This is a genomic window from Flavobacterium plantiphilum (assembly GCF_046000495.1).
Taxonomy (GTDB): domain Bacteria; phylum Bacteroidota; class Bacteroidia; order Flavobacteriales; family Flavobacteriaceae; genus Flavobacterium; species Flavobacterium plantiphilum.
Genome location: NZ_JBELQA010000003.1, coordinates 115,344 through 173,014 on the forward strand (window position 1 = coordinate 115,344; position 57,671 = coordinate 173,014).

The window sequence follows — 57,671 nt, forward strand, 5'->3', positions numbered from 1 at the left end:
TTGGTTACAGAGCTATGATTATGTCAGTTCTTGCAATTGCATTTTTATCTACAATTGTTTGGGGTCACCATATGTTTATCTCAGGGATGAATCCATTCTTAGGATCTGTATTTACATTTACTACTTTATTGATTGCAATTCCATCTGCTGTAAAAGCATTTAACTGGATTACAACTTTATGGAAAGGTAACTTACAACTGAATCCTGCGATGTTGTTCTCTATCGGAATGGTTTCTACTTTCATCACAGGAGGTTTAACAGGAATCATTTTAGGAGACAGTACTTTAGATATTAATGTTCACGATACTTACTTTGTAATTGCTCACTTTCACTTAGTAATGGGTATTTCTGCACTTTATGGAATGTTTGCCGGTATCTATCACTGGTTCCCTAAAATGTATGGAAGAATGTTGAATAAAAATTTAGGTTATATTCACTTTTGGGTAACAGCAGTTTGTGCTTATGGAGTATTTTTCCCAATGCACTTTATTGGATTAGCTGGTTTACCAAGACGTTATTATACAAATACAAACTTCCCGTTATTTGATGATTTGCAAAATGTAAACGTATTGATTACTACCTTTGCTTTGGTTGGAGGAGCTTTCCAATTAGTTTTCTTGTATAACTTCTTTGCCAGTATCTTTAACGGAAAAAAAGCAGAACAAAACCCTTGGAGATCTACTACATTAGAATGGACTACACCAGTTGAACATATACATGGTAACTGGCCAGGTGAAATTCCTGAAGTTCACCGTTGGGCTTACGATTACAGTAACCCTGAACATGAAGAGGATTTTGTACCTCAAACGGTTCCAATGAAACCAGGTGAATCAGTTTTACATCACTAAATATATTTAAACCTCTGTTTTACAGAGGTTTTTTTATGTCTGAGTTGTTCATATTTTATTATTATAAATCAACATCGGTTTTTTCTATCTTTGCCAAATGAATGAAAACTTAGACCCAACGACAAAAGGATATAATCCTGAAGAGCTTGATCTTGAAAAACGATTAAGACCGCTTAGCTTTGATGACTTTGCCGGCCAGGATCAGGTATTAGAAAATCTTAAAGTTTTTGTTGCTGCCGCTAATCAACGCAGTGAAGCCTTAGATCATACCTTGTTTCACGGACCTCCGGGACTGGGGAAAACTACATTAGCTAATATATTGGCTAATGAGTTGGAGGTTGGAATTAAAATTACTTCGGGTCCTGTTTTAGATAAACCTGGAGATCTTGCCGGTTTATTAACTAATCTCGAAGAAAGAGATGTTCTGTTTATTGATGAAATACATCGTTTAAGTCCCATCGTAGAAGAATATTTGTATTCAGCTATGGAGGATTTTAAAATCGATATTATGATTGAATCTGGTCCTAATGCTAGAACAGTTCAAATCAATTTGAATCCGTTTACGTTAATTGGTGCCACTACACGTTCCGGATTGTTAACGGCTCCTATGAGAGCGCGTTTTGGAATTTCATCCAGACTGCAATATTATACAGTAGAATTACTAACTACTATTATACAAAGAAGTGCTTTTATTTTAAAAATGCCAATTTCTATGGAAGCGGCAATAGAAATCGCCGGAAGAAGCCGGGGTACGCCCAGAATTGCAAATGCTTTGTTGCGAAGAGTTCGTGATTTTGCTCAAATAAAAGGAAATGGAACTATTGATATTGAAATTTCTAAATACGCTTTAAAAGCATTGAATGTTGATGCACATGGACTGGACGAAATGGATAATAAAATTTTAAATACCATTATTGATAAATTCAAAGGCGGTCCCGTAGGTTTAAGCACTCTTGCAACTGCTGTCTCTGAAAGTAGTGAAACTATTGAGGAGGTTTATGAACCTTTTCTTATTCAGGAAGGATTTATTATGAGAACTCCGCGAGGAAGGGAAGTTACTGAGAAGGCCTACAATCATTTAGGAAAAACAAGAACAAATATTCAGGGAGGACTTTTTTAAAGGGAACAGGAAACAGGATATTTAAAATGGAGTTTTCTAATTTTGTTTTACTCATTTAAAATAATAAGCCATCATCAATTCACGACAAAAATATTCACAATTCATTAAATCCGAAGCTAAACGTCTCGGATTTTTGTCTTGTGGTATCTCTAAAGCAGGTTTTTTAGAAGAAGAAGCGCCCCGACTGGAAAATTGGCTGAACAAAAACCTGAATGGCAGGATGAGTTACATGGAAAATCATTTTGATAAACGATTAGATCCTACTTTACTCGTTGATGATGCTAAAAGTGTCGTTTCACTTTTATTAAATTATTATCCCCAACAGGAACAAATTCAGGATTCTTATAAGATTTCCAAATATGCTTACGGACAGGATTATCATTTTGTAATTAAAGAAAAATTAAAAGAACTGCTTTTTTCTGTTCAGGAAAATATCGGTGAAGTTTCAGGGCGCGTGTTTGTAGATTCTGCTCCTGTTTTAGATAAAGCCTGGGCGGCAAAAAGTGGTTTAGGGTGGATTGGAAAAAACAGTAATTTATTAACTCAGAAAACAGGTTCGTTTTATTTTATAGCCGAATTAATTATTGATTTGGAATTAGAGTATGACTATGCCGTGACCGATCATTGTGGGAATTGCACAGCCTGTATCGATGCATGTCCTACACAGGCGATTATTGCTCCCTACATTGTTGACGGGAGTAAATGTATTTCTTATTTTACTATAGAGTTAAAAGAAAATATACCTGCCGAAATGAAAGGGCAATTTGATGATTGGGTTTTTGGTTGCGATACCTGTCAGGATGTTTGCCCCTGGAACAGATTTTCTAAGAGCCATAACGAACCTTTGTTTAATCCTAATCCGGATTTACTGTCTATGACCAAAAAAGATTGGGAAGAAATGACCGAAGAAACTTTTAAAATTGTTTTTAAAGATTCTCCCGTTAAAAGAACAAAATTCCAGGGACTGAAAAGAAATATTGATTTTTTGAAGTAATTAGAATCGAAAAAAAATAAACACCTGAAGATGCATATTAACGATTTTTTTGTATATTTATACATATTAAAAATTTCGTAATATGACTGTAAATCAAATATTAAGCACGAAAGGAAACGATGTTTATTCCATTGTTTCAACCATTAGCGTTTATGATGCTATAAAGGTAATGGGAGAGAAAAATGTTGGCGCAATATTGATTATTGAAGAAGGCCGGCTAAAGGGAATTTTATCTGAAAGAGATTATGCTAGGAAAATTGTTCTTAATAATAAATCATCAAAGAACACCTTAGTTCAGGATATTATGGTTTCGAAGGTAATAACGGTAAGTCCGAACGATGATTTAGATGCTTGTATGGAACTGATGATTTCAAGAAGAATCAGGCATTTACCTGTTGTGGAAGAAGAAAAAGTGATTGGACTTATTTCTATAGGTGACGTGGTTAAGTCTATAATAGAAAAACAAAAAGAAACAATTCAATTATTAGATTCTTATATCAATAGTACCCAATTATAATTTTTTATTCAATTTATTTATCACATAATTTGTTTAAGTCGCAACTATTTTGCGGCTTTTTTTGTGGAGATAATTGTGTTTTTTTTAAAAGAATTATGAAAATGTTAACTTTTTAAGTTAAGACTTCTATCTTTGTGTATAAGATAAAACTGCCATTATGAATAAAGATAGCAAAAGAAGAGAAGCTTTACTGTACCATGCCAAACCCACGCCAGGTAAAATTCAGGTTGTTCCAACAAAAAAGTATGCTACTCAGAGAGATTTATCCTTAGCATATTCGCCAGGTGTCGCAGAACCTTGTTTAGAAATAGAGAAGGATATTAATAATGTTTATAAATATACCGCTAAAGGAAATCTGGTTGCTGTAATTAGTAATGGTACAGCAGTTTTGGGACTTGGAGACATTGGTCCGGAAGCTTCTAAACCGGTAATGGAAGGAAAAGGGCTGTTGTTTAAAATTTTTGCTGATATTGATGTTTTTGATATTGAAATTAATACTAAAAACGTAGAAGAATTTATTCAGACGGTCAAAAATATAGCTCCTACTTTTGGGGGGATAAATTTAGAAGATATCAAAGCTCCGGAATCTTTTGAAATTGAAAGACGTTTAGTAGAAGAATTGAACATTCCTGTAATGCATGATGATCAGCACGGAACGGCAATTATTTCCGCAGCGGCTTTGATAAATGCGCTGGAATTAGCTAAGAAAAAAGCATCTGATATAAAAATGGTCATTTCCGGAGCAGGTTCAGCAGCTTTGGCTTGTGCCGATTTGTATGTTTTATTAGGAGTTAAACAAGAAAATATTTTAATGTTTAACAGTAAAGGAGTTTTGACTAAAAACAATACTTCTCTTTCAGCTTTGCAACAAAAATATGCTCAGGACATTGAGCCTGTTACACTTGCTGAAGCGATTAATAATGCTGATGTTTTTATAGGATTGTCTTCAGGGAATATTATGAGTCCGGATATGCTTTTAAGCATGGCTAAAAATCCAATCGTTTTTGCGATGGCAAATCCTAACCCGGAGATTGATTATAATCTGGCTATCGAAACCCGTAAAGATGTTATTATGGCTACAGGAAGATCTGATCATCCTAATCAGGTTAATAATGTTTTAGGTTTTCCATATATTTTCAGGGGAGCATTAGATGTTCGTGCTGCTAAAATTAATGAAGAAATGAAAATGGCTGCTGTAAAAGCGCTGGCTTCATTAGCAAAAGAATCGGTTCCGGAACAGGTAAATGTGGCTTATGGGGCTACAAAATTAGTCTTTGGAAAAGAGTATATTATTCCTAAACCTTTTGATCCAAGATTAATTAGTGTTGTTTCTCCTGCTGTTGCAAAAGCGGCAATGGAATCAGGAGTGGCTTTGAATCCAATTACAGATTGGAATAAATATGAAGAAGAGCTCATAGAACGATTAGGGAATGACAATAAAATGGTTCGATTAATTAGCAATCGCGCTAAAATGAATCCTAAAAGAATTGTTTTTGCGGAAGCAGATCATTTAAATGTTTTAAAAGCAGCTCAGATTGTTCATGAAGAAGGAATAGGATTCCCTGTTTTATTAGGTGATAAAACCATTATTCAGGAATTAAAGGAGGAATTAGGTTTTGATGCTGATGTTGAAATTATTGATCCCAAGGAAATTAAAGAAAATTCCAGAAGGGGCAGATATGCAACAGCGTACTGGGAATCCAGAAAAAGGAGAGGAATCACCTTATTAGATGCGCAAAAATTAATGCGGGAAAGAAATTATTTCGCTGCAATGATGGTCAATACCGCTGAAGCAGACGGATTAGTAACAGGATATACCAGAAGTTATGCAACTGTGGTAAAACCTATGTTACAGTTGATTGATAAAGAATCCGATGTTTCTGTAATTGCAACAACAAACATGATGATGACTTCGCGTGGTCCTATGTTTCTGTCAGATACTGCAATTAATATTGATCCATCGGCAGAGGAATTAGCTAAAATTGCATTAATGACAGCAAAAACTGCTCAGATTTTTGGAGTTGAACCTGTTATTGCAATGGTTTCTTATTCTAATTTCGGTTCTTCTACCAATCAAAAAGCCTCTAAAGTCAGAGATGCGGTCGCTTATTTGCATAAAAATCATCCCGAATTAATTATCGATGGCGAGATTCAGGCTGATTTTGCACTGAATCCTGAAATGTTAACAGAAAAATTTCCTTTTTCAAAATTAGCCGGAAAAAAAGTCAATACTTTAATTTTTCCAAATTTGGATTCGGCTAATATTACTTATAAATTGATGAAGGAATTGTATCAGACAGGTTCTATAGGTCCTATAATGATGGGGATGAGACAACCGGTTCATATTTTTCAGTTAGGAGCAAGTGTAGAAGAAATGGTAAATATGGCAGCTATTACTGTAATTCATGCTCAGGAAAAAGAAAACAGACATAAATAAAATATATTTTTGTAAAAAATACTAAATGATTGCACATTTACAGGGAAAGCTAGTTGAAAAATCACCCACACAGCTTATTATTGATTGCGGAGGAGTGGGATATGAGGTTCATATTTCATTACATACTTATTCTTTACTTCCTCAAACTGATTTTGTTAAGGTGTTTACTTATCTTCAGATTAAAGAAGATGCCCATACAATATTTGGTTTTTTCGAAAAATCAGAGAGAGAGATTTTTAAATTATTAATTTCTGTTTCCGGTATTGGAGCAGGAATTGCAAGAGCCATGTTGTCTTCTTTAGATCCAAAACAGATTACTAATGCCATCGCATCCGGTGATGTGGGAACAATACAGTCAATTAAAGGGATAGGCAGTAAAACCGCTCAGAGAGTAATTTTAGACCTGAAAGATAAAATTTTGAAGTTGTATGATTTAGATGAAGTTTCTATGTCACTAAGCAATACAAACAGAGATGAAGCGTTATCTGCATTAGAAGTTTTAGGATTTGTCAGGAAAGCTTCTGAAAAGGTAATTGAGAGAATTGTAAAAGAAGATCCGGAAGCATCTGTTGAATCTATAATTAAACAAGCATTAAAAAGCTTATAAAATACAGCAAATAAACCATTGTATGCATAAAATTTGTATTGTTTTGGCAGTTTTATTATGCAGTTTTGTATCATTGGCTCAAGTAAATGAATCAGCTCAGGATACCACAAAAACTGGATATTCCCTTGGAAAAGTTCAAATAAAAAATCCTAAAACTGTTCAGGAGGCGTATACTTATGACCCAAAAACGGACCGATATATTTACACGAGTTCAGTGGATGGGTTCTCCATTAAGTATCCTATTATTTTAACACCTGAAGAATATGAAAATCTGGTTTTGAAAGAGTCTATGAAAGAATATTTCAAGAAAAAATCAGATGCAATAGATGGAAAGAAATCCGGAAGTGAAGCCGATAAAAAAGATTTATTACCGCGCTATTATGTAAATTCAGGCTTGTTTGAATCTATTTTTGGAAGCAATACTATTGATGTAAAACCTACAGGTTCTGTTGAAATGGACATGGGGGTACGTTTTACAAAACAGGATAATCCGTCCTTTTCTCCAAGAAACCGCTCTAATTTAGCTTTTGATTTTGACCAGAGAATCAGTATGAGTTTAATGGGAAAGGTGGGGACCAGACTCAATGTCAACGCTAATTATGATACGCAGTCTACTTTTGCTTTTCAGAATTTATTAAAATTAGAATACACACCAACCGAAGATGATATTATTCAGAAAATAGAAGTTGGAAATGTAAGTATGCCTTTAAATAGCTCTTTAATTAGGGGAGCGCAAAGTTTATTTGGTGTAAAAGCCCAGTTGCAATTTGGTAAAACTACAGTTACAGGTGTTTATTCGGAACAAAAATCACAAACTAAATCAGTTGTATCACAAGGAGGCGGGACTATACAGGATTTTGATGTTTTTGCATTAGATTATGATAATGACCGACACTTTTTCTTATCACAGTATTTTAGAGACCGATATGATATTGCTTTAAAAAATTATCCTTTTATTGATAGCAGGGTACAAATAACCCGTATTGAAGTTTGGGTAACTAACAAGCAAACCCGTTTAAATACAACTTCTAATAATCTGAGAAATGTAATAGCGTTGCAGGATTTAGGAGAATCACAACTTACAGGTTTAGCAGATAGTGAAGTGGTAGTTTTAGCCTCTCCGGCGGGAATGTTTAATAAACCAGCAGATTCTCCCTCGGATAATTCCAATAATAAATATGATCCGGCACAAATTCAGTCTGGTAGCGGATTGTTAAATAATAATATCCGTGAAATGGCAACGGCAGGTTCCGGTTTTAATGCTACGGTAAGTGAAGGCCAGGATTACTCTAAATTAGAAAATGCCCGAAAATTAACAACAAATGAATATACCTATCATCCGCAATTGGGATATATTTCGTTACAGCAAAGACTAAGTAATGATGAAATTTTAGCTGTTGCTTATGAGTATACCATAGGAGATCAGGTTTATCAGGTTGGTGAATTTGGGAATGACGGTGTCGATGCCACATTAGTTACAGGAACGCCGCAGTCTACTCAGGCAGTGATTACGCAAAGCCTAATTCTGAAAATGCTAAAAAGCAATTTGACGAATGTCAAAAATCCGGTATGGAATTTAATGATGAAAAATATTTATCAAATTCCGGGAGCTTACCAAATCAAACAGGAAGATTTTAGATTTAATATTCTTTATACAGATCCTTCTCCATTAAACTATATTACTCCGGTTACAGGAACTCCATTTCCGGAAAATCCTTCTCCTGATAACAGAGTGCAGGAAACACCGTTATTGAATGTTTTTAATTTAGATAAATTAAATTACAATAATGACCGCCAGGTAGGGGGAGATGGTTTTTTTGACTTTGTTCCTAACTTAACAGTAGATACTCAAAACGGAAGAATTATTTTCACGACCAAAGAACCTTTTGGAGAATTGTTATTTAATAAATTGAATGATCCAAATTCATCTGCGGATGATGATTATAATAATCCGGCAAATTATAATCCAAATCAAAGAAAATACGTTTTTGCAAGTATGTATCGTTTAACTCAGGCAAAAGCATTAGAGGATAGTGATAAAAATAAGTTTTTATTAAGAGGAAAATACAAATCATCCGCCGGTGACGGAATTCCTATAGGTGCTTTCAATGTACCACAAGGGTCGGTAGTAGTTACTGCGGGTGGAAGAGTTTTAGTGGAAGGTGTAGATTATAGCGTGAATTATCAATTGGGAAGAGTTCAGATTCTGGATCCTTCGCTTCAGGCTTCTAATACGCCAATTAATGTTTCCCTGGAAAACAACACTATTTTTGGACAACAAACCCGAAGATTTATGGGAGTGAATGTGGAGCATAAATTTTCGGATAATTTTACTTTAGGAGGAACTTTTCTTAAAATGACCGAAAAGCCATTTACACAAAAATCAAGTTATGGTCAGGAATCTGTAAATAATACTATTTTTGGATTCAATACTAATTTTTCTACAGAAGTACCTTTCTTTACCAGATTAGTGAATATGCTTCCCAATATAGATACTGATGTCCCTTCCAATTTATCAGTGCGTGGTGAAATTGCATTTTTAAAACCTGATACTCCTAAGGCAGATCAGTTTAATGGTGAGTCTACATTGTATGTGGATGATTTTGAAGGTTCACAGTCTACTATTGATATGCGTTCAGCTTATGCCTGGAGTCTCGCATCAACACCAGAAGAAAACACCTATAGTACCTATAATTTTAATGCAAAGGCTAATGATTTGACATATGGCTATAAAAGAGCAAAATTAGCATGGTATACTATTGATCCTGTTTTTTATGTTCAAAAACCTTCAGGGATATCCAATGATGATATTTCATTAAACGCTACCAGACGAATTTACAGTGAAGAACTTTATCCTTTAACTGATATTGCGCAAGGGCAAACACAGGTGATTAGTACGCTGGACTTAACATATTTTCCTTCCGAAAGAGGTCCGTATAATAATAATTCTAATTTTAATCTGAATCCAAAAGAAAATTTTGGAGGGATTATGCGTTCCTTAACATCTACTAATTTTGAACAGGGTAACGTAGAGTATATTCAGTTTTGGGTTCTGGATCCCTATGTGGGAAATGGAAAATCCGAACCAACCAATACGGGTAAAATTTATTTTAACTTAGGAGAAATATCAGAAGATATTCTTAAAGACGGAAGAAAACAGTATGAAAATGGTCTGGGGCCGGATCAGGTGTTAGTAAATCCCCGCCCAGTTTGGGGAGAGGTACCTGCCTCACAATCCTTAATTTATGCTTTTGACACCGATCCCAATAATAGAAAAAACCAGGATGTTGGATTGGATGGTTTGTCTAATAATGCAGAGGCGGCAGTTTATGATAATTTTGCCTCTGAGCCTGATCCGGCTGCGGATGATTATACTTTTTATCTTAACACTTCGGGTAGTGTAAAAGAACGCTATAAAAATTACAATGGAGTTGAAGGAAATTCGGCTGTAGATATCAATGATCCTAACCAAGGAGCAACCACATTGCCTGATGTTGAAGATATCAACAGAGACAATACAATGAATACTATTAATGCTTATTATGAATACAGCATTGATATGAAACCTGATATGAGTGTAGGTCAGAATTATGTAACAGACGTCAGAGAGACTCAGGCTACTCTGCCTAACGGACAAGTCACAACTGCAAGATGGATTCAGTTTAAAATTCCGGTTTCTCAACCGCAGAATACTATTGGAAATATTACTGATTTCAGATCAATCCGTTTCATGAGAATGTTTATGACCGGATTTGAAGAAGAAGTTACGGTACGTTTTGGAGCTTTAGATTTAGTACGTGGTGATTGGAGAAGATATACAAATTCTCTGGATTTTAATGACACTAATATTGATGATGATGATACAGAACTCGACGTTATTGCCGTTAATATTCAGGAAAATAATGAACGCTGTCCCGTAAACTATGTAACACCACCAGATGTACAAAGAGAGCAGCTGTACAATAATAATACTTTAATTAATCAAAACGAACAATCATTATCATTACGGGTTTCCGGCAGTGGTTTAGAACCGGAAGATTCAAGAGCTGTTTTTAAAAATGTAAGCGTAGACATGCGTCAGTTTAAGAAATTAAAAATGTTTTTACATGCGGAATCTTTAAAAGGAGAAATTGAACTGCAAGACGATCAGATGGTAGGTTTTATTCGATTTGGAAATGATTTTACTCAGAATTTTTATCAGATAGAAATACCATTAAAGGTTACCAAAACCACTGATGGAAATTGTGTCTATACACCAGAGCAAGTTTGGCCGGAAGCGAATGAAATAGATTTATCATTAGACTTGCTGACAAAATTAAAAATTGAGGCCATGGGAGTAGATTTAAGTACACTGCCACTTGACGGGATTTATTATAAAAATGAAGACGAGCTCGACGGAAGTTTAAGTAATAAGGTTAATAAGCTTCGTCTGGGAATAAAAGGAAATCCTAATTTTGGACTGGTGCGTACTTTGATGGTAGGAATTAAAAATAACGAATTGCATCAGGATATTAAAGGAGAAGTATGGTTTAATGAACTTCGCTTAGCTGATATGGATAACCATGGAGGTATGGCGGCTGTGTTAAATGTAGATACTAATCTTGCCGATTTTGCAACAGTCTCTGCAACAGGTCGAATGAGTACTGTAGGTTTTGGTACTATTGAACAGGGACCCAATGAGAGAAGCAGAGAAGATATTCAGCAATATAATATTGTGACTAATTTGAATTTAGGGAAATTACTACCCAATAAATGGGGTATTAACCTGCCATTTAATTATAGTGTTGGGGAAGAAACGATTAAGCCCGAGTACGATCCCTTCAATCAGGATATTAAATTAAAACAGCTTTTAAGAGAAACAGATGATGCCAGTGACAGAGCTAATTTAAGAAACAGAGCCATAGATTATACTAAGAGAACCAGTATCAATTTTATAGGTGTGAGAAAGCAAAGAGGAGCGGAACAAAAACCACATGTTTATGATCCTGAAAATTTTACTTTCTCTCAGTCTTTCAATAAGGTAGAGCGTCATGATTATGAAATTGAAGATTATCTGGATCAACAGGCCAGTACTTCAGTAGATTATGCTTATAGTTTTGAAAACAAACCGGTCGAGCCTTTCAAGAAAACAAAATTCATGAAGAAAAGCACCTATTGGAAGCTGTTAAGTGATTTTAATTTTAACTATCTGCCTTCTAATATTACTTTTAATACTAATATTAACAGGCAGTACAACCGTCAGCAGTTTAGACAAGTTGATAATGTTCCCGGACTTGAATTAGACCCATTGTACAGAAGGAATTTTGGATTTAATTACAATTACGGTTTTAATTATAATCTAACTAAATCATTAAAATTCAGTTATGCTGCTTCAACTAATAATTTGGTCAAAAATTATTTAGATCAGGATGATCAGCCTATTGAAGATTTCTCTATTTGGGATAATTATTGGGATATTGGAGATCCTAATCATCATACACAACAAGTAGTATTAAATTATGATATTCCAATTAACAAGATTCCGTTATTTAGTTTTGTAAAAGCCAATTATTCTTATACAGGAGATTATAGCTGGCAGAAATCAGCGAACGCTTTATCTGAAATAGTGGTTGACGGTGTAGGTTATAATTTAGGAAATACGGTCCAGAATGCCCGTACTAATAACCTGAATGCAAGTTTTAATATGGATATGCTGTATAAATATTTAGGATTATCCAAAAAACCTGCGGTTAGAAAAGCACCGGCTGTAGCACCTAAACCAGGACAGAAAATAACGAGTGCCCCAGTTAAATCACAAGCACAAGGAAATGTGTTTACAGACGGATTAATTGGAGTTTTGACCAGCGTTAAGAATATCCAGATTAATTATACAGAGAACAGTGGAACTTTCTTACCGGGCTATACACCCAGTATTGGTTTCCTGGGGTCTTCAAGACCTTCGTTAGGATTTATCTTTGGAAGTCAGGATGATGTACGTTATGAAGCTGCTAAAAACGGCTGGCTGACAAACTATCAGGAGTTCAATCAAAATTATACTCAGGTGACTAATAAGGTATTTAAAGCTACTGCCAATGTAGATTTGTTTCCGGACTTAAAAATTGACCTGACGATGGACAGGTCATTTTCTGAAAATTTTTCAGAGCAATATGATGTCTCTTCTGAAGGAGCTTATAATTCCCGTTCTCCATACAATTACGGAATGTTTTCTATTTCTACACTTTTAATCAAAACAGCTTTCTCTCAAAGTGATGAGAATACATCGGCTGCTTTTGATGATTTTAGAATGAACAGACTTTTGGTTGCAAATCGATTAGCTACAGAAAGAGGAATTGATATCTTTAATCCCGCTAATTTGGATGACGAAGGATTCCCAAAAGGATATGGTAAAAATAATCAGGCAGTGTTATTGCCGGCTTTTATAGCAGCTTATACAGGAACTGATGTAGATAAGGTTTCTACAGGTATTTTTAGAAGTTTTCCTATACCTAACTGGACAGTAAAATATAATGGACTGATGCGTTATGGTATGTTTAAGAAGAATTTTAAACGCTTTTCTTTACAACACGCCTACAGAGCATCTTATACAGTTAATCAGTACCGGTCTAATTTTGATTTTGATAATAACCCTTCAGGAACTGATGACAGTGGGAATTTTTATAACAAAATAATTATGTCTAATATCAACTTAGTGGAGCAATTCAGTCCGCTGGTTCGTATGGATTTTGAGTTGAAAAATTCCTTAAAAGTTTTAACTGAAATCAAAAAAGACCGTGCTTTATCGATGAGTTTTGACAATAATTTATTGACTGAAGTAAAAGGAGTTGAATATATTGTAGGATTAGGATATCGTTTTAAAAATGTTATTTTCTCTTCGAGACTGGCTGATAATCCTACCGGAGTGATCAAAGGAGATATTAATCTGAAAGCTGATTTGTCATACAGAAATAATCAAACTATTGTACGTTATCTGGATTATGATAACAATCAATTAGCCGGAGGGCAAAACCTATGGTCTGTGAAAGTAACTGCTGATTATTCATTCAGTAAAAATCTAACAGCAATTTTTTATTATGATCATTCCTTTTCTAAAGCAGTAGTATCTACTTCTTTTCCTATAACAAATATTCGTTCAGGAATTACGCTCCGATATAATTTTGGGAATTAATTTAGATAATCTAAACAGGATTTAATTTGAAGATTATTACATTTGCAAAAAAAATAATTATCATACATCAATTATTATTACTATGAGTATACCAGCAGGTTTAAAGTACACTAAAGACCACGAATGGGTGAGTTTAGAAGGAGATATTGCAACAGTAGGAATCACGCATTTTGCTCAAAAAGAGTTAGGTGATATTGTTTATGTTGAAGTAGAAACTTTAGACCAAACCTTAGCAAAAGATGAAGTTTTTGGTACTGTTGAAGCAGTAAAAACAGTTTCTGATTTGTTTTTACCTCTATCGGGTGAAATTATAGAATTCAATACCGGACTAGAAGATGATCCTGAACTGGTAAACACTGATCCTTACGGAGCAGGATGGATGATAAAAATAAAAGTTTCAGATTTAGCTGAATTTGATACCTTATTGACAGCTGAAGGATATAAAGAACTGATTGGTGCTTAAGAAAATTTGTTTAGGAATTGCTCTCTTATGGACAGGAATTATTCTGTACATGTGTTTGGTGCGAATGAGTGAGCTTCCTGCAATAACAATTCCTTATGTCGATAAATTCGTTCATGCTTTTTTTTATTTTGTATTTAGTGCTTTGTGGTTTTATGCACTCCGTTTTTATTTTAAAAAACAAAGCCGAGATAAGCTTTTGAAAATAGTTTTATTGATGGCATTCCTTTTTGGTATCGCAATAGAACTGTTTCAAAATTATTTTACAACATACAGAAGCGGAGACCCTTTGGATGTTTTAGCAAATACAAGCGGTTCATTAGTGGCTGTTGTGACTATTGCTTTTTTAGATAAAAATAAAAACTCTGAATAAACATAAAATCCTGCTTCGGCGGGATTTTTTTTTAAGATTAATTTTCTTTTACTGTTTGTTCCATACTGCAGTATTTAAATATGGAGATTCTGCCAATAGCTGAAGTCTGTTTTATTTTCGGATAATTCAATAAAAAATGTCTTAAAAAGAATTTTAAATAGTATTAAATGTATTTTTGTGGACAGAGCAGTTTATTAAATGGACAGTAAATGGATATTCGGTTATTTTTAGATTCAACTTATTTAAAAACTGCTTTTCAGGCTGGACTTGATGAAAGTCAAAACCAGGCTGTAGTAAAGCAGTATATTAGTGAAGCTATTCAGGAAGGTTTTAAACTAATTATGATTCGTCCGGAAATGGTTGCTTTATCTCATAGTATGATTTCTGAAGCAGGTTCACTTCTTCAAACAGGAACCGTGATTGATTTTCCGCTGGGAAAATCGGCTGTTGAAGATAAATTAGCACAAGCGAATCAGGCCATTGCTGATGGTGCTGACGAATTGGATTTTGTGTGCAATTATGAGGCTTTTAAGAAAGGAGAGACTGATCTGGTTAAGGAAGAAATTTTAAGAGGAACGCAATTGGCTTTAGCCAATAATAAAATAATAAAATGGATTATCGAAGTTGCTGCTTTGAGCGATAAACAGATTATTCAGTTGTCAGCTTTGATTAAAAATATTGTGATTGCCAATTTTAAGGAAACTGATTATGCCAGAGTTTTTGTTAAATCTTCAACAGGATTTTATAAAACAAAAAATGATGAACCTAATGGTGCTACTATTGCTTCATTAATTATGATGTTAGAAAATGCATCTCCACTTTCAGTAAAAGCTGCGGGCGGAGTACGTAATTATCAGGATGCTGTAGACATGATAAAATTAGGAGTAAAACGCATTGGTACATCGGCAGCAAAAGCTATTGTAAATGGAGAAAACAACCAAAATAAGTATTAAGTTTATAATGGAAACAGGTATGAGAAAAAGCCTCTTGGTTTTATTTTTATGTTTTATTACGGGGTTGGGTCATGCCCAAAATCAGGATTCAAATTCAGAATCAGTTTTAAGTGCACGACGATTTCCTGTTTTTCCTGACTGTGAAAATCTGGAAAATCAAAATTTAGAAAATTGTTTTTATTCAGAAGTCCAGGATTTTATATTTCAAAATTTTGTTGTTCCGGAAAATTTAATGCAGCACAATTTTAAAGGAAATGTAAAAGTACTTTTTGAAGTGGATGTGAATGGCGTTTTTAAAGTAATTTATGTAAATGCTGTGGATGAACAATTAATTGATGAAGTAAAGCGTGTTTTTGCAAAATTTCCTAAAATTAATCCCGGAACATATAATGGAAGACCCGAATATTCTAAATACAATATTACCATTGCAATTCCTTTAAAAAGTACCGAAACTATTGCAAATGAAAATCTGGCTAAGGCTGATTTTCTTAGAAACACTACTAAGCAGCTTACAGAATTAGATAGTATTGTTTATAAAAAATACAACAATCCCGAGTTTGAAAGTCATTTAAATATTCCTTTTTCGCATAGTTATTATGCGCAATTTGACGCCGCTATCAATAAGGTGGGCAGTAATAATCATACAGCTTCGAAGCCTTTTTCATATGCTGAAGTTTCCAAATACTATAATTTTAAAAAAGAGAATGAAAAACTGAAAAAAAAGGCTGCAGGCTGGTGGACCCGAAAATTGTGGAATGAAAATACAGTAGAAATACGTGGCGAAGATTATTGGTTCTCTCTAAATCCGGTATTGGATTTACAATTGGGTAGAGCTTCAGGGAACACTTCAGTCAATACTTTTGTGAATACAAGAGCTATTAATTTTAGAGGTGGGTTAGGAGAAAAACTTAATTTTTCGACTACTATTTTTGAAAGTCAGGGACGTTTTGCCGATTATTATAACCGTTATGCGGGATTGATAAAACCTTCTGGAGGAAATCCGGCTATTATTCCGGGAATGGGAATTGCAAAAGGTTTTAAGGCTGATGCGTATGATTTTCCTTTGGCGGAAGCCAATTTAACTTTTTCGCCAGGCAAATTTTTTGATTTACAATTGGGATATGGCAGGAATTTTATTGGTGACGGTTACCGCTCTCTGTTAGAAAGTGACGGCGCCAGTCCGTATCCGTATTTTAAATTAAATACAACATTTTGGAAACTAAAATATACTAATACCTTTATGTGGCTCAAAGATGTCCGGCCTGAGGTAACGGAAGACAGAACGTATGCTACTAAATTTATGGCTAATCATTATCTGAGCTGGAATGTTTCCAATAAATTGAATTTAGGATTTTTTGAGTCAGTAGTCTGGGCTAATACGAACGACAGAGGTTTTGATGCTAATTTTATCAATCCGATTATTTTTTACCGTTCGGTGGAGTTTGGTTCTTCTTCAAGATCCGGAAATGCGGTTCTGGGGCTGACATTTAAGTATAAATGGGATAACCAAATTAACTTTTACGGCCAATTTATTTTAGATGAATTCTCTTTAGGAGATATTAAAGAACGTGATAATAGCTGGAAAAATAAATACGGTTATCAGTTAGGTGCTAAGTATTACAATGCTTTTAATGTAGCTAATTTGTTATTCCAGATTGAATATAACAGAATTCGTCCTTATGTGTATTCCCATTCTGATCCTATTACAAATTACGGGCATAACAATCAAAGTTTAGGACATCAATGGGGCGGAAATTTCAGCGAGTTTTTAACTATTGCGCGTTATCATAAAGGAAGGCTTTTTGCAGATGCTAAATTTACGATTGGCGTAAGAGGATTTGATTTTGCTGATTCCGGCGCAAATTCTAATTATGGAGTAAATATCTACCGCGATTATGATGAAGAGCGTTTTGCTGATTCAGGTGTAAAAGTAGGGCAAGGTAATAAAACTGATTTTTTTATGGCTGATATTCAGGGCGGTTATCTGATTAATCCGTCAACCAATCTGAAACTATTTGCGAGTTATATTTACAGAGATTTTAAGCCGGTGCAAAATACCGCTACGACTATTAAGGAAAGTACTAATTGGTTTTCTGTCGGTTTGCGTTCGGATATTTTTAACTGGTATTTTGATTATTGATATGATATTGCGGTCTCGATAGGGTAGGTACTCTCCAGAGATTCGCGAACTCAGCAGAAGTATCTGAAGAATAGTGGTGTTCATCAAAAATTTAATTTATAAAAGAAAATGTTGTGTATTTTTAAAAAACAGAAAAATACTGCAAAATATTAGAATGAATATTAATGAGTAAAATGTTTTGGTTTTTACTTGAGTTTAAAAAATGACTTAAATTTTTCCTAAACAATATTTTATGATTAGTTTTTTGTCAAATCCCTTTCGATACGTTACTTTTGCAGCAGTTTTATAAAAACGTAATGAAAACGGCATTGAGCACAACTACAAATACACTTTCTCTTAAAGCGATTTTTACCGATTTTAAAGAAATCACTAAAGCTGGATTGGCTATTAGCGTGTTGTTTTCTTCTATAGCCGGATATTTACTGGGTTTCAATACTGCACAGCCTTTTCAGTGGTCTGTTTTACTGATGTTGTGTGTAGGTGGTTACTGTATGGTAGGCGCTTCTAATGCTTTTAATCAGGTTATTGAAAAAGATATTGATGCTTTGATGGACCGTACTAAAAACCGTCCTGTTCCATCGGGAAGAATGTCTGCGAATGTTGCTTTATTTGTAGCAAGTTTGCTTACTGTAATAGGGCTTACCTTATTGTATTTGATTAATCCCAAAACTGCTATGTTTGGGGCAATTTCGATATTTTTATATACCAGTGTTTATACTCCGTTAAAAACAGTGACTTCCTTGTCTGTTTTTGTGGGAGCATTTCCTGGTGCTATTCCGTTTATGCTGGGCTGGGTTGCGGCAACAGGGAATTTTGGTATTGAAGCAGGAACTTTATTTTTAATTCAGTTTTTCTGGCAGTTTCCTCATTTTTGGGCAATCGGATGGTTTTTATACGAAGACTATGAAAAAGCAGGAATTTTTATGCTGCCTACCGGGAAGAAAGATAATGGAACGGCTTTGCAGGTTATTTTGTATACTGTTTGGCTGATAATTGCTTCTTTATTACCTTGTGTAGGTTATACAGGAAAGCTGTTTATCTCGTCTTATGCGGCAGTTATTGTTTTCTTATTGGGTGTTTGGATGCTGTATTATGCAGTGAGGCTTTATAAAATTAAAACTGCAAAAGCAGCGCGAACATTAATGCTGGTAAGTGTTTCTTATATTTCGTTGTTGCAATTGGTTTATATAATTGATAAATTTTTAAGATAGTTATGGAAGTTTCAATAACGGCTCAAGAGCAAAAAGAGAGAACGGCAAGATCTTATAAGCTGATTTTGTTGTTTGCTATGATTAGTATGACTATGATGTTTGCAGGGCTTACCAGTGCTTTTGTGGTAAGTAAATCCAGAGTAGACTGGTTAAAAGATTTCGAATTGCCAACAGCTTTTCATTTTAGTACAATAATAATTATTGTGTGTAGTGTAACTTTTTACATGGCAAAAAAAGCAATCGAAAAAGATAATCGTAATAAAACTACTATGATGCTTCTGGCGACTTTAGTTTTAGGAGTTTTGTTTGTGGTATCACAATTTGCAGGTTTTGGTCAGATTATAGAAAGAGGATATTACATGACAGGTCAGGGAAGCTCGATAACAGTGACTTTCTTGTATATTATTGCCTTTATGCACCTGTTGCACCTGGCGGGAGGATTAATTTCACTTTTAATTATAATTTATAATCATTTTAAACAAAAATACAATTCGACTCAAACTCTTGGTATAGAACTAGGTGCAATGTATTGGCACTTTCTAGACTTGTTGTGGGTTTTATTATTTTTATTTTTATATTTCTTTAAATAAGAAAAAAACGTAAATTTGGGAACTTTTTAACGAATAACTTTTATGGAAGCGACAGTTACTACTGCAAATAGTGAAAAAACTTGGGGAGGCGGCAATGAGCCTATGAACGCAAGTTATGGTAAAATGATGATGTGGTTTTTTATCGTATCAGATGCCTTAACGTTCTCTGGATTTCTAGCGGCTTATGGGTTTTCTAGATTTAAATTTATTGAAACTTGGCCATTGGCCGATGAAGTGTTTACTCACTTTCCATTTATGCATGGAGTTTCTGCTCCAATGTATTATGTGGCATTAATGACTTTTATTTTGATTTTCTCATCTGTAACAATGGTGTTAGCTGTTGATGCAGGTCACCAAATGAAGAAAAATAAAGTAATTGTATATATGTTTTTAACCATTATTGGTGGTTTAATTTTCGTTGGTTCACAAGCCTGGGAATGGAAAAATTTCATTAAAGGGGAGTACGGAGCTATCGAAACAAAAGGAGGAAGTATTCTTCAGTTTGTTAAAGACGGCAAGCAAATTGCTTTAGCTGATTTTGCTGTTAAGTTACCTAAAGAAAGAGAGCAGTTGACCAGAAGCCATGGTACATGGTTTATGGAAGAAGCTGATATGGCTTCTTACACTGTAGCTGAGGTTCAGGCAGGTTTTAAAGCAAATCCGGATGTGTTGATTAGAACGGAGCTTATAAAAGACAAACAAAAAACAATTCTTACCAGAGCCGAGTCTGAAGAAAGATTAGCTGATGCAGCTGTAGTGGTTGAAGGAGCAAATCTAATCAGAAATGAATATGGAAGTAAGTTATTTGCTGATTTCTTTTTCTTTATAACCGGTTTCCACGGTTTCCACGTTTTCTCAGGAGTTATTATCAATATTATTATTTTCTTTAATGTATTGCTTGGAACTTATGAGAAGAGAAAAAGCTATGAAATGGTAGAGAAAGTTGGATTATACTGGCACTTTGTTGACTTAGTATGGGTATTTGTATTCACCGTTTTCTATCTGGTTTAATTTTTAAAGTTTATTTATTATGTCACACGAGCATGTATCAAATATAGGTAGAATCTGGAAAGTATTTGGGATTTTATCAGTAGTTACAATTATAGAAGTTGTTTTAGGTATTTATAAGCCGGACGCTTTGCACCACGGTTATTTTCTTGGTTTAAGTTTGTTAAACTGGATATTTTATGCCCTTACAATATTTAAGGCATACTACATCGTTTGGGCTTTTATGCACCTTGAGGGGGAAACTGCAAGTCTGAGATGGTCTATCGTTTCAACGGTTATTTTTCTTGTCGTATACTTACTTTTCATTCTGTTGACTGAAGGGCATTATATTTATGGGGTTTTTAAAGATTCGACCATTAAATGGAATTTTTAACACTATATTAATTCAAAAAAAGGGCACGCATTTGCGTGCCTTTTTTTATTTTTGCATTTAAATTATTTCAAGTCTGATGAAAAAAAATATTGTTCTTTTTGTATTATTCGTTTTGCCAATTGTAGCTTATCTTTTTTTTGCTTCAGGCGTCAACAGTTTTACAAAACTTCCTGTTATTACTCCCACAGTTGCTGATTTAGGCAACTGGAAATCTTTAAATGGAGAAAAGGTTACTTTAGACAATAAAATTACTATTCTTGGTTTTTCGGGGACACAAATTTTAAAAAACAGAGGCAATCTCTTTAATCTGAATGAAAAGATTTATCAGCGGTATCATAGTTTTCAGGATTTGCAGTTCGTTATGGTATGTCCTTTAGGAACAGAAAAAGATGTAAAAAGCATTATGGATGCTTTTGATGATTTTACCGATGTCTCCCAATGGCATTTTGTGTTTACTACTCCTGATGAAATTCAGACTTTTTATAATCAGTTACAATTAGTGGGTAAATTAGATGCTGACTTTGGTACGTCAAATGTGTTTATTATTGATAAAAACAGAAATTTAAGAGGTCGGAAAGAGGAAAAAGAATATAAAGAAGGTTACAATACTTTTCATCCCTCTGAGCTGAGTAACGATATGTTAGATGATTTTAAAATTATCCTTTATGAATACCGTGCCGCTCTTAAGAAAAATCATAACGCTAGCAAACAATTGTAAATCTACTTTTTATGTTCAAAAATAAATCATATATCGGAATTTCGTTTATCATTTTAATTTTTGGAATTTATGCAGTTCCCAAAATTATTTCGCGTATTCAAAATGGAGCTGTCGTAAAAGCAGACCGTTTGGATAAAGTATCTTCCGAATCCAATGCTGAAGGTGGTTTGGTAAAAATAGGTCCGGCACCAAAATTTGAATTGGTTAATCAGGATAATCAAACCATAAGTAATGCAAGTTATAAAGGTAAGGTATATGTGCTGGAATTCTTTTTTACAACTTGCCCCTCTATCTGTCCTAAAATGAATCAGAATATGTTGATTCTGGAAAAGAAATTCTTTGGGAATCCTAATTTCGGAATTGTTTCTATTACTATAGATCCTAAACATGATACCCCTGAAGTTTTAAAATCGCATGCAGAATTGTTAGGGGTTAAATCCTCCAACTGGCATTTTTTAACGGGAGACAGACAGGAAATTTTTGATTTGGCTAATAAAGGATTTAATCTTTATGCAGGAGAGAACAACAAAGTAAACGGTGGGTTTGAACATTCAGGAATGTTTGCTTTGATTGATAAAAATGGAAATATCCGTTGTCGAAAAGACGATTTTGGCAATCCAATTTTATATTATGACGGATTAGAAAAATCAGGTGTGAGAGATATTCAACAGGATATTAGTATTTTATTAGCAGAATAAATCATGGAAAATCAAAATTTAGAAAAAAAATATAATAAGTGGATTGTAACTTTATCGATTGTAATTCCACTAGTGGTTGCGCTGCTTTTTGGTGTTAATTTAAGAAAATTAGGATTTGACGTACAGCCGCTTTCTTTTTTACCCCCAATTTATGCTACAGTAAACGGGATTACTGCTATTCTGTTAATTCTGGCTGTAAGAGCTATAAAAAGCGGAAAGGTAAGTTTGCATGAAAATTTAATGAAAACCGCTATAGCTTGTTCTGTTGCTTTCTTAGTGATGTATGTAGCCTATCACATGACCTCTGATTCTACTAAATTTGGAGGTGAAGGAGTTATTAAATATGTATATTATTTTATATTAGTCACCCATATTATTTTATCTATAGCTATTATCCCACTTGTATTGATTACGTATGTTAGGGCATTGGCACAAGTGTTTGATAAACATAGAAAAATTGCCAGAATTACTTTTCCTATCTGGTTGTACGTTGCAGTTACCGGTGTAGTAGTTTATTTAATGATCTCTCCATATTATGTTTACTAAAATCAGAAGTCAGAAGTCAGAAGTTGCAAGTCATAATGGAAAAATGAAGATTCTGTTTTCTATTTTCTATATTCTATTCTCTGTTACTACAAATGCCCAATGTGCCATGTGTAGAGCTGCTTTAGGAGGAGATGCTAATAATGCTCAGGCGGAGGCTGTCAATGACGGAATTGTTTATTTGATGGTTATTCCTTATTTGCTGGTAGCGATTATTGGATATATGATTTATCGAATGAAGAAAAATAAATCAAAATAATTATTTTAAGCCATCAACACTTATGTTGATTTCGCCGTTTACTTTTACAAAAGCAATAATGGCATTCTGGCTGAGTTCTATTTTTTGAAATTGTATATCTTCCATTTTTCCATTTACAAAAACACCCGGCATAGGAGAATAGTTGTTCAAATAATTGAGCATTGTCTTTTTTCCTTCTTCAAGATTAGGCTGAATGGAATAACGGCAGCTTTCCTGAATTTTTCTTAATATAATTCCCTGCGCCAGCCAGTTTGCGGTACGCATCAGTTTGTTTTTGGTATCCAGCACATAATCTAATCCATCAAAATAAATTTCTTTTTTATTGGAATTGTATTTAGGAAATCCAGCCAAGTATACCGTTCCGTTTATGGAACCGCTTAGATCTAATGCAATGACCATCTTACCGCTTTTGTGCCAGATGTTAACGTCCTGTACTTTGATTTTTTTGCTTCCGGAACTAAATTCCTGACCGCTAAAGTTTTTCTTCATTATTCTGGAAGCATCCTGATAACTGGAAACAGCTACAATATTTGCTGTAATCTGATTTGGAATTCTGGTTACAGCTTTTAAAGTGATTTTATCAGCATCAAATTTAGATTCGGGAATTTGCCCTATTATAGTTTCCATATTGCATTTCATTCCCATTTGCAATACAAACGAATCGTTTTTTAGATGTGCTGCTGTCGAATAGATTTCAGCGGGAACTATCCTCAGCCAGCTTTCGTAGGCTTCATTCATTTGAAAAGGAGTACAGATTTTCTCTAAAGCTGCCAGAACATTTGGTTTAAAATCCATAGATTTCGCAATAGTCTCATCAATCTTTTTTTCAATTTTGGATTTAAATAATTTAATCGACGGATTTATTAAGTAGGTAACAGGCATGTTTTTACCAAAAACGGTGATTGTCGGGCTTTCATTCCACTCTAAAGAGCCTAACTCAGTTTGAGTTTTGAGTTTCCAGTTGTTTAAGTTTACCGAGCTGTTCAGGGTTATTACACCGTTTAAATTAAATTCCTTAGTGTTATATAGGTTAACACCCATTGTTTTGGTGCCAATACGGTATTTTACTGTCGCTTTTAGCGGAAGTATAGTGGTTATTTTTTGGTTATTAGTTTGATTATTTTTTATAGAAATAGGAGCAAGTTTCCAGATTTTCATCTCAATGTCATCATCTTCGATATCTTTATCTTCATAGATTAAGCCGTTCAGAATAGTGTTAGTCTGATTTTCGATGTCTTTCAGTTTTATAGTAATAGGTAAATTAATAAAAGAAGGAACATTATTGTACACTATCGGACTGGCATCATCCGGTTCTGGTTTTAATGTAGCAATTTTTTGAGTCGAAGCACAATTAGTTAAAAGAAATAAAACGGAACAGACGGAAAATAGAGAGAGAAATCTCATTGTAAGAATAGTTTTAGTAGTGGCAAAATTACAAAAAGAAATGAATCATTATTTATAACAAATGAAATTTGATATATTTGATACTCAGAATTAAAAAGTTAAAATAATTATTAACGTTTTATTATCAAAAAAAAGGTAATAAAATTCATATTATTGCTTTAAAATTTGACCGCACCATGATTGAAATCAAAGATTTACATAAGTCCTATAAAATGGGAAGTTCTGAACTTCATGTGTTAAAAGGAATTAATTTTAATATCAAAGAAGGGGAGTTGGTTGCTATCATGGGATCATCAGGATCCGGAAAATCTACACTTCTCAATATTCTGGGAATTCTTGATGAAGCTGATTCCGGCAGTTACATTCTGGATAAAACTCCCATAAAAAAACTAAATGAAACTGTTGCTTCCAGATATAGAAATAAATTTTTAGGATTTGTATTTCAGTCTTTCAATTTAATCAATTATAAGACAGCACTTGATAATGTTGCAATGCCTTTATATTATCAGGGTATAAAAAGAAAAGAACGTTATGAGATTGCAATGAAATATCTGGAGAAAGTAGGTTTAGGAACGCATTATCATCATTTGCCCAATGAACTTTCGGGGGGGCAAAAACAGCGGGTTGCCATAGCCCGGGCACTGGCATCGAACCCTAAAGTATTGCTTGCTGATGAACCTACCGGAGCTTTAGATACAAAAACTTCGTATGAAGTTATGGAGCTGATTCAGGGGATTAATGATGAAGGGAAAACGATTTTGATTGTCACTCATGAACCGGATATTGCAGCCATGTGTAAAAGAAATGTGGTTCTGAAAGACGGATTAATCATTGATGATAAAATGGTAGAACAGGTTAGAGCTTCGTCTTATGTTTAATATTGAACGCTGGCAGGAAATATTTGATGCTATTTCTAAAAACCGCTTAAGAACTTTTCTTACCGGAGTTTCTGTGGCTTCAGGGATTTTTATTCTGGTGATTTTATTAGGAGCCGGCAAGGGACTTCAGAACGGAATTGAAAAACAGTTTGAAAATGATGCTGAAGGAATTATTGAAGTCTGGTCGAATGTTACTACCAAACAATATAAAGGACTTAATCCGGGCAGACAGATCCAGTTGCGTAACAGCGATTATGATCTTCCGGTAAAAAAATATGATTCGGAAATTAATAAAAAATCAAAATCCAGAATAACCTGGGGTGGTGCAGTTACATTTGGAAAGGAATCAGGTAATTATCAGCTCAGAGGTGTCAATCCTGATTATTTGTCACTTGAAAATGCTACAATCATCCAGGGGCGATTTATAAATGATAATGATTTAAAAAATCATGAAAAAGTTGCGGTAATAGGACTGAAGATTAAACAGGATTTGTTTAAGGATGCTGATCCTCTTGGCAAAATAATACTGGCTAATGGAATCAATTTTAAAATAGTAGGCGTTTTTACGGATCCTGCAGGAGAAAGAGAAGAATCCAGAGTATATATGCCGGTAACTACCAGCCAACGCGCTTTTGGTGCTGGTGATAAAATAAGCGGAATGATGTTCGTGTTGAATAAAAAAGCCAATTATGACGAAGCATTAGCCCAATCAAAAAAATTCACCGAGGGAGTGAAAGAATTATTAAAAAGTAAAAATATCATTGCGCCGGATGATGACAGTGCTATCGGAATTTATAATTCGGTAGAAAATGCCAAACAATTTTACGACTTAAATCTCTATATCCGATTGTTTTTCTGGTGGGTAGGTATTTGTACTATTATTGCGGGTGTGGTAGGGGTAAGTAACATCATGTTGATTATCGTAAAAGAAAGAACAAAAGAAATTGGTATCAGAAAAGCACTTGGTGCTTCGCCGTTTTCTATCATTTCCATGATTCTTCATGAATCTGTCTTTATTACCACTATTGCCGGTTTTTCAGGTTTATTAGCCAGTTTGCTTTTGCTGGAAATAGCGGGGCCAATGGTACAAAGCGAATATTTCAGAAATCCGGAAGTAGATTTTGGTGTAGCATTAACAACGCTTGTTTTACTTGTGTTTGCCGGAGCAGTAGCCGGTTTTTTTCCTGCCTACAGAGCTGCTAAAATAAAACCGATTGTAGCACTCAGAGATGAATAATTATGTTTAGAAAAGATAATTGGGAAGAGATTTTACAGGCCTTAACGGCTAATGTTTTTAGAACGATTCTAACAGCATTTGGTGTTTTCTGGGGTGTTTTTATATTGGTAATCCTGCTTGCCGCAGGAAATGGTTTAGAAAATGGTGTAAAAAAAGGTTTTGACGGAATAGCTACTAATACCATGTTTATGTGGAGTCAGACTACCTCAAAAGCATATAAAGGACTTCCTAAAGTACGTCGTTATGATTTTAGAAATAGTGATGTTCAGTCTTTGAAACAGGCTCTGCCTGATTTGTTATATGTTTCGCCTCGCAATCAATTGGGTAATTTTAATGGTACAAATAACGTGGTCAGAGGGACAAAAACGGCTGCGTTTACAATTTATGGGGATTATCCGGAACTCATTAAGCAGCAACCTATGGATATTGTTCAGGGACGTTTTATAAACCAGCAGGATATCAATGAAAAAAGAAAAACAGCAGTTATAGGGAAAGGCGTTATCGCTGCACTTTATGCAAAAGAAGAAGAAGTCATTGGGACATACATAAAGATTAACGGAATTAATTTTATGGTAACCGGAGTGTATAAATCGAAACAGCAGGGAGGAAATGCAGAAGAGGAACAGAAAAATATTTTTATTCCGTTTACCACATTTCAGCAAGCCTTTAATTACGGGGATAAAGTAGGATGGATGGCACTTACCGCTAAAGACGAAGTATCTATTACTAAATTAAAACCAAGAATTTTAGAGTTAATTAAAAATTTACATTCTATCAATCCAAAAGATGACAGAGCAGTGGGGAATTTTGACTTATATGAAGAATTCAATAAAGTCCAGAGTCTGTTTACTATTCTAAAAATCATCGCTTATTTTGTTGGGACTCTGGTATTGTTGTCAGGGGTTATAGGAATTTCAAATATCATGCTTATAGTGGTTAAAGAACGTACTAAAGAAATAGGAATCAGAAGAGCTTTAGGAGCCACTCCGGGAGCAATCCGCAGTCAGATTTTAACTGAATCCATCTTTCTGACTATTATATCGGGTATGTTAGGAATAGCTGTCGCAACAGGAGTTATTATGCTTTTAAATGTATTTTTAGATTCGATGCCACCAGAAAGCAATATGATGTTTGCTAATCCCAGTGTTGATTTACGGGTTGTATTTATAGCACTGTTAATATTGGTAGGTTCCGGTCTGCTGGCAGGTTTAATACCTGCTCAAACAGCAATTAACGTAAAACCTGTAGATGCTTTAAGAACAGAATAAATAATCAGTCAGAATAATCGATTAAACCATAAACAAAAATGAAAAAAGGAATAACGATAGCCATTTTAGTTATCATTGTAATAGTTTTTTTTGGGGCGCTTTACTATTTGTATGCAAAAAATCAGGCACCCTCAATAGTTTTTAAAACTGAAAAGCCTACCATTAAAACTATTGTGAAAAATACTATTGCAACAGGTAATATTCAGCCTAATGAAGAGGTCTTAATTAAGCCTAATATTTCAGGAATTATTGAAACAATATTTATTAAAGCCGGTGAAAAAATTAAAGCTGGCGATAAAATTGCTAAAATTAAGGTTGTAGCCAATGTTTCTAATGTGAGTAGTACCCAAAATCAGGTGCAGACAGCCAAAATTGCATTAGATAATCAGGAGAAAATTTTTCAAAGACAAAAAACATTATTTGAAAAAGACGTTATTTCGGCCAATGATTTTGATGGCGCACAATTAGCTTACAATCAGGCAAAACAAAATTATCTGGCCGCTAAGCAAAGTCTGGATATTGTAAAAACAGGAACAACATCTTCGTTAGGAAACTATGCCAATACACTGATTCGTTCTACAGTAAACGGAATGATTCTGGATGTTCCTGTAAAAGTAGGAAATCAGGTTATCGAAAGTAATAATTTTAATGAAGGAACTACCATTGCCAGTGTTGCTGATGTGGGAAGAATGATTTTTGTTGGAAAAATTGATGAATCAGAAGTAGGGAAAATCAAAGAAAATATGCCTATTGAAATTACAGTTGGTGCTATTGAAAATAAAAAATTTGATGCGGTTTTAACTTATATCGCTCCTAAAGGTGTTGCAGAAAATGGAGCTATCCAGTTTGAAATTAAAGCTTCTCTGGAGAATAAAGATGCCACTTTTATCCGGGCTGGTTTAAGTGCAAATGCTTCGATTATTTTAGAAAAAGTGAATAAAGCAGTGGCAATTAAGGAATCCTTAGTGCAATTCGATAAAAAAACTCAAAAGCCATATGTGGAAATCGAAATAGCTCCTCAAAAATTTCAAAGAAGAGAGGTGGTTTTAGGAGTGAGTGACGGCATTTATGTTCAGGTTAAAAGCGGTATCAAAAAATCAGATAAAATTAAAATCTGGAACCAGGGTTTGATTGCCGAAGGAGATAAAAAATAAATTGAAGCCTGAAAAATGCCTTTTGGTTTAAAAAATGTTAAATTTGCGTAGTGTCTTACTATGCTTTCATTCGAAAAATATGAAAATAAATAAATACAATCATTTTGTTTTTGCAGTATTATTGGGGTTTAGCTTATCAGGCCAGGCACAATCAAAACAATGGACACTGGAAGAATGTGTGCAATATGCTCTGGAGCATAATATCTCTATCAGACAATCAGAACTAGACACACAATCCGCAGCTATTGATAAAAAAGATGCTTTTGGCAGCTTTTTACCTTCTGTTTCCGCTTCGGCTTCTCATTCCTGGAATATTGGTTTAAATCAGGATATTACTACAGGGATTTTGCAAAATCAGACTACGCAGTTTACTTCTGCCGGAGCCAGTGTAGGAATTGATATTTACAGAGGTCTGCAAAATTTAAATACCTTAAGAAGAACAAATCTTTCTATTGTTGCAGCAAAATATCAATTGCAAAAAATGAAAGATGATATTGCATTAAATGTTGCCAATGCTTATTTGCAGGTACTTTTTAACAAAGAAAATTTAAAAGTACAAAATGAACAACTGGCTATTGATAATAAACAATTAAACAGAACTCAGGAACTGGTAAATGCCGGAAATTTGCCTAAAGGTGATTTATTAGATGTTAAGGCGACTATTGCTGCTGACAATCAAAAAATAATCAACGCAGAAAATGCTTTACTAATCTCTAAATTGAGTTTAGCACAACTTTTACAATTGGAGAGTTTTGATAATTTTGATATTGCTGATACAAATGAATTTCAAATGGAGCAAGATATACTTTCTGAAACTCCTACAGCCATTTATGATAAGGCCAGAGAAGAGCGAATGGAATTAAAAATAGCTCAGACTAATTTAGAAATAGCCCAAAAAAATGTAATGATTGCTAAAGGAGCTTATCAGCCAACTTTGAGAGGTTTTTACAATTTTAATAGTCGTGTTTCTTATGCGGATGTTGCTTTAAGAGACAATACAGGTGCTGTTATAGGGACACAATCACCCCCTAAATTTATAGATCAGTTTAATGATAATAAAGGACAGTCTTTTGGATTTCAGTTAAACGTTCCGGTTTTTAATGGTTTTTCTGTTAGAAATAATGTAGAACGTTCTAAAGTAAATTATGAAAAATCAAAAATAGCTTTAGAGCAACAGGAATTAGATTTAGAGCGTAATGTATATACAGCCTTTACAGATGTTAAAGGCGCTTTGAAAGCTTATGAAGCAGCAATCGAAGCATTGGATTCCAGGGAGCAATCGTATAATTATTCCAAAGAAAAATTTGAAGTAGGACTGATGAATTCATTTGATTTAAGCCAGTCACAAACCTTGCTTTCAAATGCGCAGTCGGAAGTTTTAAGAACCAAATACGATTATATTTTTAAAACAAAAATATTAGAATTCTACTTTGGAATTCCAATTATAAAAAATTAATAAAGTTATGTCAAAGAAAAATATTTATATCCTTCTGGCTGTTTTTATAGTCGTAATCGGAGTATTACTTGTTTTAGGTAAAAAAGGAATTTTAGGAAATAAAGAAGACTTTAAAGAAATAGAAATTGCCAAAGTAGTTCCTATGACTATTGTTGAGACAGTATCAGCAACCGGTAAAATTCAGCCGGAAATAGAAGTAAAAATTGCTCCTGAAGTTTCCGGAGAAATTATTCTGTTAAATGTAAAAGAAGGTCAGGTGGTTAAAAAAGGAGATTTATTAGTGAAAATAAATCCTGATTTATATACTTCAAGCTATAATCGTTCTTTATCCAATTTATCAGGTAGTAAAGCCGGATTGACTCAAAGTGAAGCCTCTTTTAAAGAAGCTAAATCCAGTTATGAACGTAATAAAACCTTATATGAAAAAGGAATCATTTCAAAATCCGACTGGGACAAGGCAATCGCATCATATGAAGTTGCTAAAGCCACTAAGCAAAATGCCTTTTATACGGTTCAGAGTGCTTCGGCTTCAGTAAATGAAGCAAAAGATAATTTAGGGCGTACTACAATTTATTCTCCTGCCGACGGGACTATTTCGGTATTGAATGTTGAATTAGGTGAACGTGTTTTAGGAACGCAACAAATGGCAGGAACGGAACTTCTAAGAGTTGCCAACTTAAATAATATGGAAGTAGAAGTAGATGTGAATGAAAATGATATTGTAAAAATTAAAGAAGGCGATGAGGCTAATGTGGAAGTAGATGCTTATCTGAAAAAGAAGTTTAAAGGGGTGGTTACAAGTATTTCTAATTCGGCAAGTTCTGATTTAACAGCAGATCAGGTAACTAATTTTAAAGTTAAAGTTCGGATTTTAAAAGAATCCTATGAAGATTTGTTACAAGGTAAACCTGAAACCTATTCCCCATTTAGACCAGGAATGACAGCTACAGTAGATATTATTACCAAAACCAGAAAAAATGTTCTGGCAGTGCCAATTAGCGCAGTGGTTGTAAAATCCGATACAACAGCCGTTTCTGTATTGGATAAAAAAATGCCTGAAGAGAAAGAAGAAAATAAAAATGCAGCTCCAAAAAGCGATAAAAAATTCGAGTGTGTTTTCCTGAAAGTAGGAGATAAAGCTAAAATCACGATTGTTAAAACCGGAATTCAGGATGATACTAATATTGAAATCTTAAGCGGAGTTAAAAAAGGAGATAATGTCATTACAGGACCTTATACAATAGTGAGTAAGGAATTAAATTCGGGAGATAAAGTAATGGTGAAATCTCAAAATAATAAGAAATAGATTTTACTTTTTTATTCTTTTTTTAAATTTTAAGACTTTTGTAAAATAAAAGAAAATACATTGAACAATTATATACTTAATATAGAAACGGCAACAAAAAACTGTTCTGTTTCCATCGCTAAAAACGGTAAAACTATTATTTGTAATCAAATTGCCGAAGAAGGATATTCTCATGCTGAACGTTTGCATGTATTTATAGAAGAGAGTATCGCTGCCGCCGGAATTAATTTTAAAGATTTAGTTGCTGTTGCAGTAAGTCAGGGACCGGGTTCTTACACAGGATTGCGGATAGGTGTTTCGGCTGCAAAAGGATTGTGTTATGCATTAGGAATTCCGTTAATTGCAGTAGATACTTTGCAGGCATTAGCAGCTCAGGCTAAAGTTGATGGTGGATTAATTATTCCGATGCTTGATGCTAGAAGAATGGAAGTGTATAGTGCTGTTTTTTCTGCCAATTTAGAGCAAAAAAGAAGCATTCTTGCAGAAGTTATAACAGAAGAATCTTTTCAGGAATTGGAGGAGAAATTGTATTTTGTGGGTGATTGTGCCGATAAGTGTAAAGAAGTATTAACTAAATTTAATTTTGTTTTTTTAGAAGATATAAAATATCCGTCCGCTAACGAAATGAGCGCTTTGAGTTATGAAAAATTCTTAAAAGAAGATTTTGTAGATGTAGCTTATTTCGAGCCATATTATCTGAAAGATTTTATGATAACTACTTCTAAAAAATAGTAATAAAAGAGTAATACAATAAAAAAAGCGTTTCTACCGAAACGCTTTTTCTGTTTTATAGTGATTTTGTTTTAAGCGTTAATCGCTTCAACCTGAATTCTATCATCGTTAAGCATGCTTTTTAACATGTTTTCGATTCCTGATTTTAAAGTAAAAGTTGATGATGGACAACCACTGCAGGCACCCTGAAGAATTACTTTTACAGTTTTACTTTCTTCATCATACGATTCAAAAGCAATATTTCCGCCGTCGGCAGCTACAGCCGGTTTTACATATTCCTCTAAAATATTAATGATTTGTTGAGAAGTAACATCCAGTTTATCAAACTCTTCCGTTTTTATTTGTTCTTGTTTTTCGGCATTGATAGTTACACTTTCGTCAAGAACTACACCACCATTTTCAATATATTGTTTGATGAAAGTTCGTAGTTCTAATGTGATTTCGTCCCAGCTGTTCAAATCGTATTTGGTTACCGAAATATAGTTTTCGTCAATAAAAATTTCTTTTACATAAGGGAATTTGAATAATTCTTTTGCAAGAGGAGAAGCTGCAGTCTGATCAATATTTTTAAATTCAACAGCGTTTTTTGTCAGCATTCGGCTTACCACAAATTTCAAAGCTGACGGATTAGGAGTTGTTTCTCCGTAAACGGTAACAGGTTGTTTTTTAGGTTTATTTTCATCCAGTGTAATGATAGTTCCTCCTTTGTTTACAAATTCCTGAATTTGTTCAGCAACTGCTTCTTTAACATCATCCCATTCTACTATACTGAATCTTTCTACTGCTATGAAATTACCTGAAATGTAAACAGTTTTTACAAACGGTAAATAAAATAATTGTTGCGCCAGAGGAGAAGATTTAGCCTCGTCTATATTTTTAAACTCAAAACTTTCATTCTTGGTGATAAAATCCTCAAACTCAAACTTTAATATTGTTGGATTTTGTGTTTCTTTGATAGTTATTTTTGTCATGATTTTTGTAAATTTTTACAAATTTAGTAAAGTTATTTTCTATGAATAACTATATTTGAATTATTAATGAATAAATTAACTTAACTTTTGTTTTTGGACAGAGTTTCTTTCAATTTTTCAATTCACTTTGATTAATATTTTTTAAATGTATACTAAAATTAGATACTTTGTCATCTGTTTTTTTATTGGTCTGTGTGCCTATTCCCAAGAAGGAATTCCGGTATATTCTGATTATCTTTCGGATAATTATTACTTACTTCATCCTTCGATGGCAGGAGCATCTAATTGTACTAAACTCAGACTCACTGCCCGGAAACAATGGTTTGATCAGGAAGATGCACCGGCGCTTCAGACTTTAAGTATTAATGGAAGAATAGGAGAAAAAGCAGGAGGCGGAATTATTCTTTTTAACGATAAAAATGGTTATCATTCTCAAAAAGGTATAAAACTTACGTATGCATATCATTTAATGTTTTCCAGAGATGAAATCGATTTGAACCAGTTGTCTTTTGGGATAAGCGGAGGTTTAATTCAGAGTAATCTGGATGAAACTTCTTTTTTACAATCAGGAGATTTTGATCCAACGGTTAATGGAACAATTGTTCAGAAAGATTCCTATTTTAATGTTGATTTTGGGATGTCCTATAATTATCTGGATTTTTATGTTCACGGTACCGTTAAAAATGCAATTGAAACCCGACGAGAAATTTATAGTGGTGTAGAAAGTGATAATTTAAGAAAGTATATTCTGAGTACAGGATATATTTTTGGTGACAAATCCAGAATTTTATGGGAACCTTCAGTGCTGTTTCAATACACCGAAACAACGACAGAAAAGGCAATAGATCTGAATTTGAAAGTTTATAAAAATTTGGATTTTGGAACTTTGTGGGGAGGTTTGTCTTATAGAAGCAGTTTTGACGGAGCAGAGTTTAATACAGGAAACGGTACTTCTAAACAAAGATATCAATCTGTAACACCCATTGTTGGTGTTAATTTTGGCAATGCAATGTTTGCTTATACCTATTCCCATTTAGGAGGGGATGTAAAGTTTGGTACCGGTGGATTTCATCAGATTACCTTAGGACTTAATTTATTCTGTAAGCGGGAGAAATACGAATGTAACTGTCCGGCAATTAATTAATTTTATTCAAAATGATAATCAAAACCATCAAAGGCAAATCACCTGCTATTCCTGAGGATTGTTACATTGCTGAAAACGCTACGATTGTAGGTGATGTAAGTTTTGGGAAATCTTGCAGTGTTTGGTTTAATGCAGTATTAAGAGGTGATGTTAATTATATCAAAATAGGCAACAAGGTTAATATTCAGGATGGCGCTGTGGTTCATTGTACGTATCAAAAACATCCCACAATAATTGGGAATAATGTTTCAATTGGACATAATGCTATTGTTCACGGTTGTGTGATTCAGGATAATGTTCTGATAGGAATGGGAGCAATTGTAATGGATAATTGTACTGTAGAAAGTAATTCGATTATTGCGGCAGGTGCTGTAGTTACTCAAAATACCGTAGTCAGTTCAGGTTCAATCTGGGCTGGGGTTCCGGCTAAAAAAGTGAAGGACCTTAATCAATCCGATTTTGCAGGTGAAATTGAACGCATTGCAGACAATTATCTATTATATTCCAGCTGGTTTAAAGAGCAAGAATAAAAAAAATGCAGGTCTTCGACAAGCTCAGACAGACATTTTTTAATGACTTCTTATAAATTGATTCTTTCAAAGAAGGAGTTTTTGTAGCTTTCGCTGATAGGAATGCATTTATCAGTCAATACTATTTTCTTTTTCTGAATATTATAATTTAAAATAATTTTTCCTCCACAAGATATTTGTTACCCAAAATGTTTTCTAACACTTTTGGATTGGTATTGGTGTAAAAAATGGGTGTGTTATTGTTATCTGTATTAAAACCGATTGTGTGTAATACGTTCTGCGTTTGTCTGGCCACTGCTAAACCGGAATCAATTATATGAATGTGATTGGGGATAATTTTCCTTATTTGAGGGATAAGATAGGGGTAATGACTGCAGCCCAGTACAAGAAAATCAATATTCGCTTCAATCATTGGTTCTAAATAAGAATGAAGTAACTGATTCATTTCTGGTGATTCTATTTGTCCGTTTTCAATCAGTTCCACTAGTCCATAGCCTATCTGCTCAATGATTTTGGTGTGATGGTAGATTTCGGTGGTTTTATGGAAAAGCTCACTGTTTAAAGTTCCCTTAGTAGCCAGGATACCTATGATTTGTGTTTTTGAGTTAGTTGCAGCGGGTTTGATGGCTGGCTCAATTCCTATAAACGGAATGTCATAATGTGCTCTTAATTCTTTTATGGCATTAGTAGTAGCAGTATTGCAGGCAACTACAATTAATTTGCAATTCATGTTAAGCAAAAAATCGACGTTTTTCATGCTTAAACGGATAATTTCCTCTTTGGATTTCTCTCCGTAAGGAGCATTTTTACTGTCGGCTAAATAGATGGTTTTTTCGTTAGGTAAAAGATTGTGAATCTCTTTCCAGATCGAAGTTCCTCCTATACCAGAGTCAAAAACACCTATGGGCTTATTGTTATCCATTAAAACAAATTTAATAGCTGGCGATTAATTTTCCTAAGAATTAGTTATAAAAAAACCGCTCGATTCTGTGTAGAAAAAAGAGCGGTTTAATTTTTTTGCTTTGAATACTAGAATCCTAAGTCTTTTTTAACGTCAGCTGTAATGTTTGGTCCATCAGCTAATAAAAGACTAGCACCGTCTAAAACGTATTGATATCCTTTAGCTTTCCCCACTTTTTGGATAGAAGCTCTTACTTTTTCCATTAATGGTTTAACGATATCAGATTCTTTTTGTTGCAATTCTTTTTGAGCATTGTCTCTAAAGTCAGTGATTCTTTTTTGCATATCCTGTACTTCTTTAGCGCGTTCAGTGTTTACAGCATCAGTTACTGTTGTAGTTTCAGCTTCGTATTTTTTCAATTTTGCCTGATATTCTTCAATCATTTTTTTATAGTCTGCATCATATGTAGTGCTTAATTTTTCTAATTGATTTTGAGCATCTAGCATAGCTGGCATTTTTGTCATTATCTCACTTACATCTACATGAGCTGTCTTTGCTTGAGCGCTGATAGTCTGATTTGCTCCAAAAGCGAATAGAGCGGCAATTAATAAAGTTTTAATTTGTTTCATTGGTTTTAAAATATTAAGTAATTAATTTATTGTTTTAATTTTTCTTCTCTGGCAGCTTTTATAGAGTCTCGCTGGCGAATAATTTGTAATCTTCTTTCTTCTAATGCTTTTTTACGGTCTTCAATTAATTTTTTTCTGTCTTCAGCAGCTTTTTCTTTAGCTTTTATAGCTTTTTGTTTGGCTATTTCGGCTTCCGTAAGAGCGTCTTCTTGTACAGTTTTTGGTTCATTTGTTATAGCGGGATTAGCGCTGTTTGTTTTAGTTGTTTCAGAAACCGTGCCATTTTTTTTGGCAGCCCTGTCATCCAGAATTTTTTGTCTGCGTTCTTCGTATTCTTTTTTCTTTTGTTCCTGAGCTAATTTTCTATCAGCTAATATTTTCTCTCTGGCTGCTTTTCTTTCATCAAGGATCTTTTGTCTTTCGGCAAGATTTGGATTATCGGCTATTGCATCTTCTTTCTCTTCTTTTTCCTGTTCTGCAGCTAATTCTTTTTTACTGAGCTGTTCTCTTTTTTCTGTACGATTGATTATCCTTAATACCTGATCGCTGATGTCAAATCGTTTATCGGCAAACAGTAAGGTTAAATCAGAAGATTTATCAAAGATAAAATCATATTTTTTTGCTTCGGCAATGTCCTGAACTGCTGTGAATACCTGATCTTGAATTGGTTTAACTAATAATGATTTCTGGCTCATTAATAAACCATTAGGACCAAATCTTTTTTGCTGCAAATCTAATAATTCATTTTCAAGGAATGTAATTTCTGTCTCCCGTTCTTCAATTAGTGATTTGGTTAAAAGAGGTTTTTCTGCTGTAAGTGCTTCTTTAACTTTATTAATTTCTAATTTTTTACTTTCTATTTCCTGTTTCCATTTTTCTGCTTTTTCCTCTAGTAATGCATTTGTTTCTGTGTAACTGTTTACATTTTGTAAAATGTATTCCATGTCAATAAAACCCACTCTGTTTCCACGGGTTTGCGAATGCACACTGCTGATAGCGATCGAGGCTAAAAATAGAAATAAAAAATGTTTTCTCATAACTTAAAGTATTAGAAAATCAGAACTCAATTTTTTTAAAATTGTTGTCCAATAATGAAATGAGTTTCCCATCCGTTTGGAGTATTCGATCCTGGCAGGGCATCAAATCCATGTCCGAAATCAATTCCTAATAACCCAAATGCCGGCATAAATACTCTTAAACCAACTCCGGCTGAACGTTTAATGTCAAATGGATTATAGCTTTTAAAATTTTCAAAAGAGTTACCCGCTTCTAAAAAGGCCAATGCATAAATGGATGCTGCCGCTTTTAATGTTATAGGATAACGTAATTCCATTGAGAATTTATTGTATACCGTAGCTCCAATTTGTTGTCCGTTTCTAGGATCAGTTGCATCGTCAATGATTGGTGTCAAAGAGTTGTTTGGATACCCTCTCAACTGTACTGTTTCTCTTCCGTCCATAGAATAATTAGCCATACCGTCTCCACCTACGTAAAAACGTTCGAAAGGAACCAGTCCTCTGTCCTGATTATAGGCACCCAGAAATCCAAATTCAGTTAATGTTCTTAAAACAAATTTACCATAAACTTTGGTATACCAGTCAGCTTTAAATTTAATTTTATAGTATTCAAGCCAATTAAATTTCTTCTGGTCTAATTTTCCCTGGTCAACTCTTGCTTCCTGAAAAGTAGCCACTACATTTCCATTTGAATCTATATAATTCCCGTCACTATTTTTTGCTTTGTAAGCTTCTTCTTGCTCTAAAGCTTTGTAATCCATTTTGTTAAATAATGAATAAGGTGGCGTTATCTTAGCTGAAAGACTAAATTCAGATCCATAAGTAGGGAATATAGGATTTACCCCTTTATTGCTTCTGGAAAGTCCTACTGTATAAGCAAGGTTTCTTGAAGCTCCGTCTCCAAAGGTAAATAACCCAGTGTTATAATTATTTAAATCGTAATGCTGATAACTGATAGACTGTGATAGTACAAAAAAGTCATCCGGTACAGTTAATCTTTTTGCAAGACCTACAGATACGGTAAATATGTTAAAACTTTGGGATTTATCTACCTTGAAAGTAGTAAAATTGTTTGCAAATTGTTTACTGTATGAAATAGAGGTGCTAAATTGTACCGGTTTTTTTTGTCCAAACCATGGCTCAGAGAAAGAAACACTGTACGTCTGGAAATAAGTACTTCCTTGTAAGCGCAAAGATACTTTTTGACCATCTCCCATAGGAAGCGGTTTGTAGGCAGCTTTGTTCATGATATTTCTTGCTGAGAAATTGTTGAACGAAAGTCCCAGTGTTCCGATAAAGCCACCTCCACCGTAACCACCCTGTAATTCTATCTGGCTGGAGCCTTTTTCTACAAGATTGTATTCAATATCTACGGTTCCTGCAGCACCATCAACATTTTTAAATTTAGGATCAATAGATTCCGGATCAAAATAACCCAATTGACCAATTTCCCGAACCGTTCTTACCAGCTCTTCTTTACTATATTTTTCTCCCGGTTTTGTTCTTAATTCCCGGTAGATTACGCGGTCATTTGTTTTGTCGTTTCCTACTACTGTGATGTGGTTGAAATAAGCCAAAGGTCCTTCGGTTACTCTGATCTCAAAGTCAATAGTGTCATTAGCTGTTTTTACCTCCACAGCATTGATGTTTGAAAACAAATAACCGTTATTCTGATATAAATTGGTAATGTCTTCACCGTCAGGTTTTGTTTTGTCCGCAATTCGTTTTTCCAGTAAAACTCCGTTATAGGTTTCCCCTTTTTTTATACCTAAGATTCTGTTTAAAAACTGATCTGAATATACGGAATTTCCTAAAAACTTGATATCGCCAAAATAATATTTATTTCCTTCTTCAATATTTATTTTAATATCTAAAGTATTCTTTTTTTGATTATATGCTACTGAATCTGAGACAATACGTGCATCTCGATATCCTTTTTCTTTGTAGTTTTCAATTATTTTTTCTAAATCCTCTTTGTATTTTTCTTTGATAAATTTAGAGGCTTTTAATAATCGGATAGGATTTTTTTGTTTCGTGTTTTTCATCGCTTTACGCAAACTTTTATCTGATAGTTTGGTATTGCCTTCAAAATCGATATTACTGATTTTTATTTTGTCGCCTTTGTCTACACTCACCACCATGTTTACCTGATTGATGGTAGCGGTATCTTTTACAACATTAATGTTGACTTTGGTTTTAAAATAACCGTCTTTTTTATATTTATTTTCAATGTAATTTTTAGTTGTAGTAATTAAGTTTTCATTTACTACTTTACCTTTTGTCAGGCTATTGTCTTTGATGAGTCCTTCAACTTTACCTTTTTTAACACCTGTAAATTTAACATCATTCAGTTTTGGTAATTCTACGATGTCTAAATCCAGATAAATGCTGTCATTATCTATATGGTTGACGTAAAAAGCAATTTCGTCGAAAAGGCCCAGTTTTCCAAGTTTTTTGATGGCAGAACTGATTTGTTCTCCCGGTACAGTAATTTCCTGACCTTTTTGCAATCCGGCAAACGTCACTACAGTCTGATCGTTAAAACTAATTTTATTAGTCAGTTCAACTTTAGCTAATATATATTTTTTACCTTGGTCGAATGGTACTCTGTCTTGTGCCTTAATTTGTGAAAAACTTCCCAACAATGCAAGGGAAAGTAATGCTTTTATACTTTTATTCAACACTAAAAAATTATTTAATTTGTTCACTTGTTTTTCCAAATCTACGTTCTCTTTTTTGATAACTACTAAGCGCCTCATAAAGGTGCTCTTCTCTGAAATCAGGCCACATAACCTCAGAAAAAAATAATTCAGCATAAGCAATTTGCCATAGTAAGAAATTGCTTATCCTGTGTTCTCCGCTTGTCCTGATTAATAAATCGACATCAGGCAAATTTTGCGTGTAAAGATGCTCATTTATAATTGAATCGTCAATAGAGTCGATTGAAATTATATTATTTTTAACTTTATCAGAAATTCTCTTTACAGCGTTTACAATTTCCTCTCTCGACCCATAACTGAGGGCTAATGTAAGCGTCATTCGGGAGTTATTCTTCGTTTTTTCTATTACTTCCAAAAGCTCTTTCTGAGCTGATTTTGGCATCATGTCTAAGTTCCCGATTGCGTTGAGTTTGATACCATTTTCCTGAAAAGTAATAAATTCTTTTTGCAAAGAATTTATCAGTATCTTCATGAGTGTCTTTACTTCTAGTTTTGGCCGGTTCCAGTTTTCAGTAGAAAAGGCATATAAAGTAAGGTTTTTTATCCCTAATTTAATGCAGCTTTCTATAGTAACCCGTACTGATTTAGTTCCGTTTTCATGGCCTATTGTTCTTAATAAACCCTGTTTTTTAGCCCAGCGGCCATTTCCGTCCATAATGATGGCCAGGTGCTGAGGTAAATTGCTTTTATCTATAGTATCTAGTACACTCATTTCTTATTCTGCACAATAGCATGGTTTTTCGCCAAAGGTATACGTTAATGTTATACCTGAAAAAACATACCAGTCGTTATTGTTTAAATTTCCAAATCTCAGGTCGCTAAAACTTTCTTCCTTAGGATTACTTCCGTCCAGATTGTCTGTAAAAGTATAGCGGGCTCCAATTTCAGCTGCAAGTATCAGTCTTCTCGAAATATTTGATTTTATTCCCAGAATCATCGGAATTGCAATGGAGTTTCTTCCTTTGTTTTTCTTCGTTTCACCAGCTTCAATATATAAATCATCGTATCTTAAAATATTTATTCCGGAAGTCACATACGGTGTGATTTTCTGGTCTAAAGTATGAAGATTAAAATCAAAAAAGTTGAATTCAAGGGCTAAAGATAGTTCTTTTATGCTATTTTCAAAATGATAAGCTCTCAGACTTCTGCCAGGCTCTTCTGAATCAAGGTCGTCAGCAGTAATTGCAGATTGAGAATATGAAATTCTCCACGAGTGTCTTGGACTTCTGTTCCATTTGTACAAAATACCAAAAGCAGGCTCATTAGGAGCGATATAGGTGGTCTTACCCACATCCCCAATAAAATTGCTGCCTCCCAGAAAAACACCTATTTCGTGTATTTGTCCCTGTAATGTCCCGCACAAAAATAAACCGGCTGCTATACTTAAAATTTTTTTCATTTTCATAGAAAATTGCTTGCAAATATAATAATTATCAATACGAATCAATGCTGATTAAAATAAATGTACCTTTTTTTGAAAAAATAATAATTTACCTTAATCAGAATTCGTTTTTGTTAAACTAAAACGGGAAAATTGACGTGTATTGTATAAAATGAAGATTTTAAAAAATTAATTTCTTTTATCTTCTCCCCAAAGCAATTTTGTTCTTAATGTTTTTAAGAAAGTTTCATTAGGTATTTCAACCATATTTATTTGAAAAGGAGTCTTTTTAATAGTTAATACGGATTCATTTCTAACCGAAGTAATTCTTGAGTCTAATGAAACCAGATAATTTTCTTCTCTCCCGGAAACTTTTAACATGATTTCTGTTGCATCAGGAATTACAAGGGGTCTTGCATTGAGATTATGTGGGGCGATAGGGGTGATGACCAGACTTTGTACATCCGGAGTAAGAATGGGACCGCCACAGCTTAAAGAATATCCTGTTGAACCGGTAGGCGTTGAAATAATTAAACCATCTGCCCAGTATGAGTTTAAAATTTCTCCATTAAGATAAGTATCAATAGTAATCATCGATGTAGTGTCTTTCCGGCTTACAGAAACTTCATTCATGGCAAAATTAATGTCATTTAAAGCTTCATTTTCAGGAAAAGAGGTTAGACTCAGCAGAGTTCTTTTGGAAAGAGTATATCTTTTTTCGATTACAATTTGTAAAAATTCATCAATGTTTTCTTTTTGAACGGTGGCCAGAAATCCCAGCCTCCCCGCATTAATCCCTAAAATAGGAATGCCGGAATCTCTCACTAAGGTGGCTGCTCTTAATATAGTTCCGTCTCCGCCAATGCTTAAAAGCATGTCAAAACTGCTGTCTAATTCGTTATGGGAAGAAAATGTTTTGTATTCTTTTTCAATAATCTTTTTTTCCTGAATTAATGCTAAAAAATTTGACTCTATAACGATTTCAATATTGTTTCTGTTAAAAAAAACAAAGATGTCTTTAATGATAGGTTCTGTGCTATTTTGATAATATTGACCGTAAATGGCTATCTTCATTGGGGTTACATGTTAAGGTATTTGTCTAAATAGTCTGAACGTTCTTTTAAATTAGTGATATAAGAGTCTTCGTGATGTTCTGAAATTATTTCATAATTATACCTTCTGAAAGTCTGGATAATTTCATTAATAGCTCCCGAACTTATTTTTATAGTTACTTCAACGCTGTTAATGTCAGATTCTGAAATAAACAAACCTAAAAGTTTACCATTATTGCTTTCAACAATCTGAGTGATTTGACTCATTGAATAATCCAAAACTCCTTTCCTGATTTTCACAATACGTCCTTGTTCTTTTAAAAACGGAGTCTGGTTAAAAAAGCTCATAATATCCTCAAGCTCATAATATCCTGCATAAATATTGTTTTCGTCTAAAACAGGAATCAAGTTAGAATGATGTTTGGCGAAAACTTCCAGCACTTCCAGCCAGATAGCATTTGTTCTTGTGAAAAATGGTTCCAGACTGTATTTATAATCAGCTATTGTTTTTTGTTCTTCAAAAGTTTCAATGTCTTCAGCCGAAACACTACCTATATATACGCCGTCTTCTAAAACAGGGAAATGAGAGAAATTGAAATCTCCTAAAAAATCCCTTACAACAGCAATAGATTCCTGACTGTCAATGGCTTTAAAATCGGTCGTTATGTAGTTTGTAATATCCATTTTATCTGAGTACTCAATTTTTATGCAAAATAATCAAAAAAAGGCAAAAACGCCTAGCTTTTACTTTGTATTTTTGTAACCAGGTTATAGTTTTTCGTAATTAAAAAACGTTTTTAATGACAAAGTTAAGTGTAAATATCAATAAAATAGCTACTTTACGTAATGCCCGTGGGGGAAATGTTCCCGATTTATTAAAAGTAGCCACTGATATTCAAAAATTTGGTGGACAGGGAATCACCATCCATCCACGTCCGGATGAACGTCACATTCGCTATCAGGATGCGCGCGATTTAAAATCAATTGTTTATACAGAATATAATATTGAAGGTAATCCGCAACATAATTTCGTAGATTTAGTTTTAGAGTGTAAGCCGGATCAGGTAACTCTGGTTCCTGATGCTATAGGTGCTATTACATCTTCAGCAGGATGGGATACCATTAAAAATCAGGCGTATTTAACAGAAATGATACAGGAATTTCAGCGCAACGGAATCAGAACTTCCATTTTTGTGGATCCTGAATTAGAAATGATTGAAGGTGCTAAAAAAACCGGAACGGACAGAATTGAATTGTATACCGAAGCTTTTGCACATCAATACAGTTTAGGAAACGAGAAAGGAATTGATCCATATGTAAAATCGGCTGTTTTAGCCAATGAATTGGGTTTAGGAATCAATGCAGGACATGATTTAAGTTTGGATAATATTCAGTTTTTTAAACAAAATATCCCCGGATTATTAGAGGTTTCTATTGGTCACGCTTTAATTGCTGAGGCTTTGTATCTTGGTTTAGAAAACGTGGTTAATATGTATTTACGAAAATTAAAATAATAGTTTGATTTAGATTGAAAAGTGTTGATTTTGTTTTGAAATCATTTCTGCAATCTAAAAATCTGCAATCTAAAATATAGAATCAAATGCTTTATTCAAAAATAGAAGGAGAAGGAAAAGCTTTTTTAATTATTCATGGATTTCTGGGAATGTCAGACAACTGGAAAACTTTAGGAGGACAATTTGCTGACAAAGGTTTTCAGGTTCATATGCTCGATATGCGTAATCACGGGCGTAGCGTGCAATCAGAAGATTTTAGTTATGAATTAATGGTTCAGGATATTCTGGAATACTGTCAGGAGCATGCTTTACAATCTGTTAATTTATTGGGGCATTCGATGGGAGGAAAAGCGGCAATGCTTTTTGCTTCAAGATATCCTGAATTGGTCGATAAATTAATCGTAGCTGATATTGGACCAAAATATTATGCGCCACATCATCAGACTATTTTAGCGGGACTGAATGCCGTAGATTTTTCGGTAAAACCAAGCCGTGCAGATGTGGAAGCAATCTTAAGTCAGTATATAACTGATTTTGGAACCAGGCAGTTTTTATTGAAAAACCTATATTGGCAGGAGCCGGGACAGTTAGCTTTCCGGTTTAATTTATCGGTGTTTAATAAGAAAATTGAAGAAATCGGAGTGGCATTGCCCTCTGAATTAATTTTTGAAAAACCAACTCTTTTTATACGTGGAGGTAGTTCTAATTATATCTTAGATTCCGATATTGAAAATATTGCCGAGCATTTCCCGTTAATGAAACTGGAAACAATTCCAAATGCCGGACATTGGCTTCATGCTGAAAATCCAGCGTTATTTTTTCAAATGGTCATTTCGTTTTTGAAATAAAAAACATTTTTTTAATTTATTATCGAAAGCAGCAATTATGTATTTGCTGCTTTTTTTAAATATGTTTTGATAAATGTACAAGAAACACTTATGTTTGTTCTGTTTTGACAAATAACTTTTTAACCAATTATACCAAAATAATGTACATATTTATTCGCTTTATAGAAAAAGTTCTAAATAAAAAAGCAATTGTTCTCATTTTTTTGACGCTTGTTTTTTCAGCCTGCAGTTCTGAGAAAAATAAAAACAGCCATCAAAAAATGGATGCGTATTTAATGACTTATTTTAAAGATGATACCCACGGATTGTATTTTGCCCTGAGTGATGACGGCTATACATTTACGGATGTTAATAGCGGGAAACCTGTTGTTGCCGGAGATACTATTGCAGAGCAAAAAGGAATTCGCGATCCTTATATCATGCGTGGCAACGATGGTTATTTTTACATTGCGATGACCGATTTACATATTTACGGCAAACAAAAAGGCTATCGTGACACCGAATGGGAACGTCCCGGAGATAAATACGATTGGGGAAATAATCGGGATTTGGTTTTGATGAAATCCAAAGATTTGATTCACTGGTCGCATTCTGTTTTAGATATTAACAAAGCTTATCCCGAATGGAATGTGGGTTGCGTGTGGGCACCTGAACTGATTTATGATGAAGCTAAAGACAGAATCATGATTTATTTTACCATGCGAAAGGGAAAAGGAAAGACCAAATTGTATTATGCTTATATGAATAAGGATTTTACAGCTCTTGAAACTACTCCGGAAATTCTTTTTGATTATCCGGATGAAACCAAACAAATTTTAGATGCTGATATTACAAAATTACCTGATGGAAGATTTTGCATGATGTATGTGGCGCAGGAAAGTCCCGGAGGGATTAAAATGGCCTTTTCGGATAAAATAAATACGGCTTATGTGTACCAGCCGGAACAAATTGATTTTGAAAAAAAATCATGTGAAGCGCCTAATGTTTTTAAGCGTATTGGTGAGAATAAATGGGTGTTGATGTATGATGTTTTTAGTGTAAATCCACACAATTTTGGATTTGCTGAAACTACCGATTTTAAAACCTTTACTAATTTGGGACATTTTGATCAGGGAGTGATGAAACGCACTAATTTTTCAGTTCAAAAGCATGGTTCGGTAATTCATCTGACCAGAAAAGAAGCGGAACTTTTAGCTAAGCATTGGAAATAATTTTTTTGAATAAAACAACTGGCAGAATTGCAAAATAAAACACGAATGTTTGTCCTTGTGATTTTATTATTTAAAAATAATTGTACTTTTATAAAAGTTTAAAAAATAGGCAGAAATGAAATTAATTATAAAAGTTCTTACTACTTCAGTTTTAGTATTATTGATTTCTCATTTTATGAGTGGGGTTCATGTAGCGAGTTTTACAACTGCACTTTTTGTTGCTGTAGTCTTGGGTTTACTCAATCTTTTTATTAAACCGGTTTTGGTGTTGTTTACTTTACCTATAACCATTTTCACGCTGGGATTATTTCTGTTGGTGATTAATGGTCTGATAATTATTTTATGTGACAACATTGTAGGCGGATTTGATGTTGATAACTTCTTTACAGCATTATTATTCAGCATTATTTTATCGGTTTCACAGTCACTTGTGAGTCTTTTGTTAGGAGATAAATAGTCAATTGATTTATAAAAAAATCATAAAACACAGTGTTTTTACTTTTGCCGAAGCAAAAATGTTTAATTTTGTGCTTTGTAAGATTCGAAAATGAATAAAATCCACTTCATATTCATTGTATTGCTGGGCTTCTTCCTGATGCCCGGATCAACCTATGCATGTGGTACCGATTCAGGCAATCATTCCTGTAAGATGGAAATGACTTCTAAAACAAAAATGAAAGATTGCTGTAGTAAAAAAACACAGTCTAAAGAATCAAAAGACAAAGGCTGTTCCGGTAAATGTGGACAGTTCATGTGTAATGTATCTTCAGTAAATATTGCAATTGCTTCCTCAATTCAATATGAAATTCTAAATATGAATTTCAATTTTTCAGAAAAAAAACAAAACTTTTCTCAGGCTATATCTGTTCCTTTGGACGGATATGCCACACTTTGGCTTATTCCTAAAATAGGCTAATTTTCTTTGCTGATAGCCATTGGTCTGTCTGTTTCAAAGCAAATTCTTATAAATTCATTTATACTATCAGGGCAATTAAAAAAGGCAATAGTTTATTGAGACTATTTGTTATGAATTAGCCTGTTCACAAAAAAACATTCAATCATGAAATCATTAAAAAAAATAATGACAGCAACATTCGTATTGCTGTCAATGCTAAGCATTAATGCACAAATTAAAAATAAAAAAACAGCCAACGTAAAAATAGCAGGCAATTGCGAAATGTGTAAAAAGACTATTGAAACTGCCGGAAATATTAAGAAAACTGCGATGGTAAACTGGAATGTAGATTCAAAAATAGCACAAATAACTTATGATTCCTCAAAGACAAATCCGGAAGAAATTTTAAAACGGATTGCTGATGCCGGTTATGAAAATGAAGAATTTGCTGCTAATGATAAGCAGTACAATCAACTTCACAGCTGTTGTCAATATGATAGAAATACAATTAAAAAAGAGGCTAAAAAATAGCTAAATAGATCATTTCACTACAGTCTTAAGAGAATTAGACTTAAGACGGTAGTGAACTCATAAACTTCAAAAAAATAAAAAGATGAAAACAGATATAATTATAAAAAGATTCATTGTTCTGATGCTGCTCATAGGCATGACAAGTTCGTATGCACAAATTTCAAAAGCCGAAATTACGGCGACAGGTTTGACCTGTTCCATGTGTTCTAACGCCATCAACAAACAATTGAAAGCAATGCCTGAAGTAGAAAAAGTAATGATCGATCTGAACAGCAATACATTTGTGGTAAATTTTAAAAAGAACAGTTTAATAACTCCGCAGGATTTAAAACATAATATTGAAAAAACAGGTTTTTTTGTTGGTTCTATGATTTTGACTATGAATGCCGAGAATGTAAAACCCAAAGACAACAGCAGTTTTAAAAACGAAACAGGGACTTATGTTTTTGTAAACCCTGTTACGAAACCGGAAGGTGACAAATTAAGGTTAAAAATATTAAACAGCGGTTTTGTTACAAAAAAAGAGTATAAAAAAACGGCAAAAATGCTCTTAAAATACAGTGTTTCAGGAAAAGAGGAAGGGATTTATTATGTAAAAACAATTTAAATGAAATATTTTGCAATCATAATAAGTTTTTTATCTCTTCAAACTAACGCACAGGAGTTGTTTGTCATGACTGAGCCAGCCAGTAATATGCCTACGGCTTCAATAGGAGTGAGAGACATGAGTCTTTTTGCATTCAAAAAAACAGAGGGGTACAATTATCATAACATGCCCGAATTAATGTGGGGCGTCAACAAAGACTGGATGATTCATGCTTCGGCATTTTTAAGTGACAGAGGAGGGGATTTAAAATTAGAAGGAGGTAGTTTATATGCTAAATACCGTTTTTTCTCAGTTGACGACTTGCATAGTCATTTTCGACTGGCGGCTTACGGAAGACTAAGTACCAGTAATGCGCAGATTCATCAGGAGGATATTGAAACTATGGGGATGAATTCAGGATATGAAATTGGAACTGTGGCAACGCAACTAATTAATAAAACTGCTTTGAGTGCAAGTATTAGTTATGAAAGAGCGCTGAATAATCAGAATAATATTTTTCCTGAGGACTTCAGTAACAGTGCAATGAATTATACTTTTTCGGTCGGGCAATTGATGTATCCTAAAAAATATACTAATTTTAAGCAAACAAACATTAATGCAATGCTGGAATTTTTAGGTCAGCGACTGAATCAAAATGGGAAATCTTATTTAGATGTTGTACCTTCGGTTCAGTTTATTATCAACAGTCAGGCGCGAATAGATCTGGCTTACAGGCGTCAGGTGTATTCGGATATGCAACGCATAAGCGCTAATAGTATTTTACTCAAATTAGAGTATACTTTTTTTAATGTAACCAATTAGTTTAACGATTTTAAAATTTGAAAAATGAAAAAAATATTACTGAGTTCTGTTTTATTAGCAGTGCTTGTTCTGGGGTGTAATCAAAAAAATAAAGAGGAAAAAACTACCGAAGGACAAGTAATTGTAAAAACCGAAGAGAAATACAGCTGTCCAATGCACCCTGAAGAAATTGGGAAAAAAGGCGATACTTGTAAAGAATGCGGAATGGATTTAGAACCGGTAAAACAGGCTGAAGCAGGTGATACTAAAGTTGAAATAACAGAAGTTAGTGATGCGGTTAAAGCGTCCGTTTCAACAGATGCAATTATTGATGCATATTTAAAAATTAAAAATGCTCTGGCAAATGATGATGGAAAAGAAGCTACAAAAGCAGCCCATGATTTTGCCCAAGCAGTTTCAGCGACTAAAACCGATAAGATTACGAAAGAATTATTGACTAAATATTTGAATATTACTGATGAGGCAAAAGCGCAAGCAGAATTAATTGTTTCAAATGATGGAAAAATTGCGCAGCAAAGAATGTATTTTGCTGTTTTAAGCAAAGATATTACTAATCTGATTGCTACTTTTGGAACCAATAAAAAATTGTTTCAGGATTATTGCCCAATGTATAATGAAGGAAAAAGTGGTTATTGGATAAGCGAACTGAAAGAAATCAGAAATCCGTATTATGGTTCTGAAATGCTAAGCTGTGGCGGAATGATTAAAGAAATTCAATAATCATTTTTTGATTTATTATCCACAAAATTAATTTCATTAAAATCCTGGCTTCATCTTGAGTTAGGATTTTTTTGTTAAGTTCAAAAAAATAATTTCCAAAATGAAAGTTTACATTAAAAATATGGTTTGTAACCGCTGCGAAATGGCAGTGAGAACAGTTTTTGAGAAAATGGAAATCCCGATACTTTCGATGCAGTTGGGAGAGGTTGAGATTTCGAAAGAACTGAATGAAACACAAAAATACTTATTGTCTGAAGACCTCAAAGACTTAGGTTTTGAATTATTGGATGACAAAATAAGCAAAACCATTGAAAGAATAAAAAATCTGATTGTAACCTTAGTTCATTATCAGAATGAGAAACTCAAAGTAAACTTGTCCGGTTACATTGTCGATGATTTAAAACAGGATTATAGTGCGTTGAGCAATTTGTTTTCTGAAACCGAAGGAATTACAATCGAGCATTATTTTATTGCTCAAAAAATAGAAAAAGTAAAAGAATTATTGATTTATAACGAACTTAGTTTGAGCCAAATTGCTTTTCAGTTGAATTATAGTAGTGTGGCGCATTTGAGCAATCAGTTTAAAAAGACTACTGGAATAACGCCGACACAATTCAAACAGCTAAAAGACAAAAAAAGAAGGCAGATAGACGAATTATAAATCATACAAATCGTTTCCATAATTATGTAATAGTGTGCGTGTTTTTAATTTCGAAATTTGAACTAATATTAATTATCATTTGAATTCATTAATTTCAGGTATCGTGGTCCTTAGCTTCCGCAGTCGAGCGTCAAATGTTTGAAGAATGCGTAAAAAGAAAAGCTGTTTGAGCGTAGCGAGTTCTTTTCTTTTAGCATTCGAAAACTAATTTGACCGATGAGAAAGCGTAAGACTTGATTTTTTTGTTTCTTTTTTGATCAAGCAAAAAAGAAAATAATTAAATCTGATTCCTTTTTATGAAATGTTATTAGTAATAAAATTGATTCTGTTTTATAAAAAAAAGGAAATTTTATTTAAATGGTATAAAAATCGAAGAAATGAAATATACCTACACCATTAACGGAATGCATTGTAATTCTTGCCGGACAAAAGTTGAAAATGCACTCAACAGTATCGAAGGAGCAGAAGCGGAAGTCACTTTAGATCCGCCAAAAGCCGAGATTTCGATGCAAGAACCCATCCAGATTTCTCAGTTTCAGGAAGTGATTGCTCAGGCAGGAAATTATACTATAAAAGTTTTTAATCCTAATGATTTAAAATTAAAAGTAACTGAAACAGTTGCTCCGGCTCCGCCACCAAATGCAGTGGGTAAATACTATTGTCCTATGTTTTGCGAAGGAGACAAAGTCTATGACGAACCCGGAAATTGTCCTGTTTGTGGGATGGATTTAGTAACCGTGGAAGCATCTGAAGAGGAAGAAAATAAAAGCTATACTGATTTAGAGCATAAAATGAAAATTGCATTGCTGTTTACTATTCCTGTTTTCATTATTGCTATGTCAGATATGATTCCTAATAATCCCTTAATGATAATTACGGATATGAAAACCTGGAACTGGATTCAATTTGGGTTGTCACTACCAGTAGTTTTTTATGCGGCATGGATGTTTTTTAAACGTGCCTGGAAATCAGTAGTTACCTGGAATCTCAATATGTTTACGCTTATCGGAATCGGTTCGGGAATGGCTTTTTTATTTAGTATTTTCGGATTACTCTTTCCGGAAATTTTTCCGGCTGAATTTAAAACCGATGGTGGAAGTGTGCATCTTTATTTTGAAGCAACAACTGTTATTTTAAGCTTAGTTTTATTAGGACAGCTATTAGAAGCCAAAGCGCATAATAAAACCAGCGGTGCTCTGAAAGAACTGATGAAGTTAGCGCCTGTTGAAGCAGTTTTGGTACTGGATGGAAAAGATAAAGTGATTTCGATACACGATATCAAAAAAGGGGATTTATTACGTGTAAAACCGGGAGATAAAATTCCCGTGGATGGAAAAATAGTTGAAGGAGAAAGTACTATTGATGAGTCAATGATTTCGGGAGAACCCATTCCGGTAGATAAAAAAGCAGACGATGCGGTAGTGGCAGGAACCATTAACGGCAATCAGTCTTTTATAATGGTGGCAGAAAAAGTTGGTTCGGAAACCCTGCTTTCGCAAATTATACAAATGGTGAATGATGCCAGTCGATCCCGTGCACCAATTCAAAAATTAGCGGATAAAATTGCAAAATATTTTGTGCCCGCAGTAGTCGCTGTTTCGGTGATTACATTTCTCGTCTGGGCAAAATTCGGTCCTGAAGAAAATGCTTTGATGTATGGTTTTATTAATGCTGTTGCAGTTTTAATTATAGCCTGTCCCTGTGCTTTAGGCTTAGCCACACCCATGTCAGTAATGGTGGGAGTGGGTAAAGGCGCCCAATCAGGAATATTGATAAAAAATGCTGAAGCTTTAGAAAAAATGGATAAGGTAAACGTACTCGTTACTGATAAAACAGGAACAATTACAGAAGGAAAACCTTCTGTAGAAAAACTGTATGCGATTCATAACAACGAAGATGAGTTGTTACAAATAATTGCTTCTTTAAATCAATATAGCGAACATCCTTTGGCGCAGGCCGTAGTCCATTTTGCGGAAGTGAAAAACATAAAATTATCAGAAACTAAACAATTTGAATCCGTAACAGGAAAAGGGGTAGTGGGAATGGTTTCTAATAAAAAAGTGGCTTTAGGAAATAAAAAATTAATGGATGAACTGAAAGTTTCGGTTGAGGAATCATTAGAAAAACAAGCTACAGCTGAGCAAAAGCTTGGAAAAACAGTTTCTTATATTTCAATCGATGAAACTGCTGCAGGATTTGTAACCATCACTGATGCTATAAAAAAGAATAGTGTTAAGGCCATAAAAACACTAATAAATCAGGGGGTTGAAGTGATTATGCTTACCGGAGACAACAAAAACACCGCTAAGGCTGTAGCTGATCAGTTGCATCTGAGTTCGTTTGTGGCAGATTGTTTGCCGCAGGATAAACTCAAAGTGATTCAGAAATGGCAGTCCGAAGGCAAGATTGTGGCTATGGCCGGAGACGGAATTAATGATGCTCCGGCATTAGCGCAAGCAGATATTGGGATTGCAATGGGAACCGGAACCGATGTAGCGATTGAAAGTGCAAAAATTACGCTGGTAAAAGGCGATTTACAAGGAATTGTAAAAGCCAAACAATTGAGCCATGCGGTGATGAAAAACATTCATCAGAATTTATTCTTCGCTTTTTTTTATAACATACTGGGAATTCCTGTTGCTGCGGGTATTTTATATCCATTTTTCGGAATTTTGCTTTCACCAATGATTGCTGCCTTGGCAATGAGTTTTAGTTCGGTTTCGGTAATTGCGAATGCGTTGCGATTGCGTAATTTAAAATTATAGAAATCATGAATAAGATATTATACCTGTTTTGTTTTTTTGTGATGGGTCAGTTTGTAAATGCTCAGGAAAAAAAAGTAGCTCAAGATTACTATTATACTTGTGTAATGCATCCTGAAATTCATGAATCAAAATCTGGAGATTGTTCGAAATGTGGCATGGAATTGGTAAAAGTGAAAATTAAGAAGTCTAAAAAAGAAGCAGTTAAAAAGGAGATCCCAGTAAAGTCAATTCCTAAAAATCCTGTAAAGATTAAAAAAGAAATTGAGGTATCTAAGAGTGAACCAACAAAACCCGCTGATTTGCCAAAAGAAAGCACCGTTGTAGAAAAGAAAGTTTTACCAAAAACTATTTCTAAAAAGGTACGTTATGATTTGTTTGTTCGTGACACAATGGTAACTTTTGCTGGAAAATCTAAACATGCCATTGCTGTAAACGGTCAAATTCCAATGCCAACATTAACTTTTACCGAAGGAGATACAGCTGAAATTTATGTGCATAACAAATTAAAAACAGGAACTTCTTTGCATTGGCATGGATTGTTTTTGCCTAATAAAGAGGATGGTGTTCCTTATTTGACTCAGATGCCTATTGAACCCGGAACAACACATAAATATACTTTTCCAATAATTCAAAATGGGACACATTGGTATCATAGTCATTCTGGAATGCAGGAACAAATAGGAATGTATGGTGCATTGATTTTGAAGAAAAAACCAGAAGATGAAACTTTTAGAAAGGGTATTGATGATATTCCACAAGTTCCCATTATTTTGAGTGAATGGACTAATTACAAGCCTGATAATGTTCATAGGATGCTGCACAATGCTACCGATTGGTTTGCCATTAAAAAAGGAACGACTCAAAGTTATACTGAAGCAATAAAAGAAGGGCATTTTAAAACCAAATTAACCAACGAATGGAAACGGATGCTGGCTATGGATGTGAGTGATGTATATTATGATAAATTCTTAATCAACGGGCAGAATGAAAGCCAATTGTCTCAATTTAAAGCAGGCGACAAAGTGCGTTTGCGAATTTCTAATGCCGGAGCATCGTCTTATTTTTGGTTGACCTATGCTGGTGGAAAAATGACTGTAGTGGCTAATGACGGAAACGATATAGAACCCGTTGAGGTAAATCGGTTGATTATTGGGGTTTCTGAAACCTATGATGTAATTGTAACTATTCCGGAGAAAAATACTTCCTATGCTTTTTTAGCCACCCCGGAAGACAGAACACAATCGACTTCTGTTTACATTGGAGAAGGTGTTAAGAAAGCCGCACATCCTTTGCCTAAATTAAAATATTTTGAAGGCATGAAAATGATGAACGAGATGATGAATATAGATGGAACCATGAATGATATGGGTATGAAAATGAGTCTGCAAAAAATGGATATGAATTCCGTAATGTACCCCGAATCCTCCCCCAACCCCTCCAAAGGAGGGGAGGAAATGAGTGAAAATAAAATGGATCATTCCGCTCACGCAATGGATTCTAAAAAATCAGATATTGTTACTTTGAATTATTCGATGTTGAAATCGACTGTAAAAACTACACTTCCTGAGGATGCTCCTGTTCATGAATTACGTTTTGAATTGACTGGAAACATGAATCGGTATGTGTGGAGTATGGACAATAAAGTACTTTCAGAAACAGATAAAATTTTGATTAAAAAAGGAGAAAATGTTAGGATTACTTTGTACAACAATTCGATGATGCGTCACCCAATGCACTTGCACGGACATGATTTTAGAGTACTGAATGGTCAGGGGGATTATGCGCCTTTAAAAAACGTTTTGGATATTATGCCTATGGAGACCGATACAATAGAATTTGCCGCCAATACAGATGGAGACTGGTTTTTTCATTGTCATATTTTGTACCACATGATGGCAGGTATGAATCGGGTTTTTAGCTATGAAAACTCAGCAGTAAATCCTCTTTTGCCTAATAAAGAAGCGGCTTATAAGAAATTACAAGCCGAAAGTAATAGCTTGCATTTTATGGCAGAAAATGATTTTGCTACCAATGGGAATGATGGTCAGTTGATGTTTCAAAATGCAAGATGGAGTTTTGGTACCGAATGGCGATTAGGATATAAAGACCATCATGGTTACGAATCTGAAACTCATATTGGAAGGTATATCGGGAGAAATCAATGGTTGATGCCTTTTATTGGTTTTGATGCCCGTTATCGAAAATTAGAACATGGAGAAGTGGAGCAGAATTTATTTGGACAAAAAAGTACTAAGGATAAACGACTTCAGTTTAGTTTAGGAGTCAATTATACCTTACCACTTTTAGTAGTTGCACAAGCAGAAGTCTATCATGACGGAAATGTACGTTTGCAATTAATGCGGGAAGATATTCCTGTTTCAAAACGTTTGCGAATGACTTTTATGGTAAATACTGATAAAGAATATATGGCAGGATTTAAATATATTGTGGGTAAAAATATGGGAATTACAACACATTATGATAGTGATATGGGGATAGGTTTTGGATTGAATTTTAATTATTAATAGTCTTTGTTTGTAATTCGTATTTTTGATAAAAAATAATTATAATGCTGCAACTTTCAGAAATCTGGATTTATCCTGTAAAATCATTAGGCGGAATAGCCTTAAAAGAGTCAAAGGTGATGCCTCGAGGTTTAGAACACGACCGTAGATGGATGCTTGTGGATGAACATGGTGTTTTTATTACCCAAAGGGAATATCCTGAACTGGCTTTATTTCAGCCTGAAATTAACAATGGTTTTTTAAAAATTAGCTATAAAGGCAGACAGTCTGAAGTATTGCGTATTAGCCTGAATGAGAGCGCGGTAAAATCGGAAAATAAAGTTTGCGTTATGGTCTGGGAAGATGAGGTACACGCTAATGAGGTAAGTGCTGAAGCCAACAATTGGTTTACAGACCGATTGGGCTTTAAGGTTCGATTAGTTTATATGCCTGATGAAAGTCAGCGGAAAGTAGATCCCAATTATGCTGTTTCGCAAAGTGATATTACGTCTTTTTCAGATGGATTTCCGTATTTAATTATTGGTCAGTCTTCCTTAGATGATTTGAATTCACGTTTAGAAACGGCTCTTTCTGTAAAACGATTCCGACCTAATTTTGTTTTCACCGGTGGCGAGCCTTATGAAGAAGAAAGCTGGAAGGGATTTACTATTGGGAATTTAGATTTTTTTGGTGTTAAACCTTCCGGAAGGTGCGTTATCGTTACTGTAAATCCTGAATCAGGTGCTGTTGACGGTAAAGAGCCTTTGCGTACTTTGTCAAAATATAAGACAGTAAATAAAAAAGTAATTTTTGGTCAAAATGTAATCGCATTACAGCAAGGGAGTTTGAAAGTGGGTGATGAAATTGCTGTTTTGAAAAAGAGGTCAAATTGAACACTGTTGTCAGCTGAATGTGGATTTAAATAGGGTTTAACAAAATAGTTGTGAATCAATTTTTTCATGCTCGAAATATATTTTAAAAGTAGTTCCAATATTTACTTCGCTTTCGACTTCAATTTTACCATTCATAGATTCAATTTGGTTTTTGGTAATAAACAGACCAATACCTCTGGAGTCTTCATGTTGATGAAAAGTTTTGTACATACCAAAAAGTTTGTGTCCGTGTTTGTTTAAATCTATTCCTAAACCATTGTCAATGAATTTCAGAATGACATGTTTTGCGGTTTCTTCGGTTTGGATTTTTACAAAACTATCTCTTTCTTTTGAACTGTATTTAATAGCATTAGTCATAAAATTCATGATAATACTGTCCAGATAAGCCGGAATTACTTTGATAGTGGTTTCTTTTTTAACTTCATTAATAATCCGTATGTTTTGTTTTTTTGCTACAGACATCAGACTGCTTGTGTTTTTGTCAATAAATGGTTTTAAGAAAACGCTTTCCAGTTTTTCTTTTGCCGAGAGGTTAATCTGAACCACTTCAGTAAGGTGCTTGATGGTTTCGGATAAATTAATGGATGATTTTTTTAAATAATCAAAATAATCTGTCTGGCTAAAGTCCGGAAATTCAGATTCGATTAATTCCATTAAAGAGCTGATGCCGCCAGAATGGGAACGCAAATTGTGTGAAACGATATAAGCAAAGTTTTTTAATCGCTCATTTTGAGATTCAGCAATTTCAAGTAATGATAATATTTCGCGTTCTACTTGTTTCATTTGGGTAATGTCTGTAGCTATTCCCAGAAAACCGCTAATATTTTTCTTTTGCTTAATTGCGGTTACTGAAAGTAAAACAGGAAATGTACTGCCGTCTTTTCTTTTGTAAGTCCACTCTTTGGTTTCTGCTTTACCTTTTTTTGCA

At 34.1% G+C, this 57,671-nt stretch carries 52 protein-coding genes (2 of these 52 cut by a window edge); 41 read left to right on the forward strand and 11 right to left on the reverse strand.

The window, feature by feature from the left end:
* The 19 genes from ABS764_RS05905 to ABS764_RS05995 all read left to right on the forward strand — a co-directional run.
* Positions 1-848 carry the end of a cytochrome c oxidase subunit I gene (locus ABS764_RS05905; RefSeq protein ID WP_408080875.1) on the forward strand. The gene continues 949 nt to the left of window position 1, outside the view, so only the last 848 of its 1,797 coding nucleotides appear in the window; its start codon lies off the left edge, out of view; it ends in the stop codon at positions 846-848.
* A gap of 97 nt (positions 849-945) precedes the next feature.
* Entirely contained in the window at positions 946-1,968 is a 1,023-nt protein-coding gene (gene ruvB, locus ABS764_RS05910; RefSeq protein WP_408080876.1) for a Holliday junction branch migration DNA helicase RuvB, read from the forward strand.
* 70 nt (positions 1,969-2,038) lie between these two features.
* Entirely contained in the window at positions 2,039-2,962 is a 924-nt protein-coding gene (gene queG / locus ABS764_RS05915; RefSeq protein WP_408081188.1) for a tRNA epoxyqueuosine(34) reductase QueG, read from the forward strand.
* A gap of 82 nt (positions 2,963-3,044) precedes the next feature.
* Positions 3,045-3,479 carry a CBS domain-containing protein gene (locus ABS764_RS05920; RefSeq protein ID WP_408080877.1) on the forward strand — a complete coding sequence of 145 codons (435 nt, stop codon included), beginning with the start codon at positions 3,045-3,047 and terminating at the stop codon, positions 3,477-3,479.
* 157 nt (positions 3,480-3,636) lie between these two features.
* Complete coding sequence (locus ABS764_RS05925; RefSeq protein ID WP_408080878.1) at positions 3,637-5,916, forward strand: NADP-dependent malic enzyme; 2,280 nt, start codon at positions 3,637-3,639, stop codon at positions 5,914-5,916.
* 25 nt (positions 5,917-5,941) lie between these two features.
* Entirely contained in the window at positions 5,942-6,523 is a 582-nt protein-coding gene (gene ruvA / locus ABS764_RS05930; RefSeq protein WP_408080879.1) for a Holliday junction branch migration protein RuvA, read from the forward strand.
* Positions 6,524-6,545: 22 nt separating this feature from the next.
* Positions 6,546-13,688: a T9SS outer membrane translocon Sov/SprA gene (gene sov, locus ABS764_RS05935; RefSeq protein WP_408080880.1), complete on the forward strand. Its 7,143-nt coding sequence runs from the start codon at positions 6,546-6,548 to the stop codon at positions 13,686-13,688.
* Between the two features lie 82 nt (positions 13,689-13,770).
* Positions 13,771-14,151 (forward strand): glycine cleavage system protein GcvH, encoded by a 381-nt coding sequence (gcvH, locus tag ABS764_RS05940; protein WP_408080881.1) that lies wholly within the window; start codon positions 13,771-13,773, stop codon positions 14,149-14,151.
* Positions 14,144-14,521 carry a VanZ family protein gene (locus ABS764_RS05945; RefSeq protein ID WP_408080882.1) on the forward strand — a complete coding sequence of 126 codons (378 nt, stop codon included), beginning with the start codon at positions 14,144-14,146 and terminating at the stop codon, positions 14,519-14,521. The genes gcvH and ABS764_RS05945 overlap by 8 nt, the downstream gene beginning before the upstream one ends.
* A gap of 209 nt (positions 14,522-14,730) precedes the next feature.
* A complete protein-coding gene (gene deoC / locus ABS764_RS05950) occupies positions 14,731-15,474 on the forward strand; it encodes a deoxyribose-phosphate aldolase (protein ID WP_408080883.1) in 744 nt (247 codons plus the stop codon).
* A 19-nt stretch (positions 15,475-15,493) separates the two neighbouring features.
* A complete protein-coding gene (locus tag ABS764_RS05955) occupies positions 15,494-17,614 on the forward strand; it encodes a gliding motility protein RemB (protein ID WP_408080884.1) in 2,121 nt (706 codons plus the stop codon).
* Positions 17,615-17,910: 296 nt separating this feature from the next.
* Positions 17,911-18,825: a heme o synthase gene (gene cyoE, locus ABS764_RS05960; RefSeq protein ID WP_408080885.1), complete on the forward strand. Its 915-nt coding sequence runs from the start codon at positions 17,911-17,913 to the stop codon at positions 18,823-18,825.
* A 2-nt stretch (positions 18,826-18,827) separates the two neighbouring features.
* Positions 18,828-19,415, forward strand: a complete 588-nt coding sequence (locus ABS764_RS05965; protein WP_408080886.1) for a cytochrome c oxidase subunit 3 — start codon at positions 18,828-18,830, stop codon at positions 19,413-19,415.
* Between the two features lie 42 nt (positions 19,416-19,457).
* Positions 19,458-20,426: a cytochrome c oxidase subunit 3 gene (locus tag ABS764_RS05970; protein WP_408080887.1), complete on the forward strand. Its 969-nt coding sequence runs from the start codon at positions 19,458-19,460 to the stop codon at positions 20,424-20,426.
* A gap of 19 nt (positions 20,427-20,445) precedes the next feature.
* Positions 20,446-20,796: a cytochrome C oxidase subunit IV family protein gene (locus ABS764_RS05975; protein WP_408080888.1), complete on the forward strand. Its 351-nt coding sequence runs from the start codon at positions 20,446-20,448 to the stop codon at positions 20,794-20,796.
* 76 nt (positions 20,797-20,872) lie between these two features.
* Complete coding sequence (locus ABS764_RS05980) at positions 20,873-21,514, forward strand: hypothetical protein (RefSeq protein WP_408080889.1); 642 nt, start codon at positions 20,873-20,875, stop codon at positions 21,512-21,514.
* Positions 21,515-21,525: 11 nt separating this feature from the next.
* The gene (locus ABS764_RS05985; RefSeq protein WP_408080890.1) at positions 21,526-22,212 is read left to right on the forward strand and encodes an SCO family protein; all 687 of its coding nucleotides are present in this window, start codon (positions 21,526-21,528) and stop codon (positions 22,210-22,212) included.
* Between the two features lie 3 nt (positions 22,213-22,215).
* Positions 22,216-22,758, forward strand: coding sequence for a DUF420 domain-containing protein (locus ABS764_RS05990; RefSeq protein ID WP_408080891.1), 543 nt, complete (start codon positions 22,216-22,218; stop codon positions 22,756-22,758).
* Positions 22,748-23,014 carry a hypothetical protein gene (locus tag ABS764_RS05995; protein ID WP_408080892.1) on the forward strand — a complete coding sequence of 89 codons (267 nt, stop codon included), beginning with the start codon at positions 22,748-22,750 and terminating at the stop codon, positions 23,012-23,014. Before ABS764_RS05990 ends, ABS764_RS05995 begins: the two co-directional genes overlap by 11 nt.
* Here ABS764_RS05995 and ABS764_RS06000 read toward each other — a convergent pair whose 3' ends face one another.
* On the reverse strand, positions 23,015-24,418 hold the full coding sequence (locus tag ABS764_RS06000) for a DUF4403 family protein (protein ID WP_408080893.1): 1,404 nt from the start codon (positions 24,416-24,418) through the stop codon (positions 23,015-23,017).
* A 176-nt stretch (positions 24,419-24,594) separates the two neighbouring features.
* On the opposite strand from ABS764_RS06000, the gene ABS764_RS06005 reads away from it, so the two are divergent.
* From ABS764_RS06005 to tsaB, 7 genes are all read left to right on the forward strand, one after another.
* Positions 24,595-25,296, forward strand: coding sequence for an ABC transporter ATP-binding protein (locus ABS764_RS06005; RefSeq protein ID WP_408080894.1), 702 nt, complete (start codon positions 24,595-24,597; stop codon positions 25,294-25,296).
* Entirely contained in the window at positions 25,289-26,533 is a 1,245-nt protein-coding gene (locus ABS764_RS06010) for an ABC transporter permease (protein WP_408080895.1), read from the forward strand. Before ABS764_RS06005 ends, ABS764_RS06010 begins: the two co-directional genes overlap by 8 nt.
* Positions 26,534-26,535: 2 nt before the next feature.
* The gene (locus tag ABS764_RS06015; protein ID WP_408080896.1) at positions 26,536-27,801 is read left to right on the forward strand and encodes an ABC transporter permease; all 1,266 of its coding nucleotides are present in this window, start codon (positions 26,536-26,538) and stop codon (positions 27,799-27,801) included.
* A gap of 38 nt (positions 27,802-27,839) precedes the next feature.
* Positions 27,840-28,955, forward strand: a complete 1,116-nt coding sequence (locus ABS764_RS06020; RefSeq protein ID WP_408080897.1) for an efflux RND transporter periplasmic adaptor subunit — start codon at positions 27,840-27,842, stop codon at positions 28,953-28,955.
* A gap of 79 nt (positions 28,956-29,034) precedes the next feature.
* The gene (locus ABS764_RS06025) at positions 29,035-30,411 is read left to right on the forward strand and encodes a TolC family protein (protein ID WP_408080898.1); all 1,377 of its coding nucleotides are present in this window, start codon (positions 29,035-29,037) and stop codon (positions 30,409-30,411) included.
* Positions 30,412-30,418: 7 nt separating this feature from the next.
* On the forward strand, positions 30,419-31,717 hold the full coding sequence (locus ABS764_RS06030; RefSeq protein WP_408080899.1) for an efflux RND transporter periplasmic adaptor subunit: 1,299 nt from the start codon (positions 30,419-30,421) through the stop codon (positions 31,715-31,717).
* A gap of 60 nt (positions 31,718-31,777) precedes the next feature.
* A complete protein-coding gene (gene tsaB / locus ABS764_RS06035; protein WP_408080900.1) occupies positions 31,778-32,449 on the forward strand; it encodes a tRNA (adenosine(37)-N6)-threonylcarbamoyltransferase complex dimerization subunit type 1 TsaB in 672 nt (223 codons plus the stop codon).
* Between the two features lie 71 nt (positions 32,450-32,520).
* Here the strand turns inward: tsaB and ABS764_RS06040 are convergent, their stop codons facing one another.
* Complete coding sequence (locus ABS764_RS06040; protein WP_408080901.1) at positions 32,521-33,420, reverse strand: NifU family protein; 900 nt, start codon at positions 33,418-33,420, stop codon at positions 32,521-32,523.
* 145 nt (positions 33,421-33,565) lie between these two features.
* Here ABS764_RS06040 and ABS764_RS06045 point away from each other — a divergent pair, with 145 nt between their 5' ends.
* Positions 33,566-34,564 carry a PorP/SprF family type IX secretion system membrane protein gene (locus ABS764_RS06045; protein ID WP_408080902.1) on the forward strand — a complete coding sequence of 333 codons (999 nt, stop codon included), beginning with the start codon at positions 33,566-33,568 and terminating at the stop codon, positions 34,562-34,564.
* An 11-nt stretch (positions 34,565-34,575) separates the two neighbouring features.
* Positions 34,576-35,094, forward strand: coding sequence for a gamma carbonic anhydrase family protein (locus ABS764_RS06050; protein ID WP_408080903.1), 519 nt, complete (start codon positions 34,576-34,578; stop codon positions 35,092-35,094).
* 148 nt (positions 35,095-35,242) lie between these two features.
* Here ABS764_RS06050 and murI read toward each other — a convergent pair whose 3' ends face one another.
* From murI to ABS764_RS06090, 8 genes are all read right to left on the reverse strand, one after another.
* Positions 35,243-36,016, reverse strand: coding sequence for a glutamate racemase (murI, locus tag ABS764_RS06055; protein WP_408080904.1), 774 nt, complete (start codon positions 36,014-36,016; stop codon positions 35,243-35,245).
* 107 nt (positions 36,017-36,123) lie between these two features.
* The gene (locus ABS764_RS06060; protein ID WP_408080905.1) at positions 36,124-36,624 is read right to left on the reverse strand and encodes an OmpH family outer membrane protein; all 501 of its coding nucleotides are present in this window, start codon (positions 36,622-36,624) and stop codon (positions 36,124-36,126) included.
* 26 nt (positions 36,625-36,650) lie between these two features.
* A complete protein-coding gene (locus ABS764_RS06065; protein WP_408080906.1) occupies positions 36,651-37,661 on the reverse strand; it encodes an OmpH family outer membrane protein in 1,011 nt (336 codons plus the stop codon).
* A gap of 35 nt (positions 37,662-37,696) precedes the next feature.
* A complete protein-coding gene (gene bamA, locus ABS764_RS06070) occupies positions 37,697-40,399 on the reverse strand; it encodes an outer membrane protein assembly factor BamA (RefSeq protein WP_408080907.1) in 2,703 nt (900 codons plus the stop codon).
* Entirely contained in the window at positions 40,332-41,072 is a 741-nt protein-coding gene (locus tag ABS764_RS06075) for an isoprenyl transferase (RefSeq protein ID WP_408080908.1), read from the reverse strand. The genes bamA and ABS764_RS06075 overlap by 68 nt, the downstream gene beginning before the upstream one ends.
* Before the next feature lie 3 nt (positions 41,073-41,075).
* Positions 41,076-41,759: a type IX secretion system protein PorG gene (gene porG / locus ABS764_RS06080; protein ID WP_408080909.1), complete on the reverse strand. Its 684-nt coding sequence runs from the start codon at positions 41,757-41,759 to the stop codon at positions 41,076-41,078.
* A gap of 171 nt (positions 41,760-41,930) precedes the next feature.
* Complete coding sequence (locus ABS764_RS06085) at positions 41,931-42,815, reverse strand: NAD kinase (RefSeq protein ID WP_408080910.1); 885 nt, start codon at positions 42,813-42,815, stop codon at positions 41,931-41,933.
* 5 nt (positions 42,816-42,820) lie between these two features.
* On the reverse strand, positions 42,821-43,477 hold the full coding sequence (locus tag ABS764_RS06090) for a CBS domain-containing protein (protein WP_408080911.1): 657 nt from the start codon (positions 43,475-43,477) through the stop codon (positions 42,821-42,823).
* Positions 43,478-43,593: 116 nt separating this feature from the next.
* On the opposite strand from ABS764_RS06090, the gene ABS764_RS06095 reads away from it, so the two are divergent.
* From ABS764_RS06095 to ABS764_RS06155, 13 genes are all read left to right on the forward strand, one after another.
* Positions 43,594-44,307, forward strand: coding sequence for a pyridoxine 5'-phosphate synthase (locus ABS764_RS06095; RefSeq protein ID WP_408080912.1), 714 nt, complete (start codon positions 43,594-43,596; stop codon positions 44,305-44,307).
* 86 nt (positions 44,308-44,393) lie between these two features.
* On the forward strand, positions 44,394-45,155 hold the full coding sequence (locus tag ABS764_RS06100; protein WP_408080913.1) for an alpha/beta fold hydrolase: 762 nt from the start codon (positions 44,394-44,396) through the stop codon (positions 45,153-45,155).
* Between the two features lie 260 nt (positions 45,156-45,415).
* Entirely contained in the window at positions 45,416-46,366 is a 951-nt protein-coding gene (locus ABS764_RS06105) for a glycoside hydrolase family 43 protein (RefSeq protein ID WP_408080914.1), read from the forward strand.
* 115 nt (positions 46,367-46,481) lie between these two features.
* The gene (locus ABS764_RS06110; RefSeq protein WP_408080915.1) at positions 46,482-46,823 is read left to right on the forward strand and encodes a phage holin family protein; all 342 of its coding nucleotides are present in this window, start codon (positions 46,482-46,484) and stop codon (positions 46,821-46,823) included.
* A gap of 90 nt (positions 46,824-46,913) precedes the next feature.
* Complete coding sequence (locus tag ABS764_RS06115) at positions 46,914-47,282, forward strand: hypothetical protein (protein ID WP_408080916.1); 369 nt, start codon at positions 46,914-46,916, stop codon at positions 47,280-47,282.
* A gap of 144 nt (positions 47,283-47,426) precedes the next feature.
* Positions 47,427-47,792: a heavy-metal-associated domain-containing protein gene (locus ABS764_RS06120; protein ID WP_408080917.1), complete on the forward strand. Its 366-nt coding sequence runs from the start codon at positions 47,427-47,429 to the stop codon at positions 47,790-47,792.
* Positions 47,793-47,874: 82 nt separating this feature from the next.
* The gene (locus tag ABS764_RS06125; protein ID WP_408080918.1) at positions 47,875-48,399 is read left to right on the forward strand and encodes a heavy-metal-associated domain-containing protein; all 525 of its coding nucleotides are present in this window, start codon (positions 47,875-47,877) and stop codon (positions 48,397-48,399) included.
* The gene (locus ABS764_RS06130; RefSeq protein ID WP_408080919.1) at positions 48,400-49,200 is read left to right on the forward strand and encodes a hypothetical protein; all 801 of its coding nucleotides are present in this window, start codon (positions 48,400-48,402) and stop codon (positions 49,198-49,200) included. It abuts the gene before it with no gap.
* A 24-nt stretch (positions 49,201-49,224) separates the two neighbouring features.
* Positions 49,225-49,920 carry a DUF3347 domain-containing protein gene (locus tag ABS764_RS06135; protein ID WP_408080920.1) on the forward strand — a complete coding sequence of 232 codons (696 nt, stop codon included), beginning with the start codon at positions 49,225-49,227 and terminating at the stop codon, positions 49,918-49,920.
* A 100-nt stretch (positions 49,921-50,020) separates the two neighbouring features.
* Positions 50,021-50,581 (forward strand): helix-turn-helix domain-containing protein, encoded by a 561-nt coding sequence (locus tag ABS764_RS06140; protein ID WP_408080921.1) that lies wholly within the window; start codon positions 50,021-50,023, stop codon positions 50,579-50,581.
* Between the two features lie 377 nt (positions 50,582-50,958).
* The gene (locus tag ABS764_RS06145) at positions 50,959-53,346 is read left to right on the forward strand and encodes a heavy metal translocating P-type ATPase (protein WP_408080922.1); all 2,388 of its coding nucleotides are present in this window, start codon (positions 50,959-50,961) and stop codon (positions 53,344-53,346) included.
* Positions 53,347-53,351: 5 nt separating this feature from the next.
* Complete coding sequence (locus tag ABS764_RS06150; RefSeq protein WP_408080923.1) at positions 53,352-55,871, forward strand: multicopper oxidase domain-containing protein; 2,520 nt, start codon at positions 53,352-53,354, stop codon at positions 55,869-55,871.
* 44 nt (positions 55,872-55,915) lie between these two features.
* Positions 55,916-56,743 carry an MOSC domain-containing protein gene (locus ABS764_RS06155; RefSeq protein ID WP_408080924.1) on the forward strand — a complete coding sequence of 276 codons (828 nt, stop codon included), beginning with the start codon at positions 55,916-55,918 and terminating at the stop codon, positions 56,741-56,743.
* Between the two features lie 36 nt (positions 56,744-56,779).
* Here the strand turns inward: ABS764_RS06155 and ABS764_RS06160 are convergent, their stop codons facing one another.
* Positions 56,780-57,671 carry the final stretch of a PAS domain S-box protein gene (locus tag ABS764_RS06160; protein ID WP_408080925.1) on the reverse strand. The gene runs 1,430 nt beyond the window's last position, so only the last 892 of its 2,322 coding nucleotides appear in the window; its start codon lies beyond the right edge, outside the window; it ends in the stop codon at positions 56,780-56,782.

Coding starts and splice junctions, on each gene's coding strand:
- ABS764_RS06115 (WP_408080916.1), top strand. CDS start 46,914: ATGAATAAAATCCACTTCATATTCATTGTATTGCTGGGCTTCTTCCTG.
- porG (WP_408080909.1), bottom strand. CDS start 41,759: ATGAAAAAAATTTTAAGTATAGCAGCCGGTTTATTTTTGTGCGGGACA.
- cyoE (WP_408080885.1), top strand. CDS start 17,911: ATGAAAACGGCATTGAGCACAACTACAAATACACTTTCTCTTAAAGCG.
- ABS764_RS06000 (WP_408080893.1), bottom strand. CDS start 24,418: ATGAGATTTCTCTCTCTATTTTCCGTCTGTTCCGTTTTATTTCTTTTA.
- ABS764_RS06005 (WP_408080894.1), top strand. CDS start 24,595: ATGATTGAAATCAAAGATTTACATAAGTCCTATAAAATGGGAAGTTCT.
- ABS764_RS06085 (WP_408080910.1), bottom strand. CDS start 42,815: ATGAAGATAGCCATTTACGGTCAATATTATCAAAATAGCACAGAACCT.
- bamA (WP_408080907.1), bottom strand. CDS start 40,399: ATGAGGCGCTTAGTAGTTATCAAAAAAGAGAACGTAGATTTGGAAAAA.
- ABS764_RS06090 (WP_408080911.1), bottom strand. CDS start 43,477: ATGGATATTACAAACTACATAACGACCGATTTTAAAGCCATTGACAGT.
- ABS764_RS05975 (WP_408080888.1), top strand. CDS start 20,446: ATGTCACACGAGCATGTATCAAATATAGGTAGAATCTGGAAAGTATTT.
- ABS764_RS06075 (WP_408080908.1), bottom strand. CDS start 41,072: ATGAGTGTACTAGATACTATAGATAAAAGCAATTTACCTCAGCACCTG.
- ABS764_RS06045 (WP_408080902.1), top strand. CDS start 33,566: ATGTATACTAAAATTAGATACTTTGTCATCTGTTTTTTTATTGGTCTG.
- ABS764_RS06130 (WP_408080919.1), top strand. CDS start 48,400: ATGAAATATTTTGCAATCATAATAAGTTTTTTATCTCTTCAAACTAAC.
- ABS764_RS06155 (WP_408080924.1), top strand. CDS start 55,916: ATGCTGCAACTTTCAGAAATCTGGATTTATCCTGTAAAATCATTAGGC.
- ruvB (WP_408080876.1), top strand. CDS start 946: ATGAATGAAAACTTAGACCCAACGACAAAAGGATATAATCCTGAAGAG.
- murI (WP_408080904.1), bottom strand. CDS start 36,016: ATGGATAACAATAAGCCCATAGGTGTTTTTGACTCTGGTATAGGAGGA.
- ABS764_RS06120 (WP_408080917.1), top strand. CDS start 47,427: ATGAAATCATTAAAAAAAATAATGACAGCAACATTCGTATTGCTGTCA.
- ABS764_RS05980 (WP_408080889.1), top strand. CDS start 20,873: ATGAAAAAAAATATTGTTCTTTTTGTATTATTCGTTTTGCCAATTGTA.
- ABS764_RS05990 (WP_408080891.1), top strand. CDS start 22,216: ATGGAAAATCAAAATTTAGAAAAAAAATATAATAAGTGGATTGTAACT.
- ABS764_RS06150 (WP_408080923.1), top strand. CDS start 53,352: ATGAATAAGATATTATACCTGTTTTGTTTTTTTGTGATGGGTCAGTTT.
- ABS764_RS06015 (WP_408080896.1), top strand. CDS start 26,536: ATGTTTAGAAAAGATAATTGGGAAGAGATTTTACAGGCCTTAACGGCT.
- ABS764_RS06040 (WP_408080901.1), bottom strand. CDS start 33,420: ATGACAAAAATAACTATCAAAGAAACACAAAATCCAACAATATTAAAG.
- ABS764_RS06020 (WP_408080897.1), top strand. CDS start 27,840: ATGAAAAAAGGAATAACGATAGCCATTTTAGTTATCATTGTAATAGTT.
- ABS764_RS06135 (WP_408080920.1), top strand. CDS start 49,225: ATGAAAAAAATATTACTGAGTTCTGTTTTATTAGCAGTGCTTGTTCTG.
- ABS764_RS06100 (WP_408080913.1), top strand. CDS start 44,394: ATGCTTTATTCAAAAATAGAAGGAGAAGGAAAAGCTTTTTTAATTATT.
- gcvH (WP_408080881.1), top strand. CDS start 13,771: ATGAGTATACCAGCAGGTTTAAAGTACACTAAAGACCACGAATGGGTG.
- ABS764_RS06010 (WP_408080895.1), top strand. CDS start 25,289: ATGTTTAATATTGAACGCTGGCAGGAAATATTTGATGCTATTTCTAAA.
- sov (WP_408080880.1), top strand. CDS start 6,546: ATGCATAAAATTTGTATTGTTTTGGCAGTTTTATTATGCAGTTTTGTA.
- ABS764_RS05995 (WP_408080892.1), top strand. CDS start 22,748: ATGTTTACTAAAATCAGAAGTCAGAAGTCAGAAGTTGCAAGTCATAAT.
- ABS764_RS06030 (WP_408080899.1), top strand. CDS start 30,419: ATGTCAAAGAAAAATATTTATATCCTTCTGGCTGTTTTTATAGTCGTA.
- ABS764_RS06125 (WP_408080918.1), top strand. CDS start 47,875: ATGAAAACAGATATAATTATAAAAAGATTCATTGTTCTGATGCTGCTC.
- ABS764_RS05965 (WP_408080886.1), top strand. CDS start 18,828: ATGGAAGTTTCAATAACGGCTCAAGAGCAAAAAGAGAGAACGGCAAGA.
- ABS764_RS06095 (WP_408080912.1), top strand. CDS start 43,594: ATGACAAAGTTAAGTGTAAATATCAATAAAATAGCTACTTTACGTAAT.
- ABS764_RS05925 (WP_408080878.1), top strand. CDS start 3,637: ATGAATAAAGATAGCAAAAGAAGAGAAGCTTTACTGTACCATGCCAAA.
- ABS764_RS06050 (WP_408080903.1), top strand. CDS start 34,576: ATGATAATCAAAACCATCAAAGGCAAATCACCTGCTATTCCTGAGGAT.
- ABS764_RS06105 (WP_408080914.1), top strand. CDS start 45,416: ATGGATGCGTATTTAATGACTTATTTTAAAGATGATACCCACGGATTG.
- ABS764_RS05985 (WP_408080890.1), top strand. CDS start 21,526: ATGTTCAAAAATAAATCATATATCGGAATTTCGTTTATCATTTTAATT.
- ABS764_RS06145 (WP_408080922.1), top strand. CDS start 50,959: ATGAAATATACCTACACCATTAACGGAATGCATTGTAATTCTTGCCGG.
- ABS764_RS06060 (WP_408080905.1), bottom strand. CDS start 36,624: ATGAAACAAATTAAAACTTTATTAATTGCCGCTCTATTCGCTTTTGGA.
- ABS764_RS06140 (WP_408080921.1), top strand. CDS start 50,021: ATGAAAGTTTACATTAAAAATATGGTTTGTAACCGCTGCGAAATGGCA.
- deoC (WP_408080883.1), top strand. CDS start 14,731: ATGGATATTCGGTTATTTTTAGATTCAACTTATTTAAAAACTGCTTTT.
- ABS764_RS06110 (WP_408080915.1), top strand. CDS start 46,482: ATGAAATTAATTATAAAAGTTCTTACTACTTCAGTTTTAGTATTATTG.
- ABS764_RS06025 (WP_408080898.1), top strand. CDS start 29,035: ATGAAAATAAATAAATACAATCATTTTGTTTTTGCAGTATTATTGGGG.
- ABS764_RS05920 (WP_408080877.1), top strand. CDS start 3,045: ATGACTGTAAATCAAATATTAAGCACGAAAGGAAACGATGTTTATTCC.
- ABS764_RS05955 (WP_408080884.1), top strand. CDS start 15,494: ATGAGAAAAAGCCTCTTGGTTTTATTTTTATGTTTTATTACGGGGTTG.
- ABS764_RS05970 (WP_408080887.1), top strand. CDS start 19,458: ATGGAAGCGACAGTTACTACTGCAAATAGTGAAAAAACTTGGGGAGGC.
- ruvA (WP_408080879.1), top strand. CDS start 5,942: ATGATTGCACATTTACAGGGAAAGCTAGTTGAAAAATCACCCACACAG.
- ABS764_RS06065 (WP_408080906.1), bottom strand. CDS start 37,661: ATGAGAAAACATTTTTTATTTCTATTTTTAGCCTCGATCGCTATCAGC.